A 54,964-nucleotide genomic window follows, 5' to 3' on the forward strand; every position below is an offset into this window, starting at 1 on the left:
GGGCTGGCGAACGTGTTGTCGACGACCAGCCGGGCGCCCGCGCCGTGCGCGACCTCGGCGACGGCGGCGATGTCCGTGATACCGAGCAGCGGGTTGGACGGGGTCTCCACCCAGACCACCTTGGTCCGGGGGGTGAGCGCCGCCCGCACGGCCGCCGGGTCGGACGAGTCGGCGACGGACCATTCGACGCCCCAGCGCTCGACCACCTTGGCGAACAGCCGGAAGGTGCCGCCGTAGGCGTCGTTCGGGATGACCACGTGGTCCCCGGGCCCGAGGAGCGTACGGAGCAGGCAGTCCTCGGCGGCCAGGCCGGACGCGAAGGCCAGCCCCCGGCGGCCCCCCTCCAGCGCCGCGAGGTTCTCCTCCAGCGCGGTGCGCGTCGGGTTGGCCGAACGGCTGTACTCGTAACCGCCGCGCAGCCCGCCCACGCCGTCCTGCTTGTACGTGGAGACCTGGTAGATCGGCGGCACCACGGCACCGGTGGCCGCGTCGGCCTCCTGTCCCGCGTGGATGGCAAGGGTCTCGAAGCTCGTGGCTCCGTGCTGCTGGTGCTGGTCGCTCATGGGCCCGAGAGTAGTACCCGGGGAGGCCGCGCCCGGAACTTGAGCGCACCGCCCGCGAGTAGAGAGAGTGGGGGGCGCGACACTGGGAGCGTGCCCCGCCGCCCGGACCGCGCGGGCCGCGCCCGACCCGCCACCGTGACCGCACAGGACACCGACAGGACCTCCATGGACATGCTCTTCCTGCTTCTCGCCCTGACCATGATCGGCGCTGTCCTGGTCGTCTTCCTGCGGCGCATGCGCGCCGGTGCGCAGGCCGTGGGGGGCTTCAGCGCCGCCACCGACCCGCAGCGCTACGGCTTCGCCCCGGTGGACCAGCTCGACGTACGGCTGCCGGGCCCCGACGAGGAACTGACCGGGGCGCTGGACGAACTGGCGCGCACCCAGGACTGGCGCCCCGCCCAGCGGCTCCTCGCCGCCACCGCGGACCACGAGCTGCGCTGGCAGCGCGTGCAGAGCCTGGCCGGTGCGGCCTCCCACGAACTGGCGGAGCGGCCCGGAGAGGGCGGCCGCTGGCTGCGGACCTGGCGGGTCGAGGCGCCGAAGGACGCCGGGGCCGCCGTGGTGCACGCCGAGTTCCTGGTGCACCAGGCCCGGCAGACGGCGGCCGTCTCCGGCGCCGGCTCGGACGAGCACCGGATCATCCTGGAGGAGGCGCGCTCCGTGTGCGCCGACGCCGCACTGCTGGCGCCCGGCGACCCCACCCCGTACATCGTCGAACTGGCGGTCGCCCGCGGTCTCGGCTACCGGCAGGCCGACTTCGAGGAGCTGTGGAGCACCGTCACCGCGCGTGCCCCGCACCACATGGGCGCACATCTGGCCGCGCTGCACTACTGGTGCGAGAAGTGGCACGGCTCGAAGGAGCTCGCGGACGCCTTCGCCCACCGCGCGGCGGCCGCGGCCCCCGAGCGGAGCCTGCTGCCCGCGCTGCCGCTGTTCGCGGTCTTCGAACATCTGCCCGAGGTCAACACCGTCAGAAGCCTCTACCGCAGCGACGTCGTCACCAAGGCGGTCGAGGGCGCCCTCTACGCCGTCCGCGGCGCACCCGCCGACCACCCGGTGATGCCGCACGTCCGGCATCTGCTGGTGTGGTTCCTGGTCCGCGCGGAGCGCTGGGCGGACGCGATGGAACAGCTGGCGCAGGTGGACGGCCACGTGGGCGCGGTCCCGTGGTCGTACGGCGCGAACCCGGCGGCGGAGTACGCGGCCCACCGCGCCATGGCCGTCGCGGGCTGGGAGTCCTCGGGCGGTACCCCGGCGACGATGCCGCACTGAGCGCGGCCGGGCCCACGGCGTCCCGGTCGGGGCGGCACCCCGGGAAGGCGAGGATCGGCGCAGCCCTATGATGCTGCCTGCCGGAAGGCGAAAATCCGTTCGCCCCGGGTGGCCCCGGGGGGAACACGTCCATGGATACCGCGCGGATCATCACCTTCGTCGTGGTCGGCCTGATCGTCGCCGCCTGGCTGAGACGGACCAGAGACGAGGACGGTCTCAACCTCGCCGCGAGCGGTACCGGCGCCCCGATGTCGCCACGGGCCGCCGAGCTCGGGCTACTGCCCGCCGAGCAGCAGGACACCGAGCGCCCCGGACCGCGCCCGGAGCTGACCCCCGTGCTCGCCGCCGCGGCGGAAGGCGACTGGCAGCCGGCCGCCGCCCTCCTCGCCGGCACCGGCACGGACTGGGAGCGGCGCCTGATGTACACGGGCGAGCTGGCGCAAGCAGCGGTCCGCGACGACACCTGGCTCAGGGCGTGGCGGACAGCACGGCCGGACGACCCCGGAGCCGCCCTCGTCCAGGCGGACACCACCACGAAACTGGCCTGGGAGGTCCGCGGGGCCCATGTGGCACAGCACACGACCGCCCAGCAGTTCGAGGGTTTCCACGATCTGCTGATGCGGTCCCGCGAGCAGATCGCGCACGCGGCCGCACTCGCCCCCGAAGACCCGTCCCCGCACGTGGTGGAACTCTGGACGGCTCTGGGCCTCGGCTACTCGCACGGCCACCTGCGCTCCCTGTGGTCCCTGATCACCGAGCGCGCCCCCCACCACTACGCCGCCCACTACGCCGCCCTGCAGTACTGGTGCGCGAAATGGCGTGGATCCGAGGACCTGGCGCGCGAGTTCGCGGCCCGCGCCGCCGCCTCGGCGCCCAGGGGCAGCCTGCTGACGCTGCTGCCGCTGATCTGGTGGTACGAGCACAAGGACGACGACGCGCGCAGCGGGGACTACCGGACCGCCGCTCTGATCGCGCAGGTGGACACCGCGCTGGAGGATGTCGCGGCAGCACCGGCGGACCACCCCCGTCTCCCGGAGGCCCGGCACCTGCTGGCCTGGTTCCTGGTGAAGCAGAAGCGCCACACCGCCGCCCTGGAACAGTTCCTCCTGGTGGACGGCTACGTGGACGCCCTGCCCTGGCGCTACCACCTCCATCCGCAGGCGGTCTACTGCGCGGCCCGGGAGATCGCGGTACGCGGGACCCGCAAGGAGACCCTCAAGGCGCGCCGTCCCCAGAGCTGACGCGCAGGGGCGACCCGCCCTGGCGTGGCCTGGCCTGCCCTGCCCGAGCCGCGCCGCAGCCCGGCCGGAAGACCGCGAAGAAGCGGGATCCGCCGCGCGCTCTCCACACGGGCACCTGCGGCGGGAGGTCCCGCAGTTCCTCTCCTCCGGATGCGGAATCCCCGACCCGTCCCGTACGTTCTCCGGAGCGGACACCACAGCCGAGGAGCGCCCGCCCATGTTCTGGAACCGCACACCGCAACTGCCCACCCCCGAGCAGGCCCTCGAAGGCCGCCCGGAGCCGGGGTACACGGTCCCCGACCGCCACACGGTGCTCGGCAACCCCCTGCTCGGCCCGTACCCGGAGGGTCTGGAGATCGCGGACTTCGGCCTCGGCTGCTTCTGGGGCGCCGAACGCAAGTTCTGGCAGACCCCGGGCGTCTGGACGACCCTCGCCGGCTACCAGGGCGGCCACACGCGCAACCCCGCGTACGAAGAGGTGTGCAGCGGCCTGACCGGCCACACCGAGGCGGTCCGTGTCGTCCACGACCCGGAGGCCGTCTCCTACGAGGCCCTGCTCAAGCTCTTCTGGGAGTCGCACGACCCCACCCAGGGCTTCCGCCAGGGCAATGACGTCGGCACCCAGTACCGCTCGGCGATCTACACCCACTCCCCCGCCCAGCAGGCGGCCGCGGAGTCCTCGCGCGACGCGTACCAGGCCGTCCTGACCGCCCGCGGCTACGGCGCGATCACCACGGAGATCCTCCCGGCCGACACCCGCCCCTTCTACCCGGCGGAGCCGTACCACCAGCAGTACCTCGACAAGAACCCGAACGGCTACTGCGGCATCGGCGGCACGGGCGTCTCCTGCCCGATCGGCGTGGCGCCGGCTCCCACTGAGGAATGACAGGCCGCCAGGAACCTTGGTCGTACGCCAAGGTTCCTGGAACGAACTCACACGCTGCAGCAACGCGGTTGCGGCCAACGTGGCTATGCGTACTGGGCCCCGGGCTCAGTCCCCGATCGACTCCGGACTTACGAAGACGGCAAGGTAGCGAAACTCGCCCCCAAGCCCGTCCAGAACGGAGTACGGCGCCCAGTCGAGGGTGTATGCGCCCCGCAGCGTGCACGTGTTCGGCTCGTAATCGCCATCAGCCCACAACAGCGTCCCTGCGAGTTCACGTCCCTGGTGGATCCTGAAGGCGTGATCCCGAGTACGTCGGCGGCCGGGGTTGGGCGGAGTCCACAAAGACGCCTCGTTGGTCAGCATGAAGGCGATACCGTTCTGACCGGATCGGCGGCAGAAGCGCTCCAGCCTGACTACGTCTCGAACGAAGTGCAGGCGAGCAAGGTCGGTGGCGGCATGCGCCTTCAAGGCGTACCCCTCGGCTGGAGAACCAGCCTTTCCTGTCCAACTTCGGGTGAAGTACTTGAACTCGATCACGGTACGGGTCTCGGGCCCGATACACAGTAGATCAAGGTACTCGGTTCTGTCGGACAGTCGCTGTGGCACCTCGAGCCTGGAGTGCACCTCCGGCGCCAGGTCCCAGAGCACCCGAGCAAAACTGTGCTGAAGGTCGGCTTCGGAGTGGAAGACCGGCCTCTGTTGGCGCATCTGCGCAATGACCTCACGGAGTGAGATCTGTCCGGCAATGGTCTCGGAGCCGTCCATCGATGCCATGGTCACGGCGCCATTCAAGTGGTCCCTTGACGGACACTCAAGCCATGGCGTCGTCTTCGGGTTCTTTTGGGTCCGCATGAGGATCTGGCAAGACAAGCGCGGCTGTCAGTCCGTGGCACTAACGTGGGGCGAACAGCACCAAAGCCACTGGGGGAAGCATGACGCTCCAGAGACGCCGTGGACATGGCAGCGCAGCCTCGCCGGGACGGGCGTCAAGCTAAGGGACCCTTCGGAAACCAACTGGGGCCGCTCCTGCCCGACGGGGATCGCGCCTACGGAGGAGTGATCCGCCGCACCTGGGCCCGCGGCCGACCGTCCACCCCCGCCAGTCGCGCTGGGCCCGATTTTCGGTCGAAGTCGCAGTTCATAACATTCCGTGCCCCTGCGCTCACTACGATCCGTAGCATGGCGACTTCGGGGGTAAGAGGCAAGAAGCTCGGTGGACTGGGCCAGTGGTGGGGAGTCCTGGCCGGTGCCTTGTTGATCGCCGCCTGGATCAACAAGGCGGCCGGACCGGTGGTGATCGTTCTGCTCTCCTCCGGGGTCTTGCTCTGGTGCTTCTTCCAGGCACCGGTGACATGCCAGGCTGAGGTACGAGGACGTACAGACGGCTGCCGCAACAACGCGTCTGGTCTCCTCTTGGGCTGCCACATTCGGCAACACCGTTGGCAGAAGCTGAAGATGCTCGTCGTCCGACGCCAAGTGCGCGCATTCTGCTCAGGGTTGTTTTCCGACGGCAAGGCCACCGTCGTCACACTGGCCGGACTCGGCAGCTTTGCCTCTGGCCTCGCCGCGTTCATCCCTGGACTCGCCGACAAATGAGCGTTGGCTGCCCCCGAGATGCTGTCCCGAGGATCACCCCAGGTACGGCCTCTCCCGGTGCTCCAGGAAGTGCCGGACGCGGAGCTGCTGCGTGTGGTGCATCGGGAGAGCGTCGATCTCGTCGGGGCTGATGAACCGAAGCTCCGTGGACTCGTCCGAGATGGCCAGCTCTCCGCCAACGATGTGCGCGGTGAAGCACACGTTGAACTGCCTCCGCACCTCCCCGTCCGTGTATGCGATCACGTGGCGGGGATCGGTGTAAGTGCCCACCAGCCCCGTGATTTCCACGTCAAGGCCGGTCTCCTCCTTCACCTCCCGGACCGCCGCGCCCGGTAGAGAGTCGGCCATCTCCATGCCGCCGCCCGGAAGTGCCCACAGATCGTTGTCGCGGCGACGCTGGAGCAGGATGCGCCCCTGGTCGTCGGTCACCACGGCCGAAGCGGCAACAACAAGGCTGTTGGGCTGGGGTGCGTCTGGGTCGTCGTAGTACTCGGTACGCGACAGAGGTCAGTCCTCCTGTACGGGCTTCGCCGTCTTCCAAACCGCGTCGAAGCTCTGGGCGTAGGTGAATGGGTTTTGGAGGAGGTTTCCACGTCCTGGTCACCGGCCTGATCCTCCCTGCATGAGCGACAAGGGAGCCCCAGAAGTAGGCACGCTGACGCTGGATGTCAAGAGCGGCCGCGTCGGGCGGGTGATGGATCACTTGGGGTCGCGGGTGCAACTACGGCCGCCAAGCGGCGGGATCGAATGGGACGCGCGCCCGGAGGACTTGCGCCCGATCGACACCTCGGGACTCCTGGCCGCTCGGGTGGCTGAGCGCAACGCCAACAGTGGAGGCAGGCTGTGACCCGCGCGATCTTCCGCCACATCAGGTGGACGATGGCACGGGAGACCGCCCGTGAAGCACCCGAGATGGTGCACGAGCTGGAGTGCACGACGTGCCACGCGGAGTCCAGCCCTGCTGATGACTTCGAGACCGTCCGCGACTGGGCCTTTGCCCACACGAGCGGCAACCCGGCGCACCGCGGATATCGCGAGACCGTGACGCGCTTCTGGCGCATGACGCCGACGGACGGTGAGTGCCCGTGAGACAGCGAATACTCAGCGTCCTGATCACCGCCTTCTGGACGGCGGCCGTGGTGCCGCTCGCCGTGATCAGCACTCCTGGCAACGGCTGACCAAGACATGTGAGACCGGACCACCCCCTCGCCTGGACAGCATCCGGGGTGGTCCGGCTCGGAGCCCTCACGGACCCCGGTGCCGATGATTCTGGAGCCGCTGTCATGCCCGTGGCCGGCGGGCGGGGTGGCCCAGGTGTTCAACGACAGTTCCTGCGAGAGAAGTTTTGTGCAGCACGATCCGATGGGCCCGGACTTCAGCAGTGAAGGTCTGGACCCGGACGGCTGGGTGTGGGCGCACGGTGTGGACTACGTGGCCGGCTGGCGGAGTGCCACCGATGCAGGGGCAGAACTGATAGCCGCCCTGGCTGAGACCGGCATTAACACATCCGAGATCGAGTCGCGGCCGGACACAGCATCTGACGGCCCCGGTGTCATCCGGCTGGCGCTTCCGGTAGAGGCGGCACGCGCGTTTGCGGCCGTCGCGCGCAACGGAACATCGAGTTGGCACCAAGCAGGTTGACGGGCCAGCAAGTCATTGACGTATGGGAGGCTACGGCCTGGCGTCAACTGCGGGCACGCGTATCTGCCGACATCAGCGTGCAGCGCGCTCAGGGGCCATAGCGCGTTCGGGATGGTTCGCGACATGTATCACTGGAAAAGATCCCTGGGAAAAGGGTCTGCGATGTGAGGGGGGACATGCCTAGTCCTAGTCCTGGGTCTGGTTTTTCAAGCATGGCGCGTACTGTCATTCGCAGCCTCGATCTCTACGTAACCCTGATCGCGGCGGTTATATTTGGCATTCTGGGCCTAATAGGGAAAGTCTCACAGGAGGTGGTTACTTCCGGGATCCTAGCGGTGCTTGCCCTTGTGGGATTTTCGCTTTTGAGGATGCGCTCACAGGATGAAAGAATCAGCAAGTCACTGGCTGAAATCAGCGCCAGACCGAGCGCCGATCGCTTCTTCTCCGAAGTTGACGACAGGGATGAGATCAGGGAAATTATCTCGTCATCACGAGAGGTATGGCTTCACGGCTGGACGCTCGGCATACACCTTATTTCGTACGCAGACGAAATAAGAAGAGCTGTCGCCAGGGGGCTACATATCAAAATTCTTGTAATTGAGCCGAATAGTCCAGCCATGAGCATCGCGGCCAGCGAGGCGGAGAACCACAGCGCCGCCGAACTTAGCTCCAACTTGCAAGCCAACCTTACAAGACTGGTTGCGCCGATCGCTGGAGCGGTGTCCGGAAGATTGGAGATCAGGACTCTCAGTCATGTTCCCCATAACACGGTGATCGCCTCCGACCCTTCGACGGAGAAAGGGAAGATCACCATGCGAATAGCAACCTTCCATGCTGATCATTGGCAGCGACCAACCTTTTCCGTCACTCCGCAGAATGACCCTGGATGGTACGAATTCTTCAAGGCTCAGTTTGATAAGAAGTGGGAATCGGCGACCCCCTATGCATCGCTTCCGTAAGGCAAAAATCCTGTTTCCAAGGCTCGATAGGTTAACTCGGCAACAGCTGATCTTTGCATCGGCCTCTCGCTGCTCCTGCCTCCGCCCGCAGCCGGAGTCGGAGCCGGCCGTTCGTGCGCCCCGTCCGCCTCACGAGCCGTCCTCGTTCCACCGGTATGGTCAACCCGCGCCGGGTCCGGATCGCCGCACGAAGCGGTACTTCAGGTGGGTGGCTAGAGGCGTGTGGACCACCCCGAGGGGCTCCAGGTCCCGCCGCTCGGTGCCTAGTCCTTCGAAGAGCCGCAGGCCGTCCCCCAGGAGCACGGGCACCACATGCAGGTGCAGCTCGTCGATGAGCCCCTCCCGGAGGTACTGCCGTACCGTGTTCGCGCCGCCCGCGATGTCGACGTTCCTGTCCCCGGCGGCGGCCCTCGCCCGGTCGAGGGCGCTGTGGATGCCGTCGGTGACGAAGGTGAAGGTGGTGCCGCCCTCCTTGACCAGGGCCGGGCGAGGGCGGTGGGTGAGCACGAAGACCGGCGCGCGGAACGGCGGGTTGCCACCCCAGAACTCCTCGCCCGTGTCGTACATCATCCGGCCCATGACCACGGCCCCGGTGGCCTCGAACCACTCGCGCATCAGCTCGGAGTCGCGGTTCTCCTCCCCGCCGGTCATGCCCTGGCGCTCCCGCCAGCTCGCCAGGTTGTGGATCCACTCGAACAGGGGCTCGCCGCCGTCGCCGCCCGGATTGTCGAGGGTGACGTCGGTGCCGGCCATGAAGCCGTCGAGGGAGACGGCCAGATCCGCGGTTACGGTCACGATGGGGTGCTCCTGGGGTCGTGGAACGTCATGCCTTCGCCCCTGCGTCGATCGGGAAGCGGCGTTTTCGACATCCTCGCGACACGCGACCGTCCCCGCCTGCCGGAGGCTGACGGGAACCGACTGGAACCTGCGGAAACCTGCGCGAACGGCGGGGCCCCGCCGGACGGTGCGTGCGTCCGGCGGGGCCCCTGGCTCAGCGGACCGGTGTCAGCGGAAGTTCACGTCACTGCAGATGTAGTACGACTGGTCGGCGTGCGAGGCCTGCCAGATCGTGTAGACGACGTGGTGGCCGCTGCGGCCCGAGGTACGGATGTCGACCGGCATGGTCCCGCTGGGCGCGATCCTGCCCGTTTCCGCCACCAGTTCGAGATCGTCCCAGCCCAGCCGCTGCGTGGCCGGGTCGAAGCCCTGCTTGGTGACGTAGACCCGGATGTAGTCCGCGCCGTGGTGGGCCTGGTCCGTGAGCGTCACCGTGAAGGCGGCGCCGACGTCCGTGGTCTTCCACGGCCCGGGGGTGTCCATCGAGGCGTAGCGGCCGTCCCCGGTCAGGCCGGCGCTGCACAGCTGCCCGTCCGGGATGGCCGCCCGGTGGTTGCCGCCCACGTTCTCCCGGTACAGCCCGTTCCAGTTCCACATCGCGTTGGTGTCGTCCTGCCACGCCTGCCAGCACATGGGGTCCTGCTGGGCCATGGCCGGGTTCTGGAAGTCGCTGCCCCAGCGTTCCCAGCAGCCGTAGTTGCGGGACGCCGGGTCGGTGACCGAGCCGTGGGCGACGGCGGTGCCCGACCAGGGGATCAGACAGAGCAGCGCCGCGGACAGGAGGGTGAGGACGCGAAGCGGCCAAGACAGTTTTGCGCGTTCATGCCAATGCACTGGCAATCTCCGCCTTCCGGCGTGGGCTTCGGAGTTGGGAGCGCTCCCACACCTACCCGTCCGTGTGAAACCTGAAACGCTTCACACGGACGGGACGGACACGGTGACGAGCGGCGGAGGCCCCGGGGACCACGCCTCGTCACTTACCCGGCACGCGCACCCGTCCCGACACCCGCGTCGCTCACGATCGCGGAGACCAGGTCCGGGGAAGACCGCGGCCCCGCCCCGGAATCTCCACCCCCCTTGATTCCATTGCGGCCACCCGTGTCACGCCCCCGTGGTCGACCTCGCGGCCCAGGCCGCCGGCCGGTGTCACGCGCCACGTGCGTCCCCTCGGTCACAGAGTGCCGCCGCTGGGGAGCGGCGGCGCGGTGGGTGGGCCATGCTGGTGAGATGACTCAGGTGCGCGCCGAGATTCTGGTGAATGGCACATGGCTTCCGGTGTATTCCATCCACTCCGCCCCCCACCTGGAACACGAGCCCACCGTTCTCGAACCCGTTTCGGCCGACGAAACCATGGTCGATCTCGTCCTCCGGCCCCGGCTGGAGAAGTGCCTGCAATGGCAGCGGCCGGTCTGGGTGACGTGCACGGACGGCACCACGGTCTTCTACGCGGCCGGGGCGGCGGGACCCTTCCGCATCGCCCCCGTCCGTCCCGGGCCCGCCACCGGCTGGCGCTAGGAACCACCCCGGGGCCGGGCCGCGGCCCGGGAGACGGAGACCGGGGCGGTTCTGTCAGCACGACGCCGCCGGTGTTCTCGCGGCTGGTGATCCCGTCTCGCGGCCGCGTGATCCCGCCATCCCTTCGGCGCTCCCCGCCCCGGACGAACACGAGTCCGGGACGAACACGAGCCCGGAAGATCCGCCGTCGGCGTACCGGCGACCACGCGTTCGAGCCGAGACCCCGCCCCGCCGCGGGGAGCCGGAAGGCGGCCCTTCCGGCCCCCCGCGCGAGCGGGCGGACGGGGTCTCCGGCGGCACATCCGCGCCCCGTCCGGGACGCGCCGTACTCCCGGGACCCCGTGCGGGCGCCGTGCGGACCCCGTGAAGCTGCGGACCCGGCGGCCCGTCAGACCTCCAGGCCCGCCTCGATCTGCTTGAGCTGGTGGCGGGCCATCGCCAGGTTGGAGCGGCCGCGGTCCAGGGCCAGGTAGAGGAAGAGGCCGCTCTTGCCGCGGCCCTTCATCAGCCGGATCAGGTGGTACTGGGTGCCCAGCGTGATGAGGATGTCCTCGATCTCGTCCTTCAGCCCCAGGTGCTCCATGGTGCGCACCTTGGCCCGCACCACGTCGGTGTTGCCCGCCGCGGCCACGCCCAGATCGAGGTCCTTGCCGCCACCGAGGGTTCCGAGCGCCATGCCGCTGTTGAAGTCGACGAGCGCGACGCCGACGGCGCCCTCGATCGACGTCATCGTTTCCTTGAGGGCGGTTTCCGTGTTGCTCATATCCGTTCCTTCTTCCTTTCCCTGATGGGTGTTCTGTTCTGTGGGGGTCTTTCCGCCGGGGCGGACGGACCGGGTGGACGGGCGGCACCGCACGCCCCCGCGTCCGTACGCCCCCGCCTCCGTGCACCGGCGGACGAGGCACGCTCCGTACCGAGCCAGCGCCCGTACGCGCGCCCCCGCGCGCCCCCGCGGGCAGCCGTACTCCGGCCACCCGTGACCGGGCGCAGGCAGAGCCGGGCAGCCCGCCCGGGCCCGCCGTTCAGCCGCCCTGCTCCGGCCGTTCGAGTGCGCCGTCGACCATCTCCCCGATGCGCGCCCCGGACCGCCGCGCCTCCAGATGGAGCCGGCCCACGTTGGTGCGCGGCCCGGCCAGGACGGTGACGACGGTCGCCGTTCCGGCCGCGTAGGTCGCGACGTAGCCCCGGTCGCCCCTGGCCAGCAGTTCGCGGAAGCTTCCGCGGCCGGTGGCGTCCGTCAGCCGCAGGGCGACCCCGAGGGCGGCCGCGGTCAGTGCGGCGACTCCCTCGGCGCCCTCTCCCGCACCGTCCTGGGCCAGGACGAGCCCGTCGGCGCTGGCCGCCAGTGCTCCGGTCACCCCGGGCACGCGGGCTCGCAACCGGCCGAGTTCCTCCAGGATTTCGGGTTCCGCTTTCATCAGCTGCCTCCTCTCGGCGCGCTGTCGGAGTGCTCGCCTCATGACACCGCTGAGGGGGCCTCATGGGTGGACGGGGAATTCACATGGCCTCCAGTGCGGCACGGAGCCGGCGCAGCAGTTCGACGTCCGGGTCGTCGGAGATGTCCGCGACCCAAGCGGGCAGGGCGGGCGGGGGCTGCGCTTCGCCCGGGCGGGGCGTCTCGATGTGCCCCGCCGCCGCGAGCCTCCGTATGTCCAGCAGGGCGTGGAAGGCCGGGCGTCCCAGCAGCCGGGCGATCTCCGCGGCGGTGCGCACCCCGTCCGCGAGGTCCAGTACGGCCCGCTGCCTGCGGGTGACCGCCGGCGCCCGTATCAGGGCGCGCCGCACCACCGGGGCGGTGTCGACCTGCGGATGCGGCCACACCGCCTCCAGCAGTGCCCTGCGCCGCCGGGTCTCCCGTTCGACGGCCTCGACGCGCACCGGCCGTACGGGGCCGAGCCAGTGCGCGGCGCCGTGGCGGAAGCGGACCGGGCCGCGGCCCGGGGCCAGCGCGAAGTAGGCCGCGTCGAACAGCGCGCCGAGATGGCAGATCTCCAGTTCGCCGCCGGCCAGCCGCCCGCTCTCCACCAGGAAGCGGCCGACCTCCCGGCGGGCACCGGCCTGCGCGATCGCCTCCCGCCAGCCCTCGGCGGGCAGCCTCCCGCCGGCGGCCAGCAGGATGTCCAGGCCCGGGGCCGCCGGGCTCTCCGCGTGCACGATCCGCCCGTCGACCAGGTAGAGCGTGCCGGACTCCCCGAACAGCGCCCCGGTGGCCCGCCGCGCGGCCATGCGGACCAGGAGCGGCGAGAGCGCCGGCCGTACCGCCGTTCCCGTTCTCATATCAGGGCCAGCCGTTCGACCAGATCGCGCAGCCGCAGCCGGGCCAGGGCCAGGTTTCCGTCGTCCCGGCCGAGCCACAGGTAGACGAAGACGCTGCTGTCCAGGGTGTTCTCGACGAAGCGCAGCAGGTGGTAGCCGGTACGGGTGGTGAGCAGAACGTCCTCCACGGGGACATCCGCGTCCCTTCCGCCGGGCACCCGCGCCGAGGGCTCCGCGAGGAGCACCTGCTCTCCGTCGCCCCTGTGTTCCGGCCCGTCCCCCGCCCCGGCGCCGCCGGCCCCGTTCTCCTCGGCCGAGCCGAACGCGGTGTGCTCGGCGGCCAGCCGGGCGATCTCGGCCATCTCGGCCGCGGTGACCTCGTGGTCGCCGTTGGGGGCGTCTCCCGCCGTGCCCAGGGCGAGCCCGCTCGTCCACTCGATCACGGCGGCACCCCGCGCGCCGGGCAGCACCATGGCTTCCATCAGGCACTCATCGATTCCGGACACGCCGGTGTCCTCCCCATCCCAAGCGTGCTGAGGCGGGCGTCACCCCGCTCCAGTGACCAGGAGGTTACGCAACGTGCCCCACTCGCACGGGAATTCGGGCATTCTCCTGCGGCATATCCGGACGGTCGCATAGGGTGACGGCGCCCTCGCTGCGTGTCCGCTCGCGATGCGTGGGGTCAGGCGCCTGCCGCGCCGGCATCACCCCAGGTCGGACGGGCCGGGAGCCGCGGAGGCGTGGGCGGCCGGACCGCCCCGCTCCGAGGCGCTGTGCCGGGCCCTCCGCACCTCCGGCCCGTCACGCCACCGCACCGCCGCGCCTCCGCGCCCGCCGGCCCCACCGGGGGTCGCGCACCGTGGACGGCCGCGAACAGCGGGTATACGGAAAGCGAAGAAAGTGGAGCCGGAGCCCATGACTGTGTTAGCCCTTGTCCACGAGATCCGGCCGAAGGAAGCGGTGCAGCGTGAGCGGTACGTCGATGATCGTCCTGGGGATCGGCTTCTGCATTGCCCTCTACCTCCTGTTCATGACCCCGAAGGGCGACGACGGGAGGCGGGACTCCTGAGAGAGCCCGCCACGGGCCCGGGGCGGCGCCGCGCACACGCCCGGCCCCGGCCCCGGCCTCCGTACGCCACTGCGCGGCCACCGGAACCCGGGCATCGGCACCGGAACCCGGACATCGGCATCGGTGTCAGTGCCCGGACCTACGCTCCCGGCATGGACTCACAGGACCCGCAGCACATCGGAGCCCTCTTCGGCGCGATGATCCTCGGCGTGGAGCTTTCCGAGGAGCCCGCCCCGGCGGACTCTCCGCTCGGCCGCGCGCAGGCGTTCCTCGCCGAGCACGGACCGGACGCCCTCACGGACGAGGTCTTCACCGCGCTGCGTGACGGCCGCCCCCTGCCCTCCGGCGCGATACCGGCGGACGGATGCGAGGGCGGAACCCCGCCGCGCTGATCACTCCGTACGGGTACGGGGCAGGCGCGGTACGGACAACCCGGGGGGGCGGCGGCCGGCGGCCACGCCCACCGGCTTCTCCCCGGAGGCGGCCGTTCCGGCGCCGCGGCCGGTCCGCCCGGCCCGCCCTCCGGAAGTGCCCCCCGGCCACCCGGGTGGGCAGCTCTCCTCAAGCCCCCGCTCCGCGCCCGCCGCCGCACGGTGACCGGCATCCGGAACGGCGGCGCTGCGGGCCGCGCCCCCGTAAAGGGACGGAGGCGCCACGGCCTGTGGGGGACCGTGGCGCCTCCGCGTCTTCTCACCGGCCGGGCCGGAACTCCGTTCTCTGGCCGCGGAGTTCAGGTCGGCGCCATCGGTCCGGCCGGGGGTCCGCACGGCCGGGGCCGGCGCAAAGGGCTCGCATCGAACTCTCCTGGGGCGACACCATGGGAGCGCTCCCACGGTAAGGGCGGCCACCCCGGAATGCCAGACTCCTCGGCCGGTTGTTACACGGGGGCATCCGCGCGTCGCGGACCCGTGGCAGGCGCCGACGGGCGCCCGCGGCGCCCCCACGGCACGGCCCGGCGGGAACATCCCCCGGAACCGTCCAGCAACACCCGGCTCAACGGCGCCTGATGTCCCGGGCATCCAGGAGCCGACGGACACCCCGTCGACTCCGGCGCGGGCGGAGGAGCCCGCTCGGCCGGACCCGCTCAGAGCGACCGGCGCAGCACCTCGCCCTTCCGGGCCGGGTCGTAGTCCGGCCCGACCCCCTCGATCAGGAAGGCGTCGCCGTCGACGTGCCGGGTGCGCAGCGGCAGGATCTCCTGGTAGGCGGGCGAGTCGTACCAGGCCCGGGCTTCGTCCTTCCCCGGGAACTCGATGACGACCAGCTCCGCCCCGCACTCGCCTTCCAGTGCCTCGACCGGCCCTCCGTGGACGAGGAACCGGCCGGAGTACGGATCGAGTGTGGCCTGGATCCGCTCCACGTAGTCGATGACGTCGGGGTGCGGACGGACGCGGGTGAAGTGGCCGATGGCGTAGGCGGGCATGGTCTCTCCTCGAAAGAGCGGCTGTCGCGGATCGCCGCACGGGCCGGCGCGGACCGGCACGGGCGGTTGCGGGCGGGCGGGCACGGGCGGTTGCGGGCGGGGGCGCGGGGCGGAGCCGCACCGGGTGGTGACGGCGGCTCAGGCAGTGGCGTCCGGGGTGCAGGCGGCCGCCACGGCCAGGCTGTCCTCGTAGACGTGATGCCGGGTGATCAGGCCGTCCTCGACGGTCAGACGCAGGGCGAAGGGGCTCCTGAAGGTCTTGCCGGTGGCGGCGACCCTCCCGCCGAGTTCTCCCGTGACCACGGCCTCGGCGCCGTCGACGACGATCGCGCCGACCGTCGCCCACCCCTCCCCGCTCACGGTGTGCGCGGCCAGATCGGCCCAGTGCCCGGCGACATCGGCACGGGCCGGGCGCGGCTTGATCCAGGGGACCGCCGGGTTCTCGGCCACCATCCAGTCGACCTCCTCCGCGTAGAGGGCCGCGATGCGGTCCGGATCGCGCTCCGTCACGCGCCGCAGGAACTCCCGCACGGCCTGCCGGGTGGCCGCCTCCCCGGTCTCCTCCCTCGTCTCCCCCCCTCTTCTCCTCCCGGGTCTCCTCCCCGAAGCTGCCGACGGGGCCGGAGCCCCCGGACACCGTCCTGCCCCCGGACGCGCCGGAGGGGTTCAACATGCCGGTCATGGCGGGCCTTTCACTGGTCGTACGGGATGCCGTCCTCCCGTGCACGATCCTGCCGCCGGGCCCCGGCGGGGTCGATTACCTCCCGGGTCATGCGCGGACGCCGGCGGAGAAGCGAACGGAGGAGCGGAAAGAAGAAACGTCCATGCGACATACCACCCACTTGGCTCAACGAGAGGCGTCCGGAGGGTTACCCGATCATCCGTAGGGGCGTTGTCGCGTCATGGAGCCGCGGCAGTGGTGGGAACGGAACACGGTGTTGGCAGAAGCGTTCTGTCGGAGTGACGAACAGGTGCGCTCGGCGCAGGCGACTCTGGACGAGGCCCAGGTGCACAGGTCGCGCCTGCTGGCGGCGTTCGCGGTCACGGTCGGCAGCGATGGTGCGGTGGCCGGCGTGCTGGGGCTGAACGAACGCGAAGTGCGCGTCGCGCGGCGGACGGTGGGCAAGGAGGACGCCCGCGGGGTGGCGGACCAGCTGCTGGCCGCCGCGGCGGTGGCGCCGGAGGACGGACAGGCGGAGGCGCTGACGGCACCGGAGACCGCCACCGCACACCCCGTGGGGACGGCCGGAATCCCGGGAGCCGCCGGGACGGCCGGGGTACCCGGGGCGGCGCACGAGGTGGGCGGGACGGTGCACGAGCCGTACGCGGATCCGATGGCGTACCAGTACTACGCCCCCGCCCAACCCCCCACGCAGTACCCGCAGAGCCAGCACCAGCAGCACACCTACTACCAGCACTACCAGCAACACCAGACACCGGCCCCGCAGCAGACCCAGCACCAGCACCAGCACCAGCCGCCGCCTGTCCCGCAGCAACCCCAGCCGCAGGCGCAGGCACACCCCCAGCAGCAGCTCCGCGAACCGCGCTGGTCCGGTGCCATGGACGCGCTGCTCGTCGGCAGTTGGCAGACCGGGGTCGATCTCCAGGTCCTGGCCGCCGAGTTCGGTCTCGATCTGGCCCGGCTGATCTCCCGGGCCCAGCAGTTGTCGGCCGAGGGACGGCTCTCACCGCCCTGGGCGGGCAGCGGCCCGGGCGGGGAGCCGCGGTCCGGACGGCACCGCCGCAGCAGCACCGACATCGACGACACCTACGACGCCTACGACTTCTACGACTCCTACGGCCACCCCGTCCACCCGGGCGGCTGGGAGGTCCCGTCCACCGTGCCCGACGACATGCTCGCCGGAGTGGGCCGGCAGAGCGGTCTGCCGCAGTACACGTACAGCACCACCGTGCCGTAGCGGCGGCACGGCGCCGTACGGCAGGCGGCGCGCCCTTCCCGTCCGCGATCAGCCCCCGCCCGGATGCCCGGCGGGGGCTGATCGAATTGACGTACCGGCCGGCCGGGTGTGCCCTGGAAGAGCGGGGGCAGCGGGAGAGAGGAGCCGCGCCATGCAGACCCAGGCGGAGCGCCGCGGCACAGCGGCACACGCCCGGCCCCGCGGGCGGAACATCTGGCGGACACCCGTCGTGACCAGCGTCGTCTTCGGCTTCTACGCCGGCTTCCTCGACCAGGAGGGCGGTGCCTCGCTCGGGAGAGCCTGGCTGCTCGGCATCCTGGCGGGCGTCGCGCTGCTGGCGCTGTGGCTGGCCATCCACAGCGTGCGCACGAAGATGATCCGCGAGGTGCGGTCAGTGGCCTACGGGGCTCTGGCGGGGAGCGCCATCGGCTTCCTGGTCGGGCTGAGCGGGGCCGCCGTGCTGAAGGCCTCGGCCATCGGGTTCTTCGTCGGCCTCGGGATGATGATCGCGGTGAACTACCGGCTCTACGGCAGAGTCCGCTGAGACCTGACTCTCCCCACCCCCTCCCCCTCTCCGCCGCCCGCCCCGCCGCGCCGGCCGCGGTCCGGCGGCCCGGGCGCCGGTGCCGTTCGCAGGCGCTCGCCGCCGCCGTACGGAGAGCCCGGGCGGAGCTCAGGAAGCCGGGACCGCCTGCTCCGCGACCGTCAGCCTCCCCGCCTCGATGGTGGCGAGACGGGGAGCACGGCGGGCGACGGCGCTGTCGTGGGTGACCATCACGAAGGTCAGGGAGTGCTCCTTCCAGAGCCCTTCCAGCAGGTCGACGATGTCGTCCCGGGTCCCCTCGTCGAGGTTGCCGGTCGGCTCGTCGGCGAGCAGCACCCTGGGCCGCTTGACCAGAGCGCGCGCGATCGCCACCCGCTGCTGCTGGCCGCCCGACAGTTCGCCCGGCAGATGGCCGAGCCGCTCCCCCAGCCCCACGGAGCCGAGGGCCTCGGCCGCCCGCTGCCGCCGCTCCGCCGCTTTCACCCGCAGCGGGACGAGAGCGGTCTCGACGTTCTCCTGCGCGGTGAGCGTGGGGATCAGATTGAAGCTCTGGAAGACGAAGCCGATCTTCTCGGCCCGTACGGCGGTGAGCCGGGCCTCGCTCAGCCGGGCGAGGTCCACGCCGTCGAGTTCGACGCTGCCCGTGGTCGGGCGGTCGAGGCCGCCGAGCATCTGGAGCAGGGTGGACTTGCCGCCGCCGGTGGGGCCCTGGATGACGAGCCGGTCGCCGTCGTCGATGGAGAGATCGACACCGGCGAGGGCGTCGATGGTCTCCTTGCCCCGGGTGTAGCGCTTGGTGACACCTGTCAGCTGGTACATGTCGCTCCTGGGTGGATGGCGGGGACCGCGCGGTGCCGCGCGGGCCGGGGGGGAAGGCGTGGCCTCCGCGTACGGCTGTACGAGCCGGGCCGTCGGGGACGGGACCGGGGCCGCGCGCGGAGGGCCGAGACGGGCCGGGCCGGGACAGAACGGGTGGGGAGGGCCGGGACGGGCCGGGGGCCGCCGGTCAGGCGACGCGGCTGAGGGCGGCGGCCGGACGCAGCCGGGCGGCGCGCCAGCCGCCGAAGGCTCCGGCGACGAGTCCGCCGGCGACCGCGAGGCCGACCGCGAGGCCGATGGTGCCGAGGGCGACGGGGGCGGTCAGCGCGATGTCGATGCTCTGCGCCGCGGCCGCTCCGCCACCGCCGCCCGGTCCGCCGGCGGGCCCCGCGCCCATCCGGCCGCCGCCGGACAGCCCGGCCCCGCGCGCGAGTTCGGCGGTGAGGCCGGGGCTGAGCGCGGTGATGAGGTAGGCGCCGCCGAGGCCGAGGGCGATGCCGAGGGCTCCGCCGAGCAGTCCGTTGACCAGGGCCTCGCCGACGACCTGCCGGGTCACGCGTCCGCTCTTCCAGCCCAGGGCCTTGAGGGTGCCGAACTCCCGTACCCGGCGGCTGACGGCCGAGGAGGTCAGCAGCCCGGCCACCAGGAAGGCGGCGGCCAGGACGACGACGGACAGCCACTTCCCGACGCTCGACGCGAGGTCGGCGGCGGTGCTGAGGGAGCCGGAGACGGTGGCGGCGAGATCCTCGGAGGTGGTGACGGTAGTCCCGGTCACGTTCTTCTGGATGGCGGACTTGACCGCGCCGATGGCCTGCGAGTCCTCGGCCCGCACATAGACCGTGGTGATCTCGTCCTTGGAGTCGGACAGGGTCTGGGCCCGCTGGAGCGGGATGTAGACATCGGCGGCGGCGGAGCCGCTGTCGGCGGTCGCGATGCCGACGATCTCGAACTCCGTGCCCTTGACGGAGATCTCGTCGCCGACCGCGAGGTCCTCCCGCTGGGCGTAGGCGTTGTCGACGACGGCGACCTCGGCGTCGGTCTCGCCGCTCTCGAAGGTGCGGCCGTCGGTGAGGGCGGAGGAGGTCAGCGGTCCGAGAGCGGGCTCGGTGACGTCCGTGCCGTAGACGGTGAAGGACTCGATGCCGAAGTCGGCGCCCCCGCCGCGGATCTCGCCGCCGCCCCGGCCGCTGTCGCCGCCGTCTCCGGCGCCGGGGCCGGGCGCCGCGCCGATCTCGCCGCGCTCGAAGCTGCCGCTGATCTTCAGGTTCACCAGGCTGAGGCCGCCGACGGCGTCGGCGACGCCCTCCTGCCCGGCCACCTTCCCCACGGTGCTCGCGTCGAGCGTCTCGAAGCCCTGCACCATCAGCCGGTCGTCGCTCTGCTCCTCGCCCTCCTCGCCGGCGTCAAAGCGGAAGCGGGGGCGCTGCGGGGCCTCGCCCTCCTCGGGCTGCTCCTGCGCCTTGGTGACGGTCATGTCGGTGCCGAGTCCGTACAGGGACTCCAGGACCTGGCCCTGGGCCTGTTTCATCCCCGCGGAGACGGAGGTGACGACGATGACGAGGGCGATGCCCAGGGCGAGACCGGAGGCGACGACGAGCGCCGCCTTTCTGCGGCGGCGCAGCTCGCGCCGGAGGTAGGTGAGGAACATGCGGGCGACGGTAGGCAGCCGCGGTGAGGGACGGCTGAGGCCCCGATGAGAGCGGGGTGAGAAACAGCACCGGCCGGCGGGACGGTGGAGGGTGGCGGACGGACGCCGGGCGGTGGCCGACGGTCCTGTCGGCCCCCGCCCGGCGGTGGTGCGTCGCACGCCGCGCGCGGCGTGTGCGGGCCCGGATCACTCCGGTGCGGGATCGCTCCGGTGCGGGTCAGACCGCGCTACCGGCGACCCACTCGTTCCAGTCCATGTTCCAGCCGTTGAGGCCGTTGTCCGGGGAGATCTCCTTGTCGGGGGAGTTCTTCACGGTCACGACATCGCCTATGAGCGACTGGTTGTAGAACCAGGCGCCGTCCTGGCCGGGGTCGTCCGCGCCCTTGACGTCGTTCAGACCGACGCAGCCGTGGCTGGTGTTGGCCTGGCCGAAGATGGAGTCGGCGCCCCAGTAGTTGCCGTGGATGAAGGTGCCGGAGGTGGAGAGCCGCATGGCGTGCGGCACGTCCTTGATGTCGTACTCACCCTTGCCGTCGTCGTCCGTGAACCCGACGGTGGCACCGTTCATCCGGGTCTCCTTGAACTTCTCGGAGATCACCATCTGACCGTTGTACGTCGGGTTCTCGGAGCTGCCCGCGGAGATCTTGAAGTTCTTGATCTCCTTGCCGTCCCGCACCACCGACATGGTCTTGCTCTTGACGTCGACGGTGGAGACCTGACTGCGGCCGATCTTGAAGCTGAACGACTTGTCCTGGACGCCCTTCACTCCCGGCGATCCCTCGACACCGTCGAGGCCGAGCTTGACGGTCACCGTGGAGCCGGCTTTCCAGTACTCCTTGGGCCGGAAGTCGAGCCGCTGGGTGCCGAACCAGTGTCCGACGACCTCCTGGCCGCTGGTGGTGTTGACCTCGATCGCCGACTGCACGGCCTTCTTGTTCTGGATGCTCTTGTCGAAGTTGATCGACACGGGCATCCCGACACCCACGGTGGAGTCGGCCTCGGGGGTGTAGTAGCCCAGGAAGCTGTTGTCCGGCGAGACGGTGGTGAAGGTGGAGTGCTCGGTGGCCTTGCGGCCCTCCGAGTCCTCGGCGGTGGCGGTGATCTTGTACTTGGTCGAACGCTCCAGCGAACCGTCCGGCTTCCAGCTCTTGCCGTCGCCGGACAGGCTCCCGGGGATCTCCGCGCCGGAGGCGACAGCCGTCATCGACACCGCGGAGAGCTTGCCCTTGGTGACGGTGACCCGGACGTCGTTGTTGATGCCCGCGTTGTCCGTGCCGTTCTTGGGGCTGATCTTTATTCGTGCGTCCGAGGCGTCCTTGGCAGCCGCCCGGTCGACCTGCGACTGCTTTCCGCTGTCACCGCTGTCCCCGCCCTTGCCGTCGGAGTCAGCGCTGCCGCCACCCCCGCAGGCGGTGAGCGTCAGTACGCCGCTGAGCAGCGCGGCGGCGGCGACGACCGCTTTCCGCCGCTTACCTGTCGTCATCACACGCTTCTCCATTGCTACTGTCCCCGGGTCGCGGGCCGGAAGCCGCAAGCGAGTCTTCCGGCCAGTGCTCAGTAAGAACACCCGGACCCGTCGACCCGTTCCACGGGTCTCGGAAGTGTGGCGCACGCCACGTGCGTACCCGATCCGGACACGGCCCTCCGAAGAGTGACCGGTTGTCCCGCGCCGTTCCTCACCCCTTCGTGTCTCCAGACGCCTGCCGTGTGGGGCGCCTGCCCGCGTCCGCGGGTTTCCATCCCTGACCGGACGGCTTGCTTCCGCGGTTCCCGGCCCCGTGCGCCCGGCCCCGCGGCGGCCGGACATCCCCAACTGCCGCGAAATACACCAGGACCGGACGATCCGCGGCAGGCGGGACACTGGCGAGGGTACCGCTCGCCCTCCGGACTTTCCCATGACCCGTGACCTTCACTACTATCGGACCCGGCCGTTCAACCAACCTGCACCGCAAGGGGTCCATGACGTGTCCGCACGCCGACCACTGCTGACCGCCTCCGCCGCGGGGGCCATGCTGCTCGCCCTGTGGTTCGTGCCGTCCGCGAACGCGACCGTCGAAGAGGGCAGAGCTCCGGCCGCGGAACAGGTCGGGGACCGCACGCAGGGACAGTCGCCGGCCGAGGAGGCGGATCCCGCCGCGGGCTCCGGCGCCGCCGGGGGAGAGACGGTCACGGACGCCGAGGAACTCGCGCTGGCCGACACCGGCAGCGTCGACACCACCCCGTACCTGCTCGGCGGCACCCTCTTCCTGGGCCTCGGCGCCGCGCTGGTCTCCTCCGCCGGACGCCGCTCGCGCACCCTCGTCTGAAGTCGTCCGAGTCCTCCGAGTCATCCGGGCACGGCGTATCGGTCCCGCCCGGACGTTCCCGCCGCGTTCCGCGCTGAACCCACGCCCGGACGACCGCTCTTGCCGCTGACCGCACGCTCCGCCCGCCCGGGACCGAGGGCTCCCCGGGCGGGCTCTTCGCGTCCCGCCGTCTCCGCCTCTCCGTCTCGGCCTCTCCCGTCTCTCCGTCTCCGCGTCCGGATGCGACCGGGCTGTCAGGCCAGCGGTCCGGTGACCGTCTCCGCCGCCGCGACCAGGGCCCCGGAGGCCACGAAGGCGTCCGCCGCGGCCAGGTCGGGGGCGAGGAAGCGGTCGCCACCCGGGCCCGCGACGCCGGCCGCGCGCACCGCCTCCAGGACGGCGCGGGTGGCGGGGGCCGGGGCGAGCCCTTCGCGCAGTTCGAGGGCGCGGGTGGCGGCCACCAGCTCCACGGCGATGACCCGGTTCACGTTGCCGAGCGCCGTGCGCAGTTTGCGTGCGGCGGACCAGCCCATCGAGACATGGTCCTCCTGCATCGCGGAGGACGGGATCGAGTCGACCGAGGCCGGGACCGCCAGCCGCTTCAGCTCACCGACCAGCGCCGCCTGCGTGTACTGGGCGATCATCAGCCCGGAGTCGACTCCCGGGTCGCCGGCGAGGAAGGCCGGCAGGCCGTAGGAGCGGTTCTTGTCGAGCAGCCGGTCCGTGCGGCGCTCGGCGATGGACGCCAGGTCGGCGGCGGCCACGGCCAGGAAGTCCAGGACGTACGCCACGGGCGCGCCGTGGAAGTTGCCGTTGGACTCGACCCGGCCGTCGGAGAGCACGACGGGGTTGTCCACGGCGGCGGCGAGTTCCCGGTCGGCGACGAGGCGGGCGTGCGCGAGGGTGTCCCGGCCCGCGCCGGCCACCTGCGGCGCGCAGCGCACCGAGTAGGCGTCCTGGACGCGCGGGGCGGCCTGAAGGCCGTCGTAGCCGGTCTGGTGGTGGCCGGTGAGCCCGGAGCCGGCGAGCATCCGCAGCATGTTGTCCGCGCTGGCGGCCTGGCCCGGGTGCGGCCGGACGGCGTGCAGTTCGGGGGCGAGGACCCGGTCGGTGCCGAGCAGCGCCTCCAGGGAGAGGGCGGCGGTGATGTCGGCGGAGGTGAGGAGGCGGGCGAGGTCGGCGTTGGCCATGACGAGCATGCCGAGCATCCCGTCGGTGCCGTTGAGGAGGGCCAGGCCCTCCTTCTCGCGCAGGTCGAGCGGGGCGATGCCGTGCTCGGCGAGCAGTTCGGCCGCCGGGCGCACGACACCGTCGGGCCCCTCCGCCTCTCCCTCGCCCATGAGGGCCAGGGCGCAGTGGGAGAGCGGTGCCAGGTCGCCGGAGCAGCCGAGGGACCCGTACTCGTGGACGAGCGGGGTGATGCCGGCGTTGAGCAGGGCGGCCATCGTCTCGGCGACGAGCGGCCGCACCCCCGTATGGCCCGAGGCGAGGGTCTTGAGCCGGAGGAACATCAGGGCGCGGACGACCTCGCGCTCCACGCGGGGGCCCATGCCCGCGGCGTGCGAGCGGACGATGTTCCGCTGGAGGCGGCCGCGCAGCTCGGCGCCGATGTGGCGGACGGCGAGGGCGCCGAATCCGGTGGAGACGCCGTACACGGGCTCCGGGCGGGCCGCGAGGGCGTCGACGACCCGCCGGGCGGCGGCGAGCGCGTCGAGGGCTCCGTCGGACAGCTCGACCCGGGCCCCGCCGCGGGCCACGGCGATCACGTCGTCCGCGCTCACGCCGGACGTTCCCAGCACCACGCTGTGCATATTCATATTCAGGCACCCTAAGTTCTGAATCAGGTTCTGTCACGACGCGGGCCGCACAGCCGTCCGGCACCGCCCCTGGCCCGGCCGTCCCGCGCCTGACATGATCGGATGAACGATCGTTAACACGGTGCACGACTCGCGATGCACGACCGAGGACAGGAGGCGGCGATGAGCGGCGCGGCGGACGAGGTGCGGTACGGCGAGTGGATCGCCGTCCGGCGGCACGGCACCCATGTGGCGGAGCTCGTCCTGGACCGTCCCCGGGCCATGAACGCCGTCTCCACCGAACTGGCCCGCCGCCTCACCGAGGCCTGCGACGCCCTCGCCGCCGACCCCTCGGCGCGGGTCGTGGTGCTGACCTCCAGCCACCAGCGCGCCTTCTGTGTCGGCGCCGACCTCAAGGAGCGCAACTCCTTCACGGACGCCGAACTGCTGCGCCAGAGGCCGGTCAACCGCGCCGCGTACACCGGTGTCCTGGAACTGCCGATGCCGACGATCGCCGCCGTGCACGGCTTCGCCCTCGGCGGCGGGTTCGAGATCGCCCTCTCCTGCGATCTGGTCGTCGCCGATCCCACGGCCGTGGTCGGGCTCCCGGAGGTGTCCGTCGGTGTGATCCCGGGCGGCGGAGGCACCCAGCTGCTGCCCCGCCGGGTCGGTGCCGCGCGGGCCGCCGAGCTGATCTTCACCGGGCGCCGGGTCGCCGCCGCCGAGGCGCTCTCCCTGGGCCTGGTCGACCAGCTCGCGGACGAGGGCCGGGACCGCGAGGAGGCCCTCGCCCTCGCCACCCGCATCGCCGCCAACTCCCCGGTCGGCCTGCGCGCGGCCAAGCGCGCCCTCCGGCTGGGACACGGGCTGGACCTGCGCGCCGGCCTGGAGGTGGAGGACGGCGCCTGGCGGGCGGTGGCCTTCTCCGGGGACCGCGCGGAGGGCGTCGCGGCCTTCAACGAGAAGCGGGCACCGGACTGGCCCGGGGAGTGAACCGGGGCGGCCGGGGGAACCGGGCTCCGGAACGGGCTCAGGAACGGGCTCAGCCCCGGGCGACGCGGCTCCGGGGCCCCTCGGCGGCGGAGCGGCGTCGGCCGGGTCTCGGACCGGAGAAGAAGCCCTCCCCAGGAGGGCGCTCACCGGGAAATGTTCCTAGTCTGGGGTGAAGGATGTGCCCACAGTGACGGAACACGAGGTGCCGGGTGGCTGGTGACGGCGGGGGCGATGCGCGGCTGGCCGCCGTGGTGGCGCTGGCCCAGGCGATGGCCGCCGCCCAGACCCCCCGCGAGACGGCACGCGCCGCCGCGCTCGGCGCCCGGAGCGCCCTCGGCGGCTGCTTCGCCGCGATCTCCGCCTGGGAACGGGACCTCGGGCGGCTCCGGGTCCTGGTCAACGTCGGCGCACTCGCGCCGGACGAGGAGGAGTTCCCGGAGAACGAGTCCTATCCCGTCCGCGACTTCCCCGAGATCGCCGAATTCCTGCACGAGCGGTGGGCGGGCGGCGGCGAGCCCGACGCCTGGGTGGAGACCGCCGACGGCCCGCCCTGCGACCGCGGGCCCGGCTCGTACTGCCACCAGCGGGTCGCCGCCCTCCGGCGGCGCGGGCGGGGCTGCTGTGTGGTCGCGCCGATCGTGCTCCACGGCCGCGCCTGGGGCGAGCTGTATGTGGCGCGGCCCGTCGGCGCCCCCGTCTTCGACCGGGAGGACGCCCGGTTCGCCACGGTCCTCGCCGCGGTGGCCGCCTCCGGGATCGCCCAGACCGAGCGGCTCGCGGAGGCCCGCCGGCTCGCCTTCACCGACCCGCTGACCGGCCTGGCCAACCGACGGGCCGTGGACGTCCGGCTGGAGGAGGCGCTGGAGCGGCACCGGGCGGACGGGACCGTGGTGAGCCTCGTCGTCTGCGACATCAACGGGCTCAAGCAGGTCAACGACACCCTGGGGCACGCGGTCGGCGACCGGCTGCTGGAGCGTTTCGGCTCCGTGCTGTCGGTCTGCGGGGCCATGCTCCCCGGGGCGCTCGCGGCGCGGCTGGGCGGGGACGAGTTCTGCCTCGTCACCGTCGGACCGCCCACCGAGGAGGTAGTGCGGGCCGCGACCGAGCTGTGCCACCGCGCGGCCAAACTGGATCTCGGCGAGGGCGTCGCCTGCGGGGTGGCCTCGACGGGGCAGCCGATCGGGCCCGTGCCGTCCGCGCGGCGGCTGTTCCGGCTGGCGGACGCGGCACAGTACCGGGCGAAGGCGGCCCGCGCCGACGGGCCGGTCGTGGCGGGGGACGAGGGGCCCGACGATCCGGTCGTGCGGATGGCCGACGCCTCACCGACGGCTCCCGCCCCCGGACCGGAGCGGCGGCGGTTCCGCGGCCGCTGATCCCCGGCGGGGGTCCTGCTCCTCCCGGAGCGGGCTTCCCGGAGGCGCGGACTCCCCCGCTCCAGGCGTCCCCGGATACAGGCGTCCCCCAAGCGCAGGTACAGGTACACACAGCTGCCCCGGGTACGGGCCTCCCCGGATCGCCCCCGCCCCGCGCGAGCGCCCGTCCCCGGCAAGCTTCCGCGCCCGATACTCCGCCGCGGCCGCGGGCCGTCACACCGCGCGGCCGGGCCCCGTCACGGCTCTGCGGGCGGGAGCACCGGCCGTCGCTCCGGACGGCGGGTGAGGAGCCAGGGTTCGACGACGCCCAGACCGCGGACCGGACGCTGCCACATCGGCTGGAGCGCGAAGCGGTACGGGTGCGGCGGCTCCGCGCCCTCCTTCTCCGCCGCGGCCGCCTCGGCCTCCGACTCCGGCGCGTCCCCGGACCGCATCAGCTCCGCCGCGAACGCCTCGTCCACCAGGACCGAGTCCTTCGGCGCTATCGAGGTGAGGCGGCTCGCGAGGTTCACCGTCGTACCGAAGACGTCGCCCATGCGCGTGGTGACGGTGCCGAAGGCGATGCCGACCCGCAGCTCCGGCATGGTCTCGTCATTGGCCAGTGTCTCGATCATGCGCAGGCCGATCTCGGCGGCCGTGCCCGCGTCGTCCGCCGCGTACAGCACCTCGTCGCCGAGGGTCTTGATGAGCCGGCCGCCGCGGGCCGCGACCAGATCCGCCGCCGTCGTCTCGAACGCCTCGACGAGCTCGCCGAGTTCCTCCTCCTCCAGCCGCCGGGTGAGCCGGGTGAAGCCGACGAGGTCCGCGAAGCCGACGGCCAGCCGACGGTCGACCATCTCCTCGTCGTCCTGGGTCTGGATGACGCGCCCGGCGGCCGCCGCGAGCTGCCGCCGCCACACATAGACCAGGAACTCCTGGAGCTCCGGCAGCAGCAGCTGGACCAGCGGATACGCGACCTCGGTGCGGGTCATCCCCTCCTCGGGGGGCTCGGTGAGGCCCTCCAGGAAGCCCTCGATCTGCCAGTCGGCGAGCCGGGCCGTGGTCTGGCCGGTGGAGCGGGCGACCTGGACGGCCATCGGCTCACTCAGCAGCCCCGCCTCGACGAGGCCCGCCAGCCGCCGCAGCGCCAGCACGTCGGCCTCCGTCAGCGCCCGGGCCTGGCCGATGTCGGCGAAGCCCATGGCGCGCCAGAAGCGGGAGGCCAGCTCCATCGACACCCCGGCGCTGCGGGCCGCCTGGAAGGGGGTGTACTGCCGTTCGGCGCCCAGGATCAGCTGCTCCAGGCGGATCGCGAGGGGGTTGTCCTCGGTCTCCTCGACCTCGTCGGAGTCGTGCGAGCCCGCGAAGGCGTTCGCCGTGTACGGGGCTCCGGCGCCGGAAGGTACCGGGGGCGGGCCGCCCGGGTCCGGCCGCTCCGCGCCGGGAGGCGGGCCCTCGTCCGGGCCCTCGTCCGGCCCCTCGGGGCCCTCGGCGCCCTCCCCGGCCCGCTCGCCGCCGGCCGTGCCCGCGCCGTCGCCGGGGGCACCGCCGGCATCCGGTCCTTCCGAGCCCTCGCCGGCGCCCGCGTCGTCGACGATCACTGCCCGCCCCCTGTCCGATCCGTGCGCACAGCCCTTCCGATCACATCTCGCCGTGCCGTCCGGGTCCGCCACCCGGACGCGCCCGGGACGCTGTCCCCGGCCGCCTCAACGATACGTCAGGTGTGTGCTGGCTCACTCTCTCCGGCCGCTCTCTCACCCGCGGGGCCGCAGGTGGACGATGTCGCCCGCGCCGACGGCCTCCCGGCCGCCCCCGTCGGTCCGCAGCACCAGCCGCCCGTCCCCGTCCAGGGCGACCGCCTCGCCGCTGATCTCCCGGTTGCCTGGCAGTACGGCCCGGACCGTCCGGCCGAGGGTGGCGCAGCCGGCGGCGTACGCCTCCAGGACTCCGCTGCGCGCCGGGTCGCCCCCGGCCGCGCGCCAGTCGCCGTACCACTGTTCGAGTGAGCGGAGGACGGCCCGCAGAATCGGGTCGCGGTCCGTGGAGACCGCTCCGGCCAGGGCGAGCGAGCCCGCGCCCGGCACGGGGAGTTCGTCCGCGCCCAGCGACACGTTGAGGCCGATACCGAGGACGACGTCCCCGTCGCCGACGCGCTCGGAGAGGACGCCGCCCGCCTTGCGCTCCTCCCCGTCCACCGTCACCAGCAGGTCGTTGGGCCACTTCAGCGCGGTGTCCGTGCCCGCGGTGCGGGACACGGCGGTCGCGGTGGCCACCCCGGCGAGCAGGGGCAGCCAGCCCCAGCGGGTGACGGGGACGGCGGGTCCCGGCCGCAGCAGGACGGAGACGAAGATCCCGGAGCGGGCCGGCGCCACCCAGTGGCGGTCGAGCCGGCCGCGGCCCGCCGACTGCTCCTCGGAGACGAGCACCGCTCCCTCGGGGACGGTTCCGGCCGCCGCCCGTTCCGCCAGATCGGTGTTGGTGGAGCCGGTGACCTCGACGACGTCCAGCGAGGTCCACAGCCCGCCGGGGCGGACGAGGGCGCGGCGCAGCCCGGTGGCGTTCAGCGGCGGCCGCTCCAGATCGGACCAGCGGCCGGGCGGTTCCGGCGCGGATCCGCCGGACGGGGTGGCAGTCATGGGGCCAGCGTAGGCAGGGAACGCGCGGCCGGCGTGCCGGGAGCGTACGCCCCGCCGGCTCCGGCGCGCCCCTGTGCGATCGCCCACATCCCGCCGCCCCGCCGCGTCCCCCGCGCACAAGGAGCGTGCGCTCACCGCACGCGCCCCTCCGCGCGCGGTACCCGGCCTGCGGAGATGTGGCCAACGCCGCACTCGCAGGACACAGTGCCGCCGATACGCTACGAGGCGGTAACCAGGTAGCCCCCACCAGGACGAGCAGGAGCCGCATCCCGATGTCCGAGCCGGAAATCGACCTTCACACCACCGCGGGAAAGATCGCGGACCTGCAGCGGCGCATCGGCGAGGCCACGCACGCCGGCTCGCAGCGCGCCGTCGAGAAACAGCACGCGAAGGGCAAGCTGACGGCTCGGGAGCGGATCGATCTGCTGCTCGACGAGGGGTCCTTCGTGGAGCTGGACGAGTTCGCCCGGCACCGCTCCACCAACTTCGGCCTGGAGAAGAACCGCCCGTACGGTGACGGCGTGGTGACCGGCTACGGCACCGTCGACGGCCGCCCCGTCGCCGTCTTCTCCCAGGACTTCACGGTCTTCGGCGGCGCCCTCGGTGAGGTCTTCGGCCAGAAGATCGTCAAGGTGATGGACTTCGCGCTGAAGAACGGCTGCCCGGTCATCGGCATCAACGACTCCGGCGGCGCCCGCATCCAGGAGGGCGTCAGCGCCCTCGGTCTCTACGGCGAGATCTTCCGACGCAACACCCACGCCTCCGGGGTGATCCCGCAGATCTCCCTGGTCGTCGGCCCCTGCGCGGGCGGCGCGGTGTACTCGCCCGCGATCACCGACTTCACGGTGATGGTCGACCAGACCTCGCACATGTTCATCACCGGCCCGGACGTCATCAAGACCGTCACCGGCGAGGACGTCGGCTTCGACGAGCTGGGCGGCGCCCGCACCCACAACGCCACCTCCGGGGTCGCACACCACATGGCGGGCGACGAGAAGGACGCCATCGAGTACGTCAAGGCGCTCCTCTCCTACCTCCCGTCGAACAACCTCAGCGAGCCCCCGGCCTTCCCCGAGGAGGCCGACCTGGAGACCTCCGACGAGGACCGCGAGCTGGACGCGATCATCCCGGACTCGGCCAACCAGCCGTACGACATGCGCTCCATCGTCGAACACGTCCTGGACGACGGCGAGTTCCTGGAGACCCAGGCGCTCTTCGCGCCGAACATCATCACCGGCTTCGGCCGGGTCGAGGGCCACCCCGTCGGCATCGTCGGCAACCAGCCGAAGCAGTTCGCCGGCTGCCTCGACATCGACGCCTCCGAGAAGGCCGCGCGCTTCGTGCGCACCTGCGACGCCTTCAACGTGCCGGTGATCACCTTCGTCGACGTCCCCGGCTTCCTCCCCGGCGTCGAGCAGGAGTACGGCGGCATCATCCGGCGCGGCGCCAAGCTGATCTACGCCTACGCGGAGGCGACCGTCCCGCTGATCACGGTCATCACCCGCAAGGCGTTCGGCGGCGCGTACGACGTGATGGGCTCCAAGCACCTCGGCGCCGACCTCAACCTCGCCTGGCCCACCGCCCAGGTCGCGGTGATGGGCGCACAGGGCGCGGTGAACATCCTGCACCGCAGGACGCTCGCCGCCGCCGAGACGCCCGAGGCGCAGGAGGAGCTGCGGCAGCGGCTCATCACCGAGTACGAGGACACGCTGCTCAACCCGTACGTCGCGGCCGAGCGGGGCTATGTGGACGCGGTGGTCATGCCGTCCGAGACCCGGCGTCACATCACCCGGGGCCTGCGCACCCTGCGCTCCAAGCGCGAGTCCCTGCCGCCGAAGAAGCACGGCAACATCCCGCTGTAGCCGGCCCGCCCGGCGGGCGGTGAGGAGCAGCGGTACGGCGGGTACGTACGGGGTGAAACGGCGGGAATCAGACGCGGCGGAAGCCGAGGGAAGGAAGGCCGGCGATGTTCAAGGTGGTACGGGGCAATCCGACCCCGGAGGAGCTGGCCGCCGCACTGGCGGTGGTCCAGGCACGCGCCTCGGCGGCCTCGTCCGCCGCCGCGGCGCCCGAGCAGCTGGACGAATGGGCCGCCCCGGCGCGGAACGTGCCGGGCCGCAGGCTGCCGCACCCCGGCCCCACGGCCTGGCGCAGCTCGTACTGGCCGCGCTGAGGCGGTCCGGCCCGCACAGGCCCGCTCAGTCCCGCACAGGCCCGCTCGGGCCCCGCGAACGGAACGGTGCCGCCTGAGTATCCGTACTCAGGCGGCACCGCCGTTTCCGGCGGATCATCGGACGCATGCTGTGGTCCGACCCCTCCGACGAACCGCCCCGGGACCTCCGCGACACCGAGGAGATGCTGCGGCGTGCCGGAGGGGTGCTCGCGGTCGCGGTGATCGTGGTCCTGCTGCTCGTCCTGGGCTTCCAGGGCTGACGTTCCTCCCCGGCGGCCCGCGCGCCCGGCCGGCTCCCCCGCCTCCGCCCGGAGTCCCCCGCCGTCCCCACGGCCGCTTCTATACGCTGGCCCGCATGCCGAACAACGCATCCGCCGTGCCCCGCACGCTCGTTCTCGCCTCCCGCTCCCCGGCCCGTCTCGCCCTGCTCCGGCAGGCCGGGCTCGCGCCGGAGGTCATCGTGAGCGGGGTGGACGAGGACGCGCTGACCGCGGAGACCCCGGGCGAGCTCGCGCGGCTGCTGGCGGAGGCCAAGGCCGCCGCGGTGGCCGGCCGGGCGGAGGCCGCGGGCGCGCTGGTCGTGGGCTGCGACTCGGTGCTGGACCTGGACGGGCGGGCGCTCGGCAAGCCGGACGGCGCGGAGGATGCGACGGCCCGCTGGAAGTCCATGCGGGGCCGCTCGGGCGTGCTGCGCACCGGGCACTGCGTCATCGACACGGTGAGCGGACGGCAGGTCTCGGCGACGGCGTCCACGACCGTACGGTTCGGCGAGCCGTCGGACGAGGAGATCGCCGCCTACGTCGCCAGCGGTGAACCCCTCCATGTGGCGGGCGCGTTCACGCTCGACGGGCGGTCGGCGCCGTTCATCGACGGGATCGACGGCGACCCGGGCAACGTCATCGGGCTGTCCCTGCCGGCCCTGCGCGCGCTCCTCGCCGATCTGGACCTGCGGATCACCGACCTGTGGGTGCGCGAGGACGCCCCGCCGGCGGTCTGAGGCCGGCTCGCGGGGACGGGCCGCAGCGGGGCCCGTGCGGGCCCGGGCGCCCGCCCCGGCCACCGGACGGGAGCCCGGACGGGAGCCGGGGCACCCGCCGCGCGGCGGGCCCGCTCAGACCGCTCCGGGGGTGCCCGGGACCACCGGCGGCTGGGGCCCGGGAACCGTCCCGCCGGGTCCCGTCGCGCCGGCTCCACCGCGGCCCGCGGCGCCGCGCTCGGCGGCCCGGCCGCGGCCCGGCTCCCCGTATGCGATCAGCGAGAGCACCACGAGCCCGAACACCAGCATCATGAACGCGAACGCGCCCCAGCCCACCAGACCGACCGTCAGGGCCCCCAGCAGCGCGTGCACCACCGCGCAGGCGATCAGCAGGACGCGGAAGAAGCGGTTCGGCGCCCGGTCGCGCAGTCCGCTGTACATCAGCACCGCCCCGCAGGTGAACAGGTAGAGCCCGAAGCCGATGCCCAGCGCCAGGGTTCCGGCCGACATGTGGTCCGGGTCCAGACCGGCGAGCGACATGCGCTGGCCGTCCACGACCTTCCCCAGGAACCAGTGCAGCCAGACGATGCCCAGCGCCTCGGCCATCAGCACCACCGCCGCCACGAGCGCCACCGGTCTGCGAGCCACCGGACCCACCCCTCTTCCCACCGCTCGGCCTGTTACCACGAGTATCAGACGACGTGCGGCACGCTACTAACGGGTAATGCCGTAGGACAAGGGGTCTGCGAAGGCTGCGGCGAGGAAGCGACCACCCGGCAAAGTTTCCGGCCGGGGTTCGTAGGGACCCCACAAAAAAATCCACCCGCCCACCTGGGGCCCCGACAGAGACGTTGCCCACACCGGCGCTCGACCACGGCCCCGGTGAGGCGCGCTTATCCTTGCACGACAAGGACTTTCGGCAGTTGGGCACCGGTGGCCTGACCGTGCGTGTGGGGAAGGTCACCCCCTGAGGCGCCTCGGCATGGCGTGTCGGCAGTCCCTAAACTCGCCTTGTTTCAAGGAGGGAGCCATCGTGCGCAAGGTGCTCATCGCCAACCGTGGCGAAATCGCTGTCCGCGTTGCCCGCGCCTGCCGGGACGCCGGGATCGCGAGCGTAGCCGTCTACGCCGATCCGGACCGGGACGCTCTGCACGTCCGCGCGGCCGACGAGGCCTACGCGCTGGGTGGTGACACCCCGGCAGCCAGCTATCTGGACATGTCCAAAGTCCTCAGGGCCGCCGCCGAGTCCGGCGCCGACGCCATCCACCCCGGGTACGGCTTCCTCTCGGAGAACGCCGAGTTCGCCCAGGCGGTCATCGACGCGGGCCTGATCTGGATCGGCCCGCCGCCGCAGGCCATCCGCGACCTCGGCGACAAGGTCGCGGCCCGGCACATCGCCCAGCGGGCCGGCGCGCCCCTGGTCGCCGGCACCCCCGACCCGGTCTCCGGCGCGGACGAGGTCGTGGCCTTCGCCGAGCAGCACGGCCTGCCGATCGCCATCAAGGCCGCCTTCGGCGGCGGCGGCCGCGGCCTGAAGGTCGCCCGCACCCTCGAAGAGGTGCCCGAGCTGTACGACTCCGCGGTGCGCGAGGCGGTGGCCGCCTTCGGGCGCGGCGAGTGCTTCGTCGAGCGCTACCTGGACAAGCCGCGGCACGTCGAGACCCAGTGCCTCGCCGACACCCACGGCAACGTGGTGGTCGTCTCCACCCGCGACTGCTCGCTCCAGCGCCGCCACCAGAAGCTCGTCGAGGAGGCCCCCGCGCCCTTCCTCTCCGAGGAGCAGAACGCCGAGCTGTACCGCGCCTCCAAGGCCATCCTCAAGGAGGCCGGCTACGTCGGCGCCGGCACCGTCGAGTTCCTCGTCGGCGTCGACGGCACGATCTCCTTCCTGGAGGTCAACACCCGTCTCCAGGTGGAGCACCCGGTCACCGAGGAGGTCACCGGCATCGACCTGGTCCGCGAGATGTTCCGGATCGCCGACGGGGAGGAGCTCGGCTACGGGGACCCGGCCGTGCGCGGCCACTCCTTCGAGTTCCGCATCAACGGCGAGGACCCGGGGCGCAACTTCCTCCCGGCGCCCGGCACCGTCACCGTCTTCGCCCCGCCGTCCGGCCCGGGCGTGCGGCTGGACGCCGGTGTCGAGTCCGGCTCGGTCATCGGCCCGGCGTGGGACTCCCTGCTCGCCAAGCTGATCGTCAGCGGCGCCACCCGGCAGCAGGCCCTGCAGCGGGCCGCCCGCGCGCTGGCCGAGTTCAGGGTCGAGGGCATGGCCACCGCGATCCCCTTCCACCGCGCGGTGGTCGAGGACCGGGCCTTCGCCCCCGAACTGGACGGCTCCGGCGAGCCGTTCACCGTCCACACCCGGTGGATCGAGACCGAGTTCGCCAACGAGATCCCGCCCTTCGCGGCCCCCGGCTCCGAGGACGCCGAGGCCGAGACCCGCGAGACGGTCGTGGTCGAGGTCGGCGGCAAGCGGCTGGAGGTCTCCCTCCCCGCCTCGCTGGGTGTGGCGTCCGCCCCGGCCGCCGGGCAGAAGAAGCCCAAGCGGAAGACCGCGAAGAAGGCCGGCGCGGCCGCCTCGGGCGACACCCTCGCCTCGCCCATGCAGGGCACCGTCGTCAAGGTCGCCGTGGAAGAGGGCCAGCAGGTCAACGAGGGCGACCTGGTCGTCGTCCTGGAGGCCATGAAGATGGAGCAGCCGCTCAACGCGCACCGCTCCGGCACCGTCAAGGGCCTCGCCGCCGAGGTCGGCGCGGCGCTCTCCTCCGGCGCCGTCATCTGCGAGATCAAGGACTGACCCCGCCCGCGCGGCGGACCCACCACGCGGCAGCCCCGGTCCCGACGGCCGGGGCTGCGGCATGTCCCGGCCCGCCGCCCGGGGGAGCCGTCACCAGGGCCGGAGTCACGGCCCGGGAATCACGGCCGCGATCCCGTCCCGGCAAGCACGGCCGGGACCACCGGCCCGGGCATTCGGCGGTCACCCACCCGTCCGGCGGTGGCATCCTGGGACGCACACGGTCGGCGGAGTGAGGGGAGGACCGGCGGCGATGGCGACGGAGACGGAGCGGACGGCGGCGCGTCCCATGCGCGCGGACGCGCGGCGGAACCACGAGCGGCTGCTAACCGTGGCCCGGTCCGCCTTCACCGAGCACGGCACCGACACCTCGCTGGAGGACGTGGCGCGCCGCGCGGGCGTCGGCGTCGGCACCCTCTACCGGCACTTCCCCAGCCGCCGCGCGCTGATCAGCGCCGTCTTCCAGAGCGAGGCCGACGCCCTGGTGGCCCGCGGGCGGGAGCTGCTGGACGCGGCGGAGCCGTGCGCCGCGCTCCTCGACTGGCTGCGGGACCTCATCGGCCACGCCGTCACCTACCGCGGCCTCTCCCGCACCCTGATGACCGCCTCCCCGGACGGAAGTTGCGAACTCTCCTCCTGCAGCGTGCCGGTACGGACCGCGGGCGGCGCCCTGCTGGCCCGGGCGCAGCGGGCCGGGAGCGTACGGCCCGAGGTGGAAATCGGCGACCTGCTGCAGCTGACCAACGCCATCGCGATCGCCGCCGAGGAGAGCCCGGACGACGCCGGGCTGGCGGACCGGCTCCTCACCCTCACCCTCCACGGCCTCCGGCCGGCCGCCTGAGCAGCACGGCCCGCGCCGAAGAAGCAACGCCCGGCGCCGAAGAAGCACGACCGCACCGGAGGGGAAACCGGCCGCCCGGGCGGCGGGCACCGTACGGCGTCGGTGCCCGCCGCTCAGCGGCGGCGCAGGTCCGCCACCCGGCCGTTGCCCGGGGGCTGTTCGGCCAGGGAGGCGGCGCCACGCAGCTGGGGCGGCGGCCCGCCCCCCGGATGGGCCCGGCGCTGCCCGGGGAGCGGCAGGTCGTCCGTCTTGGCGGCGACGGGCGGCGGGGCCATCCGGCGCGGTCTTCGGCCAGCCGGGCCGCCGCTGTCGGAACCGCCGCCTCCCGGTCCGGCCACCGCGATCTGCACGCCCTGGTCGGCCAGCGCCTGGAGTTCGGTGGCGGCCCGGTCGTCGGGGGCGGGCGGTTCGTCCGTGACGAGCCGGGTGATCACCTCGGTGGGCACCGTCTGGAACATGGTGTCGGTGCCCAGCTTGGTGTGGTCGGCGAGGACCACGACCTCGCCGGCGGCCTGGACCAGCGCCCGGTCCACGCTCGCCGAGAGCATGTTGGAGGTCGAGAGCCCGCGCTCGGCGGTCAGCCCGCTGCCGGACAGGAAGGCGCGGGAGACGCGCAGCCCCTGCAGGGACAGCTCGGCACCGCTGCCGACCAGGGCGTAGTTCGAGCCGCGCAGGGTGCCGCCCGTCATGACGACCTCGACCCGGTTGGCATGGGCGAGGGCCTGGGCGACGAGCAGGGAGTTGGTGACGACGGTCAGACCGGGGACGCGGGCGAGCCGGCGGGCCAGCTCCTGGGTGGTGGTGCCCGCGCCGACGACGATCGCCTCCCCCTCGGTGACGAGGCTCGCCGCCAGATCGGCGATGGCGGTCTTCTCGGCGCTGGCGAGATGGGACTTCTGCGGGAAGCCGGACTCCCGGCTGAAGCCCCCGGGCAGGACCGCACCACCATGGCGGCGGTCGAGCAGTCCTTCTGCCTCCAGTGCCCGCACATCCCGCCGTACGGTCACTTCGGAGGTCTGGACGACACGGGCGAGCTCCCGGAGCGACACCGCTCCGTTCGCACGCACCATTTCTAGGATCAGTTGGCGACGTTCTGCAGCGAACACGAAACTGACAGTAACGCCATCGACCGACTGCTTTCAGCAGTTTTCACCGAATAGCAGAAGTTGCCCGCAGGCGGGTCCCGCACCTGCTATACGCGATCGCCGCCGGGCCGTCGGACGCCTGCCCGCACCGGGCCCGGCTCCCGCCCAGTCCCGTCCGCGCGGCCGCCCGTCCGCCCGCCCGTCCGGCTAGACCTCGCCCACGCTCTTCCGGGTGTACAGCTGCCGGGCCACCTCGGCGATCGAGCCCGACAGCGACGGGTAGACCGTGAAGGTGTTGGCGACCTGCTCCACGGTGAGGTTGTTGTCGACCGCGAGCGCTATCGGGTGGATCAGCTCGCTGGCGCGCGGGGCGACCACCACGCCCCCCACGACGATCCCCGTGCCCGGGCGGCAGAACAGCTTCACGAAGCCGTCCCGGATCCCCTGCATCTTGGCCCGCGGGTTGCGCAGCAGCGGCAGCTTGACGGAGCGGGCCTCGATACGGCCGCTGTCGATGTCCGCCTGCGAGTACCCGACCGTGGCGATCTCGGGGTCGGTGAAGATGTTCGCCGAGACGGTCTTGAGGTCCAGCGGCGCGACCGCGTCACCGAGGATGTGGTACATCGCGATCCGGCCCTGCATCGCCGCCACCGACGCCAGCGCGAAGACGCCCGTGCAGTCGCCGGCGGCGTACACGCCCGGGGCGCTGGTGCGGGACACCCGGTCGGTGCGGATGTGCCCGGAGTCCTTGAGCGCGACCCCGGCCTCCTCCAGGCCGATGCCGCTGGTGTTGGGGACCGCGCCGACCGCCATCAGGCAGTGCGAGCCGGTGATGGTCCGGCCGTCGGACAGCCGCACCTCGACCCCGTCGTCCGTGCGCTTCACGGCGGCCGCGCGGGAGCGGCTCAGGACGTTCATGCCGCGCCGCCGGAAGACGTCCTCCAGGACCGCCGCGGCGTCCGGGTCCTCGCCCGGCAGCACCCGGTCCCGGCTGGAGACCAGGGTGACCCGCGAGCCCAGCGCCTGGTACGCGCCGGCGAACTCGGCGCCGGTCACGCCCGAGCCGACGACGATCAGCTCTTCGGGCAGCTCCTCCAGGTCGTACACCTGGGTCCAGTTGAGGATGCGCTCGCCGTCGGGCAGGGCGTCGGGGATCTCGCGCGGGTGCGCGCCGGTGGCCACCAGCACGGCGTCCGCGACCAGGGTCTCCTCGCTGCCGTCGGCGAACCGCACGGTCACCTCGCGGGAGCCGTCGGCGGCCCGCGTCGCCTCCAGCCGGCCCCGGCCGCGCAGCACCCGGCCGCCGGCGCGGGTGACGGACGCGGTGATGTCGTGCGACTGGGCGAGCGCGAGGCGCTTCACCCGGCGGTTGACCTTGCCGAGGTCCACCCCCACGACGCGGGCGGACTGCTCCACGTGCGGGGTGTCGTCGGCGACGATGATGCCCAGCTCCTCGTAGGAGGAGTCGAAGGTCGTCATCACCTCGGCGGTCGCGATCAGCGTCTTCGACGGTACGCAGTCGGTCAGCACCGACGCACCGCCGAGACCGTCGGTGTCGACGACGGTCACTTCCGCGCCCAGTTGCGCGGCCACCAGGGCCGCCTCGTAGCCGCCTGGTCCGCCACCAATGATCACGATCCGAGTCACGTACCCCATTGTCACCCACGCGGCCCCGGACCTCCCGGCGGGGGTCCGGGGGCGGTGCCCCGGGGCGGGCCGCGGAGAGGGGGTGAAGCCGCGAACCCGCGCCCGGCCTCCCGTACCCTCGTGCTCATGTCGCTCTACGCCGCGTACGCCGGCAACCTCGACGCGCGGCTGATGTCCCGCCGCGCCCCGCACTCACCGCTGCGCGGTACGGGCTGGCTCTCGGGCTGGCGGCTGACGTTCGGCGGGGAGCAGATGGGCTGGGAAGGCGCCCTGGCCACGATCGTCGAGGCACCGCGCGCGCAGACCTTCGTCGCGCTCTACGACATCGCCCCGATGGACGAGGACTCCATGGACCGCTGGGAAGGCGTCGGTCTCGACATATACCGCCGGATGCGAGTGCGGGTGCACACCCTCGACGGCGAGGACGCGGCCTGGCTGTACGTCCTCAACGGCTACGAGGGCGGACTGCCCTCCGCGCGCTACCTCGGGGAGATCGCGGACGCGGCGGAGTCGGCCGGGGCACCGCACGACTATGTGATGGAGCTGCGGAAGCGGCCCTGCTGAGCGCGCTTCCGGCAACGGCCGCGCCGGCCGGATCACCCGGCGGACGAACGCCTTCGAACCCGTGGAAAACGGCCGTCCGGCGGCCTCTCCGGGTCCTCGCCGGCGCCCTGCCGGGTGGCCGAGTTCCGCCGGGTCGCGCTCTTACGTCTACGCGCGTAGGCCAAACCGGGTTACCCTCTCCGCGTGAACGCTTCTGAGACTTCCCCGCACCTCCCGGGCGCACCCGACGCCACCGCCGCCGCCGCCCGCCTGCGCGAGCTCACCGGTGCCGAGAGCCATGACGTGGCCCTCGTGATGGGATCCGGCTGGGTCCCCGCCGCGGACGCGCTGGGTACGCCGGAGAGCGATCTGCCGGTCACCGAGCTGCCCGGCTTCGCGCCGCCCGCCGTCGAGGGCCACGCGGGCAGGATCCGCTCGTACCGGATCGGGGAGAAGCGCGCGCTGGTCTTCCTCGGCCGCACCCACTACTACGAGGGCCACGGCGTCGCCGCCGTCACGCACGGGGTCCGCACCGCCGTGGCGGCCGGCTGCAAGACCGTCGTCCTGACCAACGGCTGCGGCGGCCTCCGCTCCGGTATGCGCCCGGGCCAGCCGGTCCTCATCAGCGACCACATCAACCTCACCGCGGTGTCGCCGATCGTGGGCGCCAACTTCGTCGACCTCACCGATCTGTACTCGGCCCGCCTCCGCACCCTGTGCCGGGAGATCGACAGCACCCTCGAAGAGGGCGTGTACGCGCAGTTCCCCGGCCCGCACTACGAGACCCCGGCCGAGATCAACATGATCCGCACCCTGGGCGCCGACCTCGTGGGCATGTCGACCGCCCTGGAGGCCATAGCGGCCCGCGAGGCCGGCGCCGAGGTGCTGGGCATCTCCCTGGTGACGAACCTGGCCGCGGGCATGACCGGCGAGCCGCTCAACCACGAGGAAGTGCTCCAGGCCGGCCGCGATTCGGCCACCCGTATGGGCAGCCTGCTCGCCCAGGTCCTCGGCCGCCTCTGAGCGGTCCGGCGCACGGGCGGGCGGCGGAGCGGACGGGCCGCGACCGGGGGTCACGGCCGCCCGGCCGGCAGGACCGGGACCGGGCGGCTCGCGCGCCGCTGCCTCCCACCGCCCCGGGGGCCGGTAGAGGACGATCAAGCCGGGTACTGGTTCCGGCGGGTGCGGTTCCCCGGGGCCGCCGTGCGCCGGCCCCCGAGTCCACGGGATCGCGGGGCCCGTGCGCGGCCCCGGCGGCGCCGGCCCCCGGGTCCCGTGCCCGCACCGACCAGACCCGTACACCGCAGACCCGTACACCGCAGATCCGTACACCGGCCCCCGCCGCGCCGAACGGGCGCGGGGCGGCGGCCGCAGCCCCGGGCGGGCGGCCCGCGTCCCGGCGGGCCGGCCGCCCACGACACAGCAGGAGCGTCACGTGGCAGTGGCAAGCGACACAGCGGAGCTGATCCGGCAGGCCCGCGCCTGGCTGGCCGAGGATCCCGACCCCGAGACCCGCGAGGAGCTGAGCGCGCTCATCGAGGCGGAGGACACCGCGGCCCTCGCCGACCGTTTCGGCGGCATGCTGCAGTTCGGCACCGCCGGTCTCCGCGGCGAGCTCGGCCCCGGCCCGCTGCGGATGAACCGCGCGGTGGTGATCCGTGCCGCCGCCGGTCTCGCCACGTACCTCCGCAAGCAGGCCGCGTCCTCGGACGGCGGGCCGGGCCTCGTCGTCATCGGCTACGACGCCCGCTACAAGAGCGCGGACTTCGCCCGGGACACCGCCGCCGTGATGACCGGCGCCGGGCTGCGCGCCGCGCTGCTGCCCCGTCCGCTGCCCACCCCCGTCCTGGCCTTCGCCGTACGGCACCTGGGGGCGGTCGCCGGCGTCACCGTCACGGCGAGCCACAACCCGCCGCGCGACAACGGCTACAAGGTGTATCTCGGCGGGACCGGCGGCGGTGCGCAGATCGTGCCCCCGGCCGACGCGGAGATCGCCGCCGAGATCGCGGCGGTGCGGAGCCTGGCGGACGTGACCCGCGCGGAAACCGGCTGGGAGACGCTCGGCGACGAGATCGTCGACGCCTATCTGGCCCGTACGGACGCGGTGCTCACCGGCGGCTCCCCGCGGGACGTCCGCACCGTCTACACCCCCCTGCACGGCGTCGGGCGCGACACCCTGCTCGCCGCCTTCGACCGGGCCGGCTTCCCCGCCCCCGTCGTCGTGGCCGAACAGGGCGACCCCGACCCGGCGTTCCCGACCGTGGCCTTCCCCAACCCGGAGGAGCCGGGGGCCATGGACCTGGCCTTCGCCACCGCCCGTGCCGCCGCACCGGACCTGATCATCGCCAACGACCCGGACGCGGACCGCTGCGCCGTGGCCGTCCCCGCCCCCGGCACCGCGACCGGCTGGCGGATGCTGCGCGGCGACGAGGTCGGCGCGCTGCTGGCCGAGCACCTGGTGCACAAGCGGGCGTCCGGCTCCTTCGCCACCACGATCGTCTCCTCCTCCCTGCTCTCCCGGATCGCCGCGGCGGCCGAACAGCCGTACGAGGAGACGCTGACCGGCTTCAAGTGGCTCGCCCGCGTCGACGGGCTGCGCTACGCCTACGAGGAGGCGCTCGGCTACTGCGTCGACCCGGAGGGCGTCCGCGACAAGGACGGCATCACCGCCGCCCTGCTCATCGCCGAACTGGCCGCCGAGCTGAAGGCGACCGGCCGCGACCTCACCGAACTCCTGGACGACATCGCCCTGGAGTACGGCCTGCACGCCACCGACCAGTTGTCGGTCCGCGTCACCGACCTGTCGCTGATCTCCGACGCCATGGGCCGGCTGCGGCGGCAGCCGCCCGCCACGCTCGCCGGACTCCCCGTCACCCGGGCCGAGGACCTGACCGGGGGCAGCGGGAAACTGCCGCCCACGGACGGGCTGCGCTACACGCTCGCCGGCGGCTCCACATCCGCCGGACGCTGCCGGGTCGAGGCGGCGCGGGTGGTGGTCCGGCCGAGCGGCACGGAGCCCAAGCTCAAGTGCTACCTGGAAGCCGTCGTGCCGGTGGACGCCCCGGACGCGCTGGCCGACGCCCGGATCACCGCCGGGGCGGTCCTGGCCGCGCTCAAGGTGGACCTCTCCGCGGCCGCCGGGCTGTGAGTCCCCCGGCGGGGCCGGCCCCGGCCCCGCCGCCGGGAACCTCAGCCCAGCAGCGCGACGACCGCCAGCAGCACGGCACCCGCAGCCGCCGGGGCCAGCACCTCGTAGGCCCAGCGCACCTCGGCCGTCCCCTGCGCCGTCTCCCGGCGCGCGTACCGCTCGGCCAGCTCCGCGAGTTCGGACACGGCCTCGTCGGCGGGGGCCCGGTCCGGCCCCGCGCCGGCGGGCGAGGCTCCGCGCACGTCGTCGGCGGCGGCGCTCCGGGCGCTGCGCCGGGCGGTCTTCTTCCGCGCCCGCAGCGACACCGGGATCGCCCACAGCTGGAACGTCCGTCCCTCGGCGAAGACTTCGCTGGAGTAGCCCGCGCGCACGCCCTCGACCGCGCCCCAGGGCAGCGCGATGGTGCGGAACGGGTTGCGCACCCGCAGCCGGTCCTCACCGGCGAACACGGCGGGCCGGAAGGTGAAGGCGACGACGAGCGGCACCGCGAGCAGCAGCCCGGCCAGCGCGAACCAGGGGGTGCGTCCCTCGCCGCGGATCATCGCGTCGATGCCGAGCCAGCCGGCGAGTCCGAGCAGCAGCACGCCGCCGGCCAGTGCGGAGCCGGAGCGGTAGACGCGGTCGGCGTACTCCGGGCCGGTCTCGGGCTGCGGGGAGGAGGGGGTGTCCGGGCTCGTCATGGGGGCGATTGTGCCCGACGGACCGGGCGGGGCACACGTCCCGGTCCGGCACCGCCGCGCCCGTCCCGCCCCGTCCCGCCCCGTGCCGCCGCGGCGGTCCGTGGCGGGAACCACCCTCCCCGGGGGTGACAGGCTGCTACGCGCGTAGATATGCTCACCTGGTGACCATGCTTCCCAAGCCCGCAGTACCCGCGTACGGCAGCGAGGCCCCGGAGCGTCTGGCGTCGATGGCGGACGTCACCGCCTCCGACGCCGCGCTGCGCCGTTTCCTGCACGGCCTGCCGGGTGTCGACGCCGTCGGCCTGCAGGCCCGCGCGGCCGCCCTCGGCACCCGCTCGATCAAGACCACGGCGAAGGCGTACGCCATCGACCTGGCCATCTCCATGATTGACCTGACGACTCTGGAGGGCGCGGACACCCCGGGCAAGGTCCGGGCGCTGTGCGCCAAGGGGGCGCATCCCGATCCGCTGGACCGCACCGTCCCGAGGGTCGCGGCGATCTGCGTCTACCCGGACATGGCGGCCACCGCCAAGGCGGCGCTGCGCGAGGCCGGGGCCCCGGAGATCAACGTGGCCTCCGTCGCCACCGCTTTCCCCGCCGGCCGGGCCGCGCTGCCCGTCAAGCTGGCCGACACCCGGGACGCGGTGGCGGCCGGCGCGGACGAGATCGACATGGTGATCGACCGCGGCGCCTTCCTCTCCGGCCGCTACCTCCAGGTGTTCGAGGAGATCCGGCGGGTCAAGGAGGTCTGCCGGCGTGAGGACGGCACCGCCGCCCACCTCAAGGTGATCTTCGAGACGGGCGAGCTGCAGACCTACGACAACGTGCGCCGGGCCTCCTGGCTCGCGATGCTCGCGGGCGCCGACTTCATCAAGACGTCCACCGGCAAGGTCGCCGTCAACGCCACCCCGCCCGTCACCCTGCTCATGCTGGAGGCCGTGCGCGACTTCCGCGCGGCCGTCGGGGTGCAGGTCGGGGTGAAGCCCGCGGGCGGCATCCGGACCACCAAGGACGCCGTCAAGTACCTGGTGATGGTCAACGAGACGCTCGGCGAGGAGTGGCTGACCGCGGACTGGTTCCGCTTCGGCGCCTCCAGCCTCCTCAACGACCTGCTGATGCAGCGCCAGAAGCTGAGCACCGGGCGCTACTCCGGTCCCGACTACGTGACGGTGGACTGAGCCCCATGACGGATCCCCAGACCCAGGACACCCCCCAGCACCCCGAGGACACCCAGCCCGTGGACAAGCAGCCGGCCCAGCAGGCGCCCCGGGGCGCGTTCGCCTACGCGCCGGCGCCCGAGTCGCGCTCGGTCGTCGCCATAGCGCCGTCGTACGGCCACTTCATCGACGGCGAGTTCCGCGAGGCGGCCGGCGGCAAGGTCTTCACGACCGTCTCGCCCTCCACCGAGGAGGTGCTCTCCGAAGTCGCCCTGGGCGGCCCGGAGGACGTGGACGCGGCCGTGGCGGCCGCCCGCCGGGCCTTCGGGCCCTGGTCGGCGCTGCCCGGCGCGGAGCGGGCCAAGTACCTGTTCCGGATCGCCCGGATCATCCAGGAGCGCTCGCGAGAACTGGCCGTGCTGGAGTCCCTCGACAACGGCAAGCCGATCCGCGAGTCGCGCGACACCGACCTGCCGCTGGCCGCCGCGCACTTCTTCTACTACGCGGGCTGGGCCGACAAGCTGGCGTACGCCGGCTACGGCGCCGACCCGAAGCCGCTGGGCGTGGCCGGCCAGGTCATCCCGTGGAACTTCCCGCTGCTGATGCTGGCGTGGAAGATCGCCCCGGCGCTGGCCACCGGCAACACGGTCGTCCTCAAACCCGCCGAGACCACCCCGCTGTCCGCCCTGTTCTTCGCGGACATCTGCCGGCAGGCCGGACTGCCGCGGGGCGTCGTCAACATCGTCACGGGCGACGGTACGGCCGGTGGAGCGCTGGTGGCCCATCCGGACGTCCGCAAGGTGGCCTTCACCGGCTCCACCGGGGTCGGCAAGGCCATCGCCCGCACGGTCGCCGGGACGGACAAGAAGCTCACCCTGGAGCTGGGCGGCAAGGCCGCCAACATCGTCTACGACGACGCGCCCGTCGACCAGGCCGTCGAGGGCATCGTCAACGGCATCTTCTTCAACCAGGGCCATGTCTGCTGCGCGGGCTCCCGGCTGCTGGTGCAGGAGTCGGTGGCGGAGGAGGTGCTGGACGCCCTCAAGCGGCGGATGGCCACCCTGCGGGTCGGCGACCCGCTGGACAAGAACACCGACGTCGGCGCCATCAACTCCCCCGAGCAGCTGGACCGCATCCGGGCGCTGGCCGACGCGGGCGAGCGGGAGGGCGCCGAGCGCTGGTCCCCGCCCTGCGAACTGCCCGCCTCCGGCTACTGGTTCGCGCCGACCCTCTTCACCGGCGTCACCCAGGCGCACCGCATCGCCCGCGAGGAGATCTTCGGCCCGGTGCTGTCGGTGCTGACCTTCCGCACCCCCGCGGAGGCCGTGGAGAAGGCCAACAACACGCCGTACGGGCTCTCCGCCGGCATCTGGACGGAGAAGGGCTCGCGCATCCTGTGGACGGCCGAGAAGCTCCGCGCGGGCGTCGTCTGGGCCAACACGTTCAACAAGTTCGACCCCGCCTCGCCGTTCGGCGGCTACAAGGAGTCCGGCTACGGCCGGGAGGGCGGACGTCACGGCCTGGAGGCATACCTCGATGTCTGATGCGACTGCGAACGGTGCGGCCGGTGCGGCCGGGAACACCGGCAGGGGCGCCGCCGCGCGGCTGAGCGTCCTCAAGACCTACAAGCTGTTCGTCGGGGGGAAGTTCCCCCGCTCCGAGAGCGGACGGGTGTACGAGGTGGCCGACAGCAAGGGCAACTGGCTGGCGAACGCGCCGCTGTCCTCCCGCAAGGACGCGCGGGACGCGGTCGTCGCCGCCCGCAAGGCGTTCCCCGGCTGGTCCGGCGCCACGGCCTACAACCGGGGCCAGATCCTCTACCGCGTCGCCGAGATGCTGGAGGGCCGGCGCGAGCAGTTCACCGCCGAAGTGGCCGCCGCGGAGGGCCTGTCGAAGGCGAAGGCGGCGGCGCGGGTGGACGCGGCGGTCGACCGCTGGGTCTGGTACGCGGGCTGGTCCGACAAGGTCGCCCAGATCGCCGGCGCGGCCAACCCGGTCGCCGGCCCGTACTTCAACCTCTCCACCCCGGGGCCGACCGGGGTCGTGGCGGTCCTCGCGCCGGACACCTCGTCCTTCCTCGGACTGGTGTCGGTGATCGCCCCGGTGATCGTCACCGGCAACACGGCCGTGGTCGTGGCGTCCGCGAGGGCTCCGCTCCCGGCGCTCTCGCTGGGCGAGGTGCTGGCCACCTCCGATCTGCCGGGCGGGGTCGTCAACATCCTCTCCGGCCGCACCGCGGAGATCGCCGCGCCGCTCGCCGCCCACCAGGACGTCAACGCGATCGACCTGGCCGGGGCGGACGCCGCCCTGGCGAAGGAGCTGGAGACGGCCGCGGCCGACAACCTCAAGCGGGTGCTCCGTCCGCAGGCCGGGACGGACTGGGCCGCCGACCCGGGCACGGAGCGGCTGCTGGCCTTCCTGGAGACGAAGACGGTCTGGCACCCGATGGGTGTCTGACCCGGGCGGCCCGTGCCCCGTGCGGGCCCGGGGTCCCGTGCCCCGGCGCCCGCGTGTCTCCGCACCTCCCGGCGGGCCCCGGTGGAACCGCTGTTCGGGTTCCGCCGGGGCCCGCCGCGCGCGGGCCGCCAGGCCGCCCGGGCCGCCCGCGCCCGGTTCCGCTTCCCGGCACCCGGGCACGCCAGGTGACCCCAGCGCGACGGAAAGTCCGCGCCCCCGTCCCCCTGCCGCGTACGCCGTGCCATGCGCGAGAATGGCGTTCCGTGAACCGCCAACCGCACCCCCGCGCCCATGTCGTCCTCCTGACGGGGCCCTCCGGTTCCGGCAAGTCCTCCCTCGCCGCCCGCACCGGCCTGCCCGTCCTGAATCTCGACGACTTCTACCGCGAGACCGGGGACCCCGCCCTGCCCCGGCTCTCGGACGGCAGCGGCACGGACTGGGACTCCCCGCTCTCCTGGGACGCGGACGCGGCGGTCGCCGCGGTGGGGGCGCTGTGCCGGACCGGCCGGGCGGCCGTCCCGGTGTACGACATCGCGACGAGCTCGCGGACCGGCGCGGTCACGCTCGGCCTCGGTGACGCGCCCCTGTTCGTGGCGGAGGGCATCTTCGCCGCCGACATCATCGAACGCTGCCGCGCGGAAGGCCTTCTGGCGGACGCCCTGTGCCTGCGCGGCCGGCCGTCCACCACCTTCCGGCGGCGGCTGCTGCGCGATCTGCGGGAGGGCCGCAAGTCCGTCACCGTCCTGCTGCGGCGCGGCTGGCGGCTGATGCGGGCCGAGCGCGGCATCGTGGCCCGCCAGTCGGCGCTCGGCGCCCACCCCTGCGGCCGGGACGAGGCCCTCGCCCGCATCGGGACGGCCGCGGCGCGCCACCGCCCGGCGGCCGGGCGGGCTTCCGCCGCCGCTGCCACCACCGCAACCACCGCAACCACCGTCGCAACCGCGGCCACGACCGCGGCCGTTCCGGCCCCGCGCCCGGCCTCGGCCCGTTCCGCGAGCCCGGCGAGCCCCGGGGGATGAGGGCGAGGTGAGGGCGGGCCGGGAACGGCCCGGTCCTCCCCCGGACATGACGAAGCGGGACCGAACAGACCCCCCGGCCGCTCGGTCCCGCCTCTTCCACCACTCCCCCGAGCGGTGGCCCCCGTTGCCCTGCCCGTCCCCCGAGGGGCAGGCCCCCGTTGTTCCCCCGTATCCCCCGTGTCCCCGCTCCCCCGTGCCCCCGGGCGGCTCCCCGCCGCCCCGGGTCTCAGGCGACCAGTTCGCCGAAGGACTCCTCCCGGTCCCGGCCGAAGCTGAGCGCCTCGTCGTCGCGCAGCCGGCGCAGCGAGCGCCAGATGCTGCTCTTGACCGTGCCGACGCTGATGCCGAGGATGTCCGCGATCTCCGGGTCGGTGCGGCCCTCGTAGTAGCGCAGCACCAGCATGGTGCGCTGGAGTTCGGGCAGCCGGGCCAGCGCCTGCCACAGCACGGCGCGCAGTTCGGTGCCGCGCATCGCGTCGTGGTCGCCCGCCGTCTCCGGCAGTTCCTCGGTCGGGTACTCGTTGAGCTTGCGCCGGCGCCAGGCGCTGATGTGCAGATTGGTCATGGTGCGCCGCAGATACCCGCCGACGGCGGCCTTGTCGCTGATCCGCTCCCAGGCGCGGTAGGTGGAGAACAGCGCGCTCTGCAGCAGGTCCTCCGCCTCGTACCGGTCACCGGTCAGGTGGTAGGCCGTCGCGTACAGGGAGGCGCGGCGCTCCCGGACGTAGGCGGTGAACTCCGCCTCCGGCAGGGTGTCGCGTTCCCCCCGGGCCTCCCCGTACGCGGCGCTCCCGCGGGAGGAGCCGCCCCCCTTGCCGACCGTCACCGCGTCGACCACCGGCAGATACGTCTGCTGCCGGCTCTGACGCCCGGTGCCGCGAGCGCACCCCCGCCCGCTCACGGCACCGGACTTCTCCGCCCCGGACTCCGCCCGGTCGCGTCCGAAGGCCCGGCCGGCGGTGTGCAGGCGCGTGACAACTGCGCTGGTGGATCCGGTGTGCAGTGTGTTCATCCCGCGCCCCCCGTCGGTGGAGCCTGCTGACGTCCGTTGGCTGTCCGGGCCGTTCTCCCCCGCCCGGTGCACACCAGATTGCAGGCCCAGTTTCATCGCCCTGTCCGTCGCCTGTCACAGCCGTGTCACAGGGACTCCCGGGGCAGTAACCCAAGCCCGGATCCTTCGCCCCTCGAACTATCGGCCCTCCGTGGGACAGAATGACCAACGTGCCATACCTGTTGCTGATCGAGGACGATGACGCCATCCGTACGGCCCTCGAACTCTCCCTGTCGCGCCAGGGTCACCGTGTGGTGGCCGCGGCGACGGGCGAGGACGGCCTGAAACTGCTGCGCGAGCAGCGGCCGGATCTGATTGTGCTGGACGTGATGCTGCCCGGGATCGACGGCTTCGAGGTCTGCCGCCGCATCCGCCGCACCGACCAGCTCCCGATCATCCTGCTGACCGCGCGCAGTGATGACATCGACGTGGTGGTGGGGCTGGAGTCCGGGGCGGACGACTACGTCGTCAAGCCCATCCAGCCGCGGGTCCTCGACGCCCGGATCCGTGCCGTGCTGCGGCGCGGGGAGCGGGAGAACAACGACGCGGCGACCTTCGGCAGCCTGGTCATCGACCGCTCGGCGATGACGGTCACCAAGAACGGCGAGGATCTTCAGCTCACCCCGACCGAGCTGAGGCTGCTGCTGGAGCTGAGCCGCCGGCCCGGCCAGGCCCTCTCCCGGCAGCAGCTGCTGCGGCTGGTGTGGGAGCACGACTACCTGGGCGACTCACGGCTGGTGGACGCCTGTGTGCAGCGGCTGCGCGCCAAGGTGGAGGACGTGCCGTCCTCGCCGACCCTGATCCGTACCGTGCGGGGCGTGGGCTACCGGCTGGACAGCCCGCAGTGACCGAGCCCTCCGGGCGGGTGCGCGGCTGGGCTTCCGGCCTGTTCCGGCTGACGAGCCTGCGGCTGCGTCTCGTGTTCGTCTTCGCGCTGGTCGCGCTCACCGCCGCCGTGTCCGCCTCCGGCATCGCGTACTGGCTCAACCGGGACGCCGTGCTCACCCGCACCCAGAACGCCGCCCTCAACGACTTCCGCCAGTCGCTCGCCGACAACACCGGCTCGCTGCCCATGCGCCCGCAGTGCGAACGGCTGCGGGACGCCGCCGAGCGGATGGCCGACAGCACCCAGCGGTACGAGGTCGTCCTCGTCGACCGGGACCGGGACGACAAGCCCTGCGCCGCGGTCTCCCGGGCCGGCGGTTTCACCCTGAAGGCGGTACCGGATTCGCTGCGGACGGCGGTCAACGAGGAGCGCCCGGCCGATGTGGGCGACGGGCTGCCCTACCACCTGTACTGGCAGCGGATCACGCTCGACGGCGACCCGTATCTGGTCGGCGGGGCGAAGGTGATCGGCGGCGGGCCCACCGGCTACATGCTGAAGTCGCTCACCACCGAGCGGGACGACCTCAACTCGCTGGCCTGGTCGCTGGGCATCGCCACGGCGCTGGCGCTGATCGGCTCGGCACTGCTCGCCCAGGCCGCGGCCAGCACCGTGCTGCGGCCCGTGCAGCGGCTGGGAGACGCGGCGCGGCAGCTCGGCGAGGGCAAGCTCGACACCCGGCTGCAGGTCTCCGGCACGGACGAACTGGCCGATCTCTCCCGGACGTTCAACGGGGCCGCCGCCTCCCTGGAGCAACGGGTCGAGGAGCTGAGCGCGCGGGAGGCCGCGAGCCGCCGCTTCGTCGCCGACATGTCGCACGAGCTGCGCACCCCGCTGACCGCCATCACCGCCGTCACGGAGGTGCTGGAGGACGAGACCGACAATCTCGACCCGATGATCGCTCCCGCGGTGCGGCTGGTGGTGGACGAGACACGGCGCCTCGGCGACCTCGTGGAGAACCTGATGGAGGTCACCCGCTTCGACGCGGGCACGGCCCGGCTGGTACTCGACGACGTGGACGTGGCCGACATGGTCACCGCCTGCATCGACGCCCGCGCCTGGCTCGACGCGGTCGAACTCGACGCCGAACGCGGCATCGTGGCCCGCCTCGACCCGCGCCGGCTCGACGTCATCCTGGCCAACCTCATCGGCAACGCGCTCAAGCACGGCGGTTCGCCGGTACGGGTCACCGTCCGGCCCGAGGACTCCTGGCTGACCGTGGAGGTGCGGGACCACGGGCCGGGCATCCCCGAGGACGTCCTGCCCCACGTCTTCGACCGCTTCTACAAGGCGAGCGCGTCCCGGCCGCGCAGCGAGGGCAGCGGACTGGGCCTCTCCATCGCCCTGGAGAACGCGCACATCCACGGCGGCGACATCGCCGTCGCCAACCACCCCGACGGCGGCGCCGTGTTCCGGCTGCGCCTGCCGATGGACGCCGACGCCGCCGGCTCCGGAACGGACGAGCAGGGACAGGACACCGCGTGATACCCGCCGCCACCCCGACGCCGGCACCCGCACCGGCACCCGCACCGGCCGCCGGTCCCCGCCGCCTGCGTCGCGGCCTGCTGACCACCGCCCTGGCCGCCCTCGTCCTCGCGGGCGGCGCGGGCTGCGGCATCCGCGGCACCTCCGTGCCGGTGGACGCGGGCCCCGCCCCGTCCCGGGTGTCCTGTGAGGTCTCCGGCGACCCCACGCCCGTACCGGACTCCGGCAGGGAGGCCCCGGCCGACGTCTATCTGGTGTGCAGCGCCCAGATCATGCCGGTGCAGCGCGCCGTGCGGTACACGGACGGCCGGACGGAGGAGGACCGGCTGCGCAGGGCGCGGGACCTGCTCGCGGAGCTCCAGACCCCGCCCTCCCGGGCCGAGGACGAGGGCGGGTTCTCCAGCGAGGTGCCCGACGGGCTGGAGGTCGCGGCCCCCCGCGAGGGAGACCCCGGCAACGCGCTCCGGCTGAGCCGCATCCCGGACGAGCTCCCGGCGTACGCGCTCGCCCAGCTCGTCTGCACCTTCGCGGGCTCCGCGGCCGTCGCGGGCGACGAGTCCGTCGTCCTCGGCGGACCGGACGGCGATCCGCTGAAGCGCTACCCGTGCACGGAGGAGCTGCGCGCCCGGCCGGAGGCCGCGCAGACGACGGGCGTACCGCTGGAGTGAGGTGAGGGGCGGCCGGACCGGAACCCGGCATCGGCGGCCGCAGCCGCAGCCGGGAGGCCGGACGCGGGCTGGAGGCGGACGGGAAACAGCACCGGAGACCGCGGACCGGCGCGGGGCCGGACCTCCGCGCCGGGCGGCGTGACCCGGTGTGACCGGGGCAACAGAACGGCCCCGTCCGGCCGCCGGAACCGCGCGGACCCGGCACCGCGTCCTCCCCGGCGTGCAGCGCCATGGCTGCGGCGCCCGTGCCGCCTTCCGCTTCCGCGCGACGGGACTCGTCCTCCTGTTCGCCCACCTGCTGTACGTGGCATGGACCGCGCTGCGCCCGCCGGCGCTGCCCTGGGTGACCGCCGCCCATCTGCAACCGCTGGCCACGGTCCGCGCCGAACTGGCGCTCGGGCTCTGGCCCGCCGTCCAGCACCTCGGCGGCGCCCTGCTGCTGCTGGCCCCGCTGGGCGTCCTGCTGCCCTGGGCGGCCGGACGGCTGGAGGTGCCGCTGCTGTCCTCGCTCACCCGCACCGTCTTCACCGGCGTCATGGTGTCGCTCGGTCTGGCGCTGCTCCAGACCAATCTCTCGGGCCGCACGCTGGACGTGGACTCCCTGGTCCTGCACACGCTGGGTATCGTCCTGGCCCATCTGGCCCTGGTACCGGCGCTCCGGGGGTGGCTGCGGCGGCTGTGCGAGCGGGCCGGCCGGGCGTCGCCGGCCGTGCCCGCCTCCCCTGGACGCCCCGGGCTCCCAGCGGAGGAGCCGTCTCAGGGGCCGGCCCTGAGGATTCCCCGGGTCGGTGCGGTCCCCTGGGCGGATGTTTCATCCCCTTCATGGGCATACGGTCGAGATATCGCACGACACACTCGACGGCTCACGAAGGAGTCCCCATGAGCGCCCTGGTCCGCCCCCGCGACGGCCGCATGATCGGTGGGGTGTGTGCAGCGCTGGCGCGGCGCTTCGGCACCACCCCGACCACGATGCGGGTGATCTTCCTGGCCTCGTGCCTGCTGCCCGGCCCGCAGTTCCTGCTCTACGTGGCGCTGTGGGCCCTTCTGCCGTCCGAGAAGAGCCACGCGCAGCAGACCTGGTGACCCACCCGGCGGGCCGCTTCCGGCCGCACGCCCCGCCGAGCGCACCAAAAGGGGCTCGCGGTACACGGCTCGTCCGGCACGGCGCCGACGCCGACCCTCGAGCACACGCGCGAAAGGAGGGGGCGCGTACCCGTGAACCGGGTGCGCGCCCCCTCCTCGCCGTTCTGCGGCTGTTCCGCCGTCCTGCTGTCCCGCGACCGCCCGGTTCCGGGCGGGCGGCCCGGCGGGGTCAGAGCGACAGGCCTCCGAACAACCGGCCCAGCACGCCGCCCATGCCCTGGGTCCGGCTGTCCTGCGCGGGCAGGGTGCGGGGCGAGCCGGCCTGGCCCTGGGCGGGACGGGCCGGCGCGGCCTGGCCCTGCGCCGGGCTCATGGGCGCGGCCTGTCCCTGCGCCGGGCTCATGGGCGCGGCCTGTCCCTGCGCCGGGCTCATGGGCGCGTTCATCCGGGGAGCCGAGCCCGAGTCGCCCTGACCGGCGCGGTGCGCGGTGTCACGGCTCTCGGCGGCCCGCTGGTCACGGCCCTGGTCCGCGTAGGGGGAGCCGTGGTGGCCACCCTGGTGGTGGTCGTGGTGACGGGCGTTGTGGTGCTCGCCCTTGTGGCCGTGGTGGTGCTTGCCCTGGTGGTGCTCGCCCTTGTGACCGTGGTGGTGCTTGCCCTGGTGGTGCTCACCGTTGTGGCCGTGGTGGTGCTTCCCCTTGTGGTGGCCCTTGTGCCCCTTGTGGTGGCCCTTGTGGTGCTTGCCCTTGTGGTGCTTGCCCTTGTGGTGCTTCTTCCCCTTGTGGTGCTTGCCCTTGTCGTGGTGGCATCCGCCGCACTCCTGGCCGCTGCCGGCCCGGCTCTGGTCGCGGTCGCTCGCGGTGCGCTCGGCTCCGGTGGTCTCGTCCGCCATCAGGCCGGTGCTCTGCTGCGGGGCCTGGCGGGTGGTGGGCGCCATGGAGTCGACCGGCGTGGCCACGGCGGCGCCGGCACCGGCGACGGCGAAGCCGACACCGAGCACGGCGGCCCGGAAGATCCGGGAGGTTACCTGCTTCATCGACATACATCCTCTGCTGGGGGGAGGTGGAGCGAATCGGCGGACACACAGAAGCCTGTACGTACGCTCCGCTACCGAATGCACGCGCAACGTAGCCACCCGCAGGGATGACCGCAATCAACGGCCGGGCGCGTCGCCCCCGCGGCCCCCGCATGTCCTCCGCCCGGCGGGGCGGGCCGCCGCGAGCCCTCCCGCCCCGGCCGTGCGGCCCGCGCCTCTCAGCCCTGCGCGGCGCCGCCACCCGTCTCGCGGAAGAGCCATTCGGACTTCAGCTCGGCATAGCCGGGCTTGATCACGTCATTGATCATGGCGAGCCGTTCGTCGAACGGGATGAAGGCGGACTTCATGGCGTTCACCGTGAACCACTGCATGTCGTCGAGGGTGTAGCCGAACGCCTCCACCAGCCGTTCGAATTCGGTGCTCATGCTCGTTCCGCTCATGAGCCGGTTGTCGGTGTTGACCGTGGCGCGGAAACCCAGCTCCCGCAGCACGCCGATGGGGTGCTCGCGGTACGACTCCGCGGCGCCCGTCTGGAGGTTGGAGGTCGGGCACAGCTCCAGCGGGACGCGCTTGTCGCGGACGTAGGCCGCGAGCCGCCCGAGCTTCGCCGTGCCGTCCCCGGCGACCTGGATGTCGTCGATGATGCGGACGCCGTGGCCGAGCCGGTCGGCGCCGCACCACTGGAGCGCCTGCCAGATGGACGGCAGGCCGAACGCCTCGCCCGCGTGGATGGTGAAGTGGTTGTTCTCCCGCTTGAGGTACTCGAAGGCGTCGAGGTGGCGGGTGGGCGGGAAGCCGGCCTCGGCGCCCGCGATGTCGAAGCCGACGACGCCCAGGTCGCGGTAGCGGTTGGCGAGTTCGGCGATCTCCAGGGAGCGGGCGGCGTGCCGCATGGCGGTCAGCAGGGCGCCGACGCGGATGCGGTGCCCGTTCTCCCGGGCCCGGCGCTCTCCCTCCCGGAAGCCCTCGTTGACGGCTTCGACGACCT

The 54,964-nt window shown here is 72.9% G+C and carries 56 protein-coding genes and 1 pseudogene (2 of these 57 running past the window's edge); 33 read left to right on the forward strand and 24 right to left on the reverse strand.

The features are described from left to right. Positions 1 to 563: the 5' end (the start) of a cystathionine gamma-synthase gene (locus LIX60_RS11235; RefSeq protein ID WP_227958308.1), read on the reverse strand. The gene continues 601 nt to the left of window position 1, outside the view; the window shows 563 of its 1,164 coding nt (coding positions 1-563); its start codon is at positions 561 to 563; the stop codon falls past the left edge of the window. 165 nt (positions 564 to 728) lie between these two features. Here LIX60_RS11235 and LIX60_RS11240 point away from each other — a divergent pair, with 165 nt between their 5' ends. The 3 genes from LIX60_RS11240 (at position 729) to msrA (ending at position 3,962) form a co-directional block, all read left to right on the forward strand. Then, a complete protein-coding gene (locus LIX60_RS11240) occupies positions 729 to 1,835 on the forward strand; it encodes a hypothetical protein (protein WP_227962714.1) in 1,107 nt (368 codons plus the stop codon). A gap of 131 nt (positions 1,836 to 1,966) precedes the next feature. Next, positions 1,967 to 3,076, forward strand: a complete 1,110-nt coding sequence (locus tag LIX60_RS11245) for a hypothetical protein (RefSeq protein ID WP_227958309.1) — start codon at positions 1,967 to 1,969, stop codon at positions 3,074 to 3,076. 217 nt (positions 3,077 to 3,293) lie between these two features. Then, positions 3,294 to 3,962 carry a peptide-methionine (S)-S-oxide reductase MsrA gene (msrA, locus tag LIX60_RS11250; protein WP_227958310.1) on the forward strand — a complete coding sequence of 223 codons (669 nt, stop codon included), beginning with the start codon at positions 3,294 to 3,296 and terminating at the stop codon, positions 3,960 to 3,962. Positions 3,963 to 4,067: 105 nt separating this feature from the next. Here msrA and LIX60_RS11255 read toward each other — a convergent pair whose 3' ends face one another. After that, positions 4,068 to 4,736, reverse strand: a complete 669-nt coding sequence (locus LIX60_RS11255) for a hypothetical protein (RefSeq protein WP_227962715.1) — start codon at positions 4,734 to 4,736, stop codon at positions 4,068 to 4,070. 405 nt (positions 4,737 to 5,141) lie between these two features. Between LIX60_RS11255 and LIX60_RS11260 the strand changes: the two genes are divergently transcribed. Then, positions 5,142 to 5,558: a hypothetical protein gene (locus LIX60_RS11260; protein ID WP_227958311.1), complete on the forward strand. Its 417-nt coding sequence runs from the start codon at positions 5,142 to 5,144 to the stop codon at positions 5,556 to 5,558. Between the two features lie 33 nt (positions 5,559 to 5,591). Here the strand turns inward: LIX60_RS11260 and LIX60_RS11265 are convergent, their stop codons facing one another. Beyond that, complete coding sequence (locus LIX60_RS11265) at positions 5,592 to 6,062, reverse strand: NUDIX domain-containing protein (protein ID WP_227962716.1); 471 nt, start codon at positions 6,060 to 6,062, stop codon at positions 5,592 to 5,594. A 118-nt stretch (positions 6,063 to 6,180) separates the two neighbouring features. Between LIX60_RS11265 and LIX60_RS11270 the strand changes: the two genes are divergently transcribed. The 4 genes from LIX60_RS11270 to LIX60_RS11285 all read left to right on the forward strand — a co-directional run bounded on the left by LIX60_RS11270 (position 6,181) and on the right by LIX60_RS11285 (position 8,158). Further along, positions 6,181 to 6,405 (forward strand): hypothetical protein, encoded by a 225-nt coding sequence (locus LIX60_RS11270; RefSeq protein ID WP_227958312.1) that lies wholly within the window; start codon positions 6,181 to 6,183, stop codon positions 6,403 to 6,405. Beyond that, on the forward strand, positions 6,402 to 6,647 hold the full coding sequence (locus LIX60_RS11275; RefSeq protein WP_227958313.1) for a hypothetical protein: 246 nt from the start codon (positions 6,402 to 6,404) through the stop codon (positions 6,645 to 6,647). Before LIX60_RS11270 ends, LIX60_RS11275 begins: the two co-directional genes overlap by 4 nt. 174 nt (positions 6,648 to 6,821) lie before the next feature. Beyond that, positions 6,822 to 7,199, forward strand: a complete 378-nt coding sequence (locus LIX60_RS11280) for a hypothetical protein (protein ID WP_227958314.1) — start codon at positions 6,822 to 6,824, stop codon at positions 7,197 to 7,199. A gap of 212 nt (positions 7,200 to 7,411) precedes the next feature. Then, positions 7,412 to 8,158 (forward strand): hypothetical protein, encoded by a 747-nt coding sequence (locus LIX60_RS11285; RefSeq protein WP_227958315.1) that lies wholly within the window; start codon positions 7,412 to 7,414, stop codon positions 8,156 to 8,158. 159 nt (positions 8,159 to 8,317) lie between these two features. On the opposite strand, the gene LIX60_RS11290 is transcribed toward LIX60_RS11285, so the two are convergent. Together LIX60_RS11290 and LIX60_RS11295 are read right to left on the reverse strand one after the other, a co-directional pair. Continuing rightward, on the reverse strand, positions 8,318 to 8,953 hold the full coding sequence (locus LIX60_RS11290) for a dihydrofolate reductase family protein (RefSeq protein ID WP_227958316.1): 636 nt from the start codon (positions 8,951 to 8,953) through the stop codon (positions 8,318 to 8,320). Positions 8,954 to 9,163: 210 nt separating this feature from the next. Further along, on the reverse strand, positions 9,164 to 9,829 hold the full coding sequence (locus LIX60_RS11295; protein WP_227958317.1) for a lytic polysaccharide monooxygenase: 666 nt from the start codon (positions 9,827 to 9,829) through the stop codon (positions 9,164 to 9,166). 393 nt (positions 9,830 to 10,222) lie between these two features. On the opposite strand from LIX60_RS11295, the gene LIX60_RS11300 reads away from it, so the two are divergent. After that, a complete protein-coding gene (locus LIX60_RS11300) occupies positions 10,223 to 10,510 on the forward strand; it encodes a hypothetical protein (RefSeq protein WP_043465383.1) in 288 nt (95 codons plus the stop codon). A 388-nt stretch (positions 10,511 to 10,898) separates the two neighbouring features. Here LIX60_RS11300 and LIX60_RS11305 read toward each other — a convergent pair whose 3' ends face one another. The 4 genes from LIX60_RS11305 to LIX60_RS11320 form a co-directional block, all read right to left on the reverse strand. Further along, entirely contained in the window at positions 10,899 to 11,273 is a 375-nt protein-coding gene (locus tag LIX60_RS11305) for a hypothetical protein (RefSeq protein ID WP_227958318.1), read from the reverse strand. A 259-nt stretch (positions 11,274 to 11,532) separates the two neighbouring features. Then, the gene (locus tag LIX60_RS11310; protein WP_227958319.1) at positions 11,533 to 11,970 is read right to left on the reverse strand and encodes a roadblock/LC7 domain-containing protein; all 438 of its coding nucleotides are present in this window, start codon (positions 11,968 to 11,970) and stop codon (positions 11,533 to 11,535) included. 37 nt (positions 11,971 to 12,007) lie between these two features. Continuing rightward, positions 12,008 to 12,787, reverse strand: coding sequence for a transcriptional regulator (locus LIX60_RS11315; RefSeq protein ID WP_227958320.1), 780 nt, complete (start codon positions 12,785 to 12,787; stop codon positions 12,008 to 12,010). Next, complete coding sequence (locus tag LIX60_RS11320; protein WP_227958321.1) at positions 12,784 to 13,272, reverse strand: hypothetical protein; 489 nt, start codon at positions 13,270 to 13,272, stop codon at positions 12,784 to 12,786. The genes LIX60_RS11315 and LIX60_RS11320 overlap by 4 nt, the downstream gene beginning before the upstream one ends. A 715-nt stretch (positions 13,273 to 13,987) precedes the next feature. Between LIX60_RS11320 and LIX60_RS11325 the strand changes: the two genes are divergently transcribed. Then, positions 13,988 to 14,227, forward strand: coding sequence for a hypothetical protein (locus LIX60_RS11325; protein ID WP_227958322.1), 240 nt, complete (start codon positions 13,988 to 13,990; stop codon positions 14,225 to 14,227). Positions 14,228 to 14,919: 692 nt separating this feature from the next. Here LIX60_RS11325 and LIX60_RS11330 read toward each other — a convergent pair. Then, the gene (locus LIX60_RS11330; protein ID WP_227958323.1) at positions 14,920 to 15,258 is read right to left on the reverse strand and encodes a DUF1330 domain-containing protein; all 339 of its coding nucleotides are present in this window, start codon (positions 15,256 to 15,258) and stop codon (positions 14,920 to 14,922) included. A 138-nt stretch (positions 15,259 to 15,396) separates the two neighbouring features. Then, positions 15,397 to 15,789 (reverse strand): nuclear transport factor 2 family protein, encoded by a 393-nt coding sequence (locus tag LIX60_RS11335; protein ID WP_227958324.1) that lies wholly within the window; start codon positions 15,787 to 15,789, stop codon positions 15,397 to 15,399. 404 nt (positions 15,790 to 16,193) lie between these two features. Here LIX60_RS11335 and LIX60_RS11340 point away from each other — a divergent pair, with 404 nt between their 5' ends. Further along, positions 16,194 to 17,177, forward strand: a complete 984-nt coding sequence (locus LIX60_RS11340) for a hypothetical protein (protein WP_227958325.1) — start codon at positions 16,194 to 16,196, stop codon at positions 17,175 to 17,177. Positions 17,178 to 17,328: 151 nt separating this feature from the next. Further along, complete coding sequence (locus LIX60_RS11345) at positions 17,329 to 17,721, forward strand: hypothetical protein (RefSeq protein ID WP_227958326.1); 393 nt, start codon at positions 17,329 to 17,331, stop codon at positions 17,719 to 17,721. A gap of 129 nt (positions 17,722 to 17,850) precedes the next feature. On the opposite strand, the gene LIX60_RS11350 is transcribed toward LIX60_RS11345, so the two are convergent. From LIX60_RS11350 to LIX60_RS11360, 3 genes are all read right to left on the reverse strand, one after another. Then, positions 17,851 to 18,540, reverse strand: a complete 690-nt coding sequence (locus LIX60_RS11350; protein ID WP_227958327.1) for an ABC transporter ATP-binding protein — start codon at positions 18,538 to 18,540, stop codon at positions 17,851 to 17,853. Positions 18,541 to 18,727: 187 nt separating this feature from the next. Beyond that, positions 18,728 to 20,188, reverse strand: coding sequence for an ABC transporter permease (locus LIX60_RS11355; RefSeq protein WP_227958328.1), 1,461 nt, complete (start codon positions 20,186 to 20,188; stop codon positions 18,728 to 18,730). A 217-nt stretch (positions 20,189 to 20,405) separates the two neighbouring features. Next, on the reverse strand, positions 20,406 to 21,686 hold the full coding sequence (locus tag LIX60_RS11360; protein ID WP_227958329.1) for an Ig-like domain-containing protein: 1,281 nt from the start codon (positions 21,684 to 21,686) through the stop codon (positions 20,406 to 20,408). Between the two features lie 466 nt (positions 21,687 to 22,152). Here LIX60_RS11360 and LIX60_RS11365 point away from each other — a divergent pair, with 466 nt between their 5' ends. After that, positions 22,153 to 22,494 carry a hypothetical protein gene (locus LIX60_RS11365; protein ID WP_227958330.1) on the forward strand — a complete coding sequence of 114 codons (342 nt, stop codon included), beginning with the start codon at positions 22,153 to 22,155 and terminating at the stop codon, positions 22,492 to 22,494. Positions 22,495 to 22,727: 233 nt separating this feature from the next. Here LIX60_RS11365 and hutH read toward each other — a convergent pair whose 3' ends face one another. Continuing rightward, positions 22,728 to 24,284, reverse strand: coding sequence for a histidine ammonia-lyase (gene hutH / locus LIX60_RS11370; protein WP_227962717.1), 1,557 nt, complete (start codon positions 24,282 to 24,284; stop codon positions 22,728 to 22,730). Between the two features lie 168 nt (positions 24,285 to 24,452). Between hutH and LIX60_RS11375 the strand changes: the two genes are divergently transcribed. Beyond that, positions 24,453 to 25,262 carry an enoyl-CoA hydratase/isomerase family protein gene (locus LIX60_RS11375; RefSeq protein ID WP_227962718.1) on the forward strand — a complete coding sequence of 270 codons (810 nt, stop codon included), beginning with the start codon at positions 24,453 to 24,455 and terminating at the stop codon, positions 25,260 to 25,262. Positions 25,263 to 25,531: 269 nt separating this feature from the next. Next, entirely contained in the window at positions 25,532 to 26,635 is a 1,104-nt protein-coding gene (locus tag LIX60_RS11380) for a sensor domain-containing diguanylate cyclase (RefSeq protein ID WP_227962719.1), read from the forward strand. A gap of 236 nt (positions 26,636 to 26,871) precedes the next feature. On the opposite strand, the gene LIX60_RS11385 is transcribed toward LIX60_RS11380, so the two are convergent. Continuing rightward, positions 26,872 to 28,215: an adenylate/guanylate cyclase domain-containing protein gene (locus LIX60_RS11385; RefSeq protein WP_227958331.1), complete on the reverse strand. Its 1,344-nt coding sequence runs from the start codon at positions 28,213 to 28,215 to the stop codon at positions 26,872 to 26,874. A gap of 153 nt (positions 28,216 to 28,368) precedes the next feature. Beyond that, positions 28,369 to 29,250, reverse strand: a complete 882-nt coding sequence (locus LIX60_RS11390) for a biotin--[acetyl-CoA-carboxylase] ligase (protein ID WP_227958332.1) — start codon at positions 29,248 to 29,250, stop codon at positions 28,369 to 28,371. A 272-nt stretch (positions 29,251 to 29,522) separates the two neighbouring features. Here LIX60_RS11390 and LIX60_RS11395 point away from each other — a divergent pair, with 272 nt between their 5' ends. The 4 genes from LIX60_RS11395 to LIX60_RS11405 all read left to right on the forward strand — a co-directional run bounded on the left by LIX60_RS11395 (position 29,523) and on the right by LIX60_RS11405 (position 32,420). Beyond that, the gene (locus LIX60_RS11395) at positions 29,523 to 31,112 is read left to right on the forward strand and encodes an acyl-CoA carboxylase subunit beta (RefSeq protein WP_227958333.1); all 1,590 of its coding nucleotides are present in this window, start codon (positions 29,523 to 29,525) and stop codon (positions 31,110 to 31,112) included. Positions 31,113 to 31,216: 104 nt separating this feature from the next. Beyond that, positions 31,217 to 31,423, forward strand: coding sequence for an acyl-CoA carboxylase epsilon subunit (locus LIX60_RS11400; protein ID WP_227958334.1), 207 nt, complete (start codon positions 31,217 to 31,219; stop codon positions 31,421 to 31,423). 125 nt (positions 31,424 to 31,548) lie between these two features. Continuing rightward, positions 31,549 to 31,683, forward strand: coding sequence for a morphogenic membrane protein MmpB (gene mmpB / locus LIX60_RS31445; RefSeq protein ID WP_265584840.1), 135 nt, complete (start codon positions 31,549 to 31,551; stop codon positions 31,681 to 31,683). 95 nt (positions 31,684 to 31,778) lie between these two features. Next, on the forward strand, positions 31,779 to 32,420 hold the full coding sequence (locus tag LIX60_RS11405) for a nucleoside triphosphate pyrophosphatase (protein ID WP_227958335.1): 642 nt from the start codon (positions 31,779 to 31,781) through the stop codon (positions 32,418 to 32,420). Between the two features lie 114 nt (positions 32,421 to 32,534). Here the strand turns inward: LIX60_RS11405 and LIX60_RS11410 are convergent, their stop codons facing one another. Further along, positions 32,535 to 33,047, reverse strand: a complete 513-nt coding sequence (locus tag LIX60_RS11410) for a hypothetical protein (RefSeq protein ID WP_227958336.1) — start codon at positions 33,045 to 33,047, stop codon at positions 32,535 to 32,537. 385 nt (positions 33,048 to 33,432) lie between these two features. Here LIX60_RS11410 and LIX60_RS11415 point away from each other — a divergent pair, with 385 nt between their 5' ends. Beyond that, on the forward strand, positions 33,433 to 35,196 hold the full coding sequence (locus tag LIX60_RS11415; protein ID WP_019710368.1) for a biotin carboxylase N-terminal domain-containing protein: 1,764 nt from the start codon (positions 33,433 to 33,435) through the stop codon (positions 35,194 to 35,196). A gap of 250 nt (positions 35,197 to 35,446) precedes the next feature. Continuing rightward, positions 35,447 to 36,034 (forward strand): TetR/AcrR family transcriptional regulator, encoded by a 588-nt coding sequence (locus tag LIX60_RS11420; protein WP_227958337.1) that lies wholly within the window; start codon positions 35,447 to 35,449, stop codon positions 36,032 to 36,034. Positions 36,035 to 36,147: 113 nt separating this feature from the next. Here LIX60_RS11420 and LIX60_RS11425 read toward each other — a convergent pair whose 3' ends face one another. Continuing rightward, positions 36,148 to 37,140 (reverse strand): DeoR/GlpR family DNA-binding transcription regulator, encoded by a 993-nt coding sequence (locus LIX60_RS11425; RefSeq protein WP_227958338.1) that lies wholly within the window; start codon positions 37,138 to 37,140, stop codon positions 36,148 to 36,150. A gap of 186 nt (positions 37,141 to 37,326) precedes the next feature. Then, positions 37,327 to 38,775: an NAD(P)H-quinone dehydrogenase gene (locus LIX60_RS11430; protein WP_227958339.1), complete on the reverse strand. Its 1,449-nt coding sequence runs from the start codon at positions 38,773 to 38,775 to the stop codon at positions 37,327 to 37,329. A gap of 117 nt (positions 38,776 to 38,892) precedes the next feature. On the opposite strand from LIX60_RS11430, the gene LIX60_RS11435 reads away from it, so the two are divergent. The 3 genes from LIX60_RS11435 to LIX60_RS11445 all read left to right on the forward strand — a co-directional run bounded on the left by LIX60_RS11435 (position 38,893) and on the right by LIX60_RS11445 (position 42,457). After that, positions 38,893 to 39,330 (forward strand): gamma-glutamylcyclotransferase, encoded by a 438-nt coding sequence (locus LIX60_RS11435; RefSeq protein ID WP_039822657.1) that lies wholly within the window; start codon positions 38,893 to 38,895, stop codon positions 39,328 to 39,330. Positions 39,331 to 39,513: 183 nt separating this feature from the next. Beyond that, complete coding sequence (locus LIX60_RS11440; protein WP_043465558.1) at positions 39,514 to 40,332, forward strand: purine-nucleoside phosphorylase; 819 nt, start codon at positions 39,514 to 39,516, stop codon at positions 40,330 to 40,332. A gap of 418 nt (positions 40,333 to 40,750) precedes the next feature. Further along, on the forward strand, positions 40,751 to 42,457 hold the full coding sequence (locus LIX60_RS11445; RefSeq protein WP_227962720.1) for a phospho-sugar mutase: 1,707 nt from the start codon (positions 40,751 to 40,753) through the stop codon (positions 42,455 to 42,457). A 41-nt stretch (positions 42,458 to 42,498) separates the two neighbouring features. Here the strand turns inward: LIX60_RS11445 and LIX60_RS11450 are convergent, their stop codons facing one another. Beyond that, positions 42,499 to 43,137: a PH domain-containing protein gene (locus LIX60_RS11450; RefSeq protein ID WP_227958340.1), complete on the reverse strand. Its 639-nt coding sequence runs from the start codon at positions 43,135 to 43,137 to the stop codon at positions 42,499 to 42,501. 167 nt (positions 43,138 to 43,304) lie between these two features. Here LIX60_RS11450 and deoC point away from each other — a divergent pair, with 167 nt between their 5' ends. The 4 genes and pseudogenes from deoC to LIX60_RS11470 form a co-directional block, all read left to right on the forward strand. Further along, positions 43,305 to 44,315 (forward strand): deoxyribose-phosphate aldolase, encoded by a 1,011-nt coding sequence (gene deoC, locus LIX60_RS11455; protein ID WP_227962721.1) that lies wholly within the window; start codon positions 43,305 to 43,307, stop codon positions 44,313 to 44,315. 5 nt (positions 44,316 to 44,320) lie between these two features. Then, entirely contained in the window at positions 44,321 to 45,838 is a 1,518-nt protein-coding gene (locus LIX60_RS11460) for an aldehyde dehydrogenase family protein (RefSeq protein ID WP_227958341.1), read from the forward strand. Beyond that, positions 45,831 to 46,751, forward strand: coding sequence for an aldehyde dehydrogenase family protein (locus LIX60_RS11465; protein WP_374117842.1), 921 nt, complete (start codon positions 45,831 to 45,833; stop codon positions 46,749 to 46,751). Before LIX60_RS11460 ends, LIX60_RS11465 begins: the two co-directional genes overlap by 8 nt. 263 nt (positions 46,752 to 47,014) lie before the next feature. Next, a pseudogene (locus LIX60_RS11470) lies at positions 47,015 to 47,650 on the forward strand (ATP-binding protein); the annotation flags it as partial. Between the two features lie 346 nt (positions 47,651 to 47,996). Here the strand turns inward: LIX60_RS11470 and LIX60_RS11475 are convergent. Next, positions 47,997 to 48,782: a SigE family RNA polymerase sigma factor gene (locus tag LIX60_RS11475; RefSeq protein WP_227958343.1), complete on the reverse strand. Its 786-nt coding sequence runs from the start codon at positions 48,780 to 48,782 to the stop codon at positions 47,997 to 47,999. Positions 48,783 to 48,991: 209 nt separating this feature from the next. Between LIX60_RS11475 and afsQ1 the strand changes: the two genes are divergently transcribed. The 5 genes from afsQ1 to LIX60_RS11500 all read left to right on the forward strand — a co-directional run bounded on the left by afsQ1 (position 48,992) and on the right by LIX60_RS11500 (position 52,940). Next, on the forward strand, positions 48,992 to 49,669 hold the full coding sequence (afsQ1, locus tag LIX60_RS11480) for a two-component system response regulator AfsQ1 (protein WP_176743657.1): 678 nt from the start codon (positions 48,992 to 48,994) through the stop codon (positions 49,667 to 49,669). Continuing rightward, entirely contained in the window at positions 49,666 to 51,189 is a 1,524-nt protein-coding gene (locus tag LIX60_RS11485; RefSeq protein ID WP_308101211.1) for a HAMP domain-containing sensor histidine kinase, read from the forward strand. Before afsQ1 ends, LIX60_RS11485 begins: the two co-directional genes overlap by 4 nt. After that, on the forward strand, positions 51,186 to 51,857 hold the full coding sequence (locus LIX60_RS11490; protein ID WP_227958344.1) for a hypothetical protein: 672 nt from the start codon (positions 51,186 to 51,188) through the stop codon (positions 51,855 to 51,857). Before LIX60_RS11485 ends, LIX60_RS11490 begins: the two co-directional genes overlap by 4 nt. 220 nt (positions 51,858 to 52,077) lie before the next feature. Next, complete coding sequence (locus LIX60_RS11495) at positions 52,078 to 52,740, forward strand: VanZ family protein (protein ID WP_227958345.1); 663 nt, start codon at positions 52,078 to 52,080, stop codon at positions 52,738 to 52,740. Then, positions 52,737 to 52,940, forward strand: coding sequence for a PspC domain-containing protein (locus LIX60_RS11500; protein WP_227958346.1), 204 nt, complete (start codon positions 52,737 to 52,739; stop codon positions 52,938 to 52,940). Before LIX60_RS11495 ends, LIX60_RS11500 begins: the two co-directional genes overlap by 4 nt. Positions 52,941 to 53,169: 229 nt before the next feature. Here the strand turns inward: LIX60_RS11500 and LIX60_RS11505 are convergent, their stop codons facing one another. Beyond that, entirely contained in the window at positions 53,170 to 53,976 is an 807-nt protein-coding gene (locus LIX60_RS11505; protein WP_227958347.1) for a hypothetical protein, read from the reverse strand. Between the two features lie 218 nt (positions 53,977 to 54,194). Next, positions 54,195 to 54,964, reverse strand: partial view of an adenosine deaminase gene (locus tag LIX60_RS11510; protein ID WP_019710386.1) — the 3' portion only. It continues 385 nt past the right edge of the window; only the last 770 of its 1,155 coding nucleotides appear in the window; its start codon lies off the right edge, out of view; it ends in the stop codon at positions 54,195 to 54,197.

This window comes from Streptomyces sp. S07_1.15 (assembly GCF_020739505.1).
In the GTDB taxonomy this organism is placed as follows: Bacteria; Actinomycetota; Actinomycetes; order Streptomycetales; family Streptomycetaceae; genus Streptomyces; species Streptomyces xinghaiensis.

Bases quoted from the DNA above. Each gene is read 5' to 3' on its own strand.
- LIX60_RS11405 (WP_227958335.1), top strand. From the start codon at position 31,779: ATGCCGAACAACGCATCCGCCGTGCCCCGCACGCTCGTTCTCGCCTCC.
- LIX60_RS11500 (WP_227958346.1), top strand. From the start codon at position 52,737: ATGAGCGCCCTGGTCCGCCCCCGCGACGGCCGCATGATCGGTGGGGTG.
- LIX60_RS11395 (WP_227958333.1), top strand. From the start codon at position 29,523: ATGTCCGAGCCGGAAATCGACCTTCACACCACCGCGGGAAAGATCGCG.
- LIX60_RS11475 (WP_227958343.1), bottom strand. From the start codon at position 48,782: ATGAACACACTGCACACCGGATCCACCAGCGCAGTTGTCACGCGCCTG.
- LIX60_RS11375 (WP_227962718.1), top strand. From the start codon at position 24,453: ATGAGCGGCGCGGCGGACGAGGTGCGGTACGGCGAGTGGATCGCCGTC.
- msrA (WP_227958310.1), top strand. From the start codon at position 3,294: ATGTTCTGGAACCGCACACCGCAACTGCCCACCCCCGAGCAGGCCCTC.
- LIX60_RS11360 (WP_227958329.1), bottom strand. From the start codon at position 21,686: ATGGAGAAGCGTGTGATGACGACAGGTAAGCGGCGGAAAGCGGTCGTC.
- LIX60_RS11280 (WP_227958314.1), top strand. From the start codon at position 6,822: ATGATTCTGGAGCCGCTGTCATGCCCGTGGCCGGCGGGCGGGGTGGCC.
- LIX60_RS11330 (WP_227958323.1), bottom strand. From the start codon at position 15,258: ATGCCCGCCTACGCCATCGGCCACTTCACCCGCGTCCGTCCGCACCCC.
- LIX60_RS11240 (WP_227962714.1), top strand. From the start codon at position 729: ATGGACATGCTCTTCCTGCTTCTCGCCCTGACCATGATCGGCGCTGTC.
- LIX60_RS11400 (WP_227958334.1), top strand. From the start codon at position 31,217: ATGTTCAAGGTGGTACGGGGCAATCCGACCCCGGAGGAGCTGGCCGCC.
- LIX60_RS11310 (WP_227958319.1), bottom strand. From the start codon at position 11,970: ATGAGGCGAGCACTCCGACAGCGCGCCGAGAGGAGGCAGCTGATGAAA.
- LIX60_RS11435 (WP_039822657.1), top strand. From the start codon at position 38,893: ATGTCGCTCTACGCCGCGTACGCCGGCAACCTCGACGCGCGGCTGATG.
- hutH (WP_227962717.1), bottom strand. From the start codon at position 24,284: ATGCACAGCGTGGTGCTGGGAACGTCCGGCGTGAGCGCGGACGACGTG.
- LIX60_RS11390 (WP_227958332.1), bottom strand. From the start codon at position 29,250: ATGACTGCCACCCCGTCCGGCGGATCCGCGCCGGAACCGCCCGGCCGC.
- mmpB (WP_265584840.1), top strand. From the start codon at position 31,549: ATGCTGTGGTCCGACCCCTCCGACGAACCGCCCCGGGACCTCCGCGAC.
- LIX60_RS11505 (WP_227958347.1), bottom strand. From the start codon at position 53,976: ATGAAGCAGGTAACCTCCCGGATCTTCCGGGCCGCCGTGCTCGGTGTC.
- LIX60_RS11420 (WP_227958337.1), top strand. From the start codon at position 35,447: ATGGCGACGGAGACGGAGCGGACGGCGGCGCGTCCCATGCGCGCGGAC.
- LIX60_RS11345 (WP_227958326.1), top strand. From the start codon at position 17,329: ATGCAGACCCAGGCGGAGCGCCGCGGCACAGCGGCACACGCCCGGCCC.
- LIX60_RS11430 (WP_227958339.1), bottom strand. From the start codon at position 38,775: ATGGGGTACGTGACTCGGATCGTGATCATTGGTGGCGGACCAGGCGGC.
- LIX60_RS11285 (WP_227958315.1), top strand. From the start codon at position 7,412: ATGGCGCGTACTGTCATTCGCAGCCTCGATCTCTACGTAACCCTGATC.
- LIX60_RS11355 (WP_227958328.1), bottom strand. From the start codon at position 20,188: ATGTTCCTCACCTACCTCCGGCGCGAGCTGCGCCGCCGCAGAAAGGCG.
- LIX60_RS11300 (WP_043465383.1), top strand. From the start codon at position 10,223: ATGACTCAGGTGCGCGCCGAGATTCTGGTGAATGGCACATGGCTTCCG.
- LIX60_RS11255 (WP_227962715.1), bottom strand. From the start codon at position 4,736: ATGGCATCGATGGACGGCTCCGAGACCATTGCCGGACAGATCTCACTC.
- deoC (WP_227962721.1), top strand. From the start codon at position 43,305: ATGCTTCCCAAGCCCGCAGTACCCGCGTACGGCAGCGAGGCCCCGGAG.
- LIX60_RS11245 (WP_227958309.1), top strand. From the start codon at position 1,967: ATGGATACCGCGCGGATCATCACCTTCGTCGTGGTCGGCCTGATCGTC.
- LIX60_RS11315 (WP_227958320.1), bottom strand. From the start codon at position 12,787: ATGAGAACGGGAACGGCGGTACGGCCGGCGCTCTCGCCGCTCCTGGTC.
- LIX60_RS11305 (WP_227958318.1), bottom strand. From the start codon at position 11,273: ATGAGCAACACGGAAACCGCCCTCAAGGAAACGATGACGTCGATCGAG.
- LIX60_RS11460 (WP_227958341.1), top strand. From the start codon at position 44,321: ATGACGGATCCCCAGACCCAGGACACCCCCCAGCACCCCGAGGACACC.
- LIX60_RS11380 (WP_227962719.1), top strand. From the start codon at position 25,532: ATGGCCGCCGCCCAGACCCCCCGCGAGACGGCACGCGCCGCCGCGCTC.
- LIX60_RS11450 (WP_227958340.1), bottom strand. From the start codon at position 43,137: ATGACGAGCCCGGACACCCCCTCCTCCCCGCAGCCCGAGACCGGCCCG.
- LIX60_RS11465 (WP_374117842.1), top strand. From the start codon at position 45,831: ATGTCTGATGCGACTGCGAACGGTGCGGCCGGTGCGGCCGGGAACACC.
- LIX60_RS11325 (WP_227958322.1), top strand. From the start codon at position 13,988: ATGGACTCACAGGACCCGCAGCACATCGGAGCCCTCTTCGGCGCGATG.
- LIX60_RS11260 (WP_227958311.1), top strand. From the start codon at position 5,142: ATGGCGACTTCGGGGGTAAGAGGCAAGAAGCTCGGTGGACTGGGCCAG.
- LIX60_RS11270 (WP_227958312.1), top strand. From the start codon at position 6,181: ATGAGCGACAAGGGAGCCCCAGAAGTAGGCACGCTGACGCTGGATGTC.
- LIX60_RS11350 (WP_227958327.1), bottom strand. From the start codon at position 18,540: ATGTACCAGCTGACAGGTGTCACCAAGCGCTACACCCGGGGCAAGGAG.